At 61.9% G+C, this 54,612-nt stretch carries 59 protein-coding genes (1 of these 59 only partly in view); 8 read left to right on the top strand and 51 right to left on the bottom strand.

Annotated features, from left to right (window positions below; genetic code table 11):
* The 4 genes in view from ACGLHT_RS22225 to ACGLHT_RS22210 are tightly spaced (each overlapping or abutting the next) and all read right to left on the bottom strand, a layout consistent with a single transcriptional unit that may run on beyond the window.
* Nucleotides 1-843, bottom strand: partial view of a sensor histidine kinase gene (locus ACGLHT_RS22225; protein WP_274120890.1) — the 5' portion only. It extends 477 nt beyond the left edge of the window; only the first 843 of its 1,320 coding nucleotides appear in the window; it begins with the start codon at nt 841-843; its stop codon lies beyond the left edge, outside the window.
* Complete coding sequence (locus ACGLHT_RS22220) at nt 840-1,508, bottom strand: response regulator transcription factor (protein ID WP_013971919.1); 669 nt, start codon at nt 1,506-1,508, stop codon at nt 840-842. The genes ACGLHT_RS22225 and ACGLHT_RS22220 overlap by 4 nt, the downstream gene beginning before the upstream one ends.
* Nucleotides 1,509-1,823 (bottom strand): PepSY domain-containing protein, encoded by a 315-nt coding sequence (locus tag ACGLHT_RS22215; RefSeq protein WP_025338450.1) that lies wholly within the window; start codon nt 1,821-1,823, stop codon nt 1,509-1,511.
* Nucleotides 1,823-2,131, bottom strand: coding sequence for a PepSY domain-containing protein (locus ACGLHT_RS22210; protein ID WP_274120889.1), 309 nt, complete (start codon nt 2,129-2,131; stop codon nt 1,823-1,825). The genes ACGLHT_RS22215 and ACGLHT_RS22210 overlap by 1 nt, the downstream gene beginning before the upstream one ends.
* 294 nt (nt 2,132-2,425) lie before the next feature.
* Between ACGLHT_RS22210 and ACGLHT_RS22205 the strand changes: the two genes are divergently transcribed.
* Together ACGLHT_RS22205 and ACGLHT_RS22200 are read left to right on the top strand one after the other, a co-directional pair.
* Nucleotides 2,426-3,505 carry a patatin-like phospholipase family protein gene (locus ACGLHT_RS22205; RefSeq protein ID WP_274120888.1) on the top strand — a complete coding sequence of 360 codons (1,080 nt, stop codon included), beginning with the start codon at nt 2,426-2,428 and terminating at the stop codon, nt 3,503-3,505.
* A gap of 236 nt (nt 3,506-3,741) precedes the next feature.
* Nucleotides 3,742-4,920, top strand: coding sequence for a tyrosine-type recombinase/integrase (locus tag ACGLHT_RS22200; protein ID WP_274120886.1), 1,179 nt, complete (start codon nt 3,742-3,744; stop codon nt 4,918-4,920).
* Between the two features lie 12 nt (nt 4,921-4,932).
* On the opposite strand, the gene ACGLHT_RS22195 is transcribed toward ACGLHT_RS22200, so the two are convergent.
* Both ACGLHT_RS22195 and ACGLHT_RS22190 read right to left on the bottom strand, forming a co-directional pair.
* Nucleotides 4,933-5,136, bottom strand: coding sequence for a hypothetical protein (locus tag ACGLHT_RS22195; protein WP_274120884.1), 204 nt, complete (start codon nt 5,134-5,136; stop codon nt 4,933-4,935).
* Nucleotides 5,126-5,434, bottom strand: a complete 309-nt coding sequence (locus tag ACGLHT_RS22190; protein WP_274120882.1) for a hypothetical protein — start codon at nt 5,432-5,434, stop codon at nt 5,126-5,128. The genes ACGLHT_RS22195 and ACGLHT_RS22190 overlap by 11 nt, the downstream gene beginning before the upstream one ends.
* A 108-nt stretch (nt 5,435-5,542) precedes the next feature.
* On the opposite strand from ACGLHT_RS22190, the gene ACGLHT_RS22185 reads away from it, so the two are divergent.
* On the top strand, nt 5,543-6,238 hold the full coding sequence (locus ACGLHT_RS22185; protein ID WP_274120880.1) for an SOS response-associated peptidase: 696 nt from the start codon (nt 5,543-5,545) through the stop codon (nt 6,236-6,238).
* On the opposite strand, the gene ACGLHT_RS22180 is transcribed toward ACGLHT_RS22185, so the two are convergent.
* From ACGLHT_RS22180 to ACGLHT_RS22085, 20 genes are all read right to left on the bottom strand, one after another.
* Nucleotides 6,201-6,407, bottom strand: a complete 207-nt coding sequence (locus ACGLHT_RS22180) for a hypothetical protein (protein ID WP_274120879.1) — start codon at nt 6,405-6,407, stop codon at nt 6,201-6,203. The two genes, ACGLHT_RS22185 and ACGLHT_RS22180, sit on opposite strands and share 38 nt — an antisense overlap.
* The gene (locus ACGLHT_RS22175; protein ID WP_247846086.1) at nt 6,404-6,640 is read right to left on the bottom strand and encodes a hypothetical protein; all 237 of its coding nucleotides are present in this window, start codon (nt 6,638-6,640) and stop codon (nt 6,404-6,406) included. The genes ACGLHT_RS22180 and ACGLHT_RS22175 overlap by 4 nt, the downstream gene beginning before the upstream one ends.
* 171 nt (nt 6,641-6,811) lie before the next feature.
* Nucleotides 6,812-7,261, bottom strand: a complete 450-nt coding sequence (locus tag ACGLHT_RS22170; protein ID WP_217191372.1) for a carboxymuconolactone decarboxylase family protein — start codon at nt 7,259-7,261, stop codon at nt 6,812-6,814.
* A gap of 134 nt (nt 7,262-7,395) precedes the next feature.
* Nucleotides 7,396-7,914, bottom strand: coding sequence for a DUF2514 family protein (locus ACGLHT_RS22165; RefSeq protein ID WP_274120877.1), 519 nt, complete (start codon nt 7,912-7,914; stop codon nt 7,396-7,398).
* On the bottom strand, nt 7,911-8,357 hold the full coding sequence (locus tag ACGLHT_RS22160; RefSeq protein WP_274120875.1) for a structural protein P5: 447 nt from the start codon (nt 8,355-8,357) through the stop codon (nt 7,911-7,913). The genes ACGLHT_RS22165 and ACGLHT_RS22160 overlap by 4 nt, the downstream gene beginning before the upstream one ends.
* Nucleotides 8,354-8,572 carry a hypothetical protein gene (locus tag ACGLHT_RS22155; protein WP_217191366.1) on the bottom strand — a complete coding sequence of 73 codons (219 nt, stop codon included), beginning with the start codon at nt 8,570-8,572 and terminating at the stop codon, nt 8,354-8,356. Before ACGLHT_RS22155 ends, ACGLHT_RS22160 begins: the two co-directional genes overlap by 4 nt.
* A gap of 57 nt (nt 8,573-8,629) precedes the next feature.
* A complete protein-coding gene (locus tag ACGLHT_RS22150) occupies nt 8,630-9,229 on the bottom strand; it encodes a tail fiber assembly protein (RefSeq protein ID WP_274120872.1) in 600 nt (199 codons plus the stop codon).
* A complete protein-coding gene (locus ACGLHT_RS22145; protein WP_274120870.1) occupies nt 9,229-9,723 on the bottom strand; it encodes a hypothetical protein in 495 nt (164 codons plus the stop codon). Before ACGLHT_RS22145 ends, ACGLHT_RS22150 begins: the two co-directional genes overlap by 1 nt.
* A 9-nt stretch (nt 9,724-9,732) precedes the next feature.
* Complete coding sequence (locus ACGLHT_RS22140) at nt 9,733-10,788, bottom strand: hypothetical protein (protein ID WP_274120868.1); 1,056 nt, start codon at nt 10,786-10,788, stop codon at nt 9,733-9,735.
* Nucleotides 10,788-16,934, bottom strand: coding sequence for a DUF1983 domain-containing protein (locus ACGLHT_RS22135; protein ID WP_274120866.1), 6,147 nt, complete (start codon nt 16,932-16,934; stop codon nt 10,788-10,790). The genes ACGLHT_RS22140 and ACGLHT_RS22135 overlap by 1 nt, the downstream gene beginning before the upstream one ends.
* Complete coding sequence (locus ACGLHT_RS22130; RefSeq protein WP_100413931.1) at nt 16,934-17,332, bottom strand: DUF6950 family protein; 399 nt, start codon at nt 17,330-17,332, stop codon at nt 16,934-16,936. The genes ACGLHT_RS22135 and ACGLHT_RS22130 overlap by 1 nt, the downstream gene beginning before the upstream one ends.
* 2 nt (nt 17,333-17,334) lie before the next feature.
* Nucleotides 17,335-17,937, bottom strand: coding sequence for a hypothetical protein (locus ACGLHT_RS22125; RefSeq protein ID WP_061302528.1), 603 nt, complete (start codon nt 17,935-17,937; stop codon nt 17,335-17,337).
* Nucleotides 17,937-18,521 (bottom strand): hypothetical protein, encoded by a 585-nt coding sequence (locus ACGLHT_RS22120; RefSeq protein ID WP_100413932.1) that lies wholly within the window; start codon nt 18,519-18,521, stop codon nt 17,937-17,939. Before ACGLHT_RS22120 ends, ACGLHT_RS22125 begins: the two co-directional genes overlap by 1 nt.
* A gap of 16 nt (nt 18,522-18,537) precedes the next feature.
* Nucleotides 18,538-21,432 carry a phage tail tape measure protein gene (locus tag ACGLHT_RS22115; protein WP_274120862.1) on the bottom strand — a complete coding sequence of 965 codons (2,895 nt, stop codon included), beginning with the start codon at nt 21,430-21,432 and terminating at the stop codon, nt 18,538-18,540.
* A gap of 57 nt (nt 21,433-21,489) precedes the next feature.
* Nucleotides 21,490-21,831, bottom strand: coding sequence for a superinfection immunity protein (locus tag ACGLHT_RS22110; RefSeq protein WP_274120861.1), 342 nt, complete (start codon nt 21,829-21,831; stop codon nt 21,490-21,492).
* 1,102 nt (nt 21,832-22,933) lie between these two features.
* Nucleotides 22,934-24,589, bottom strand: a complete 1,656-nt coding sequence (locus tag ACGLHT_RS22105; protein ID WP_100413935.1) for a lactate permease — start codon at nt 24,587-24,589, stop codon at nt 22,934-22,936.
* 11 nt (nt 24,590-24,600) lie between these two features.
* Nucleotides 24,601-25,491, bottom strand: a complete 891-nt coding sequence (locus tag ACGLHT_RS22100; RefSeq protein WP_274120858.1) for a hypothetical protein — start codon at nt 25,489-25,491, stop codon at nt 24,601-24,603.
* A 142-nt stretch (nt 25,492-25,633) separates the two neighbouring features.
* Entirely contained in the window at nt 25,634-25,930 is a 297-nt protein-coding gene (locus tag ACGLHT_RS22095; RefSeq protein WP_100413937.1) for a DUF1799 domain-containing protein, read from the bottom strand.
* Nucleotides 25,931-25,947: 17 nt separating this feature from the next.
* Nucleotides 25,948-26,331 (bottom strand): phage tail assembly chaperone, encoded by a 384-nt coding sequence (locus tag ACGLHT_RS22090; protein WP_274120854.1) that lies wholly within the window; start codon nt 26,329-26,331, stop codon nt 25,948-25,950.
* 9 nt (nt 26,332-26,340) lie between these two features.
* Nucleotides 26,341-27,000, bottom strand: coding sequence for a phage tail protein (locus ACGLHT_RS22085; protein WP_217190683.1), 660 nt, complete (start codon nt 26,998-27,000; stop codon nt 26,341-26,343).
* Nucleotides 27,001-27,098: 98 nt separating this feature from the next.
* Between ACGLHT_RS22085 and ACGLHT_RS22080 the strand changes: the two genes are divergently transcribed.
* Nucleotides 27,099-27,611 (top strand): ATP-dependent Clp protease proteolytic subunit, encoded by a 513-nt coding sequence (locus tag ACGLHT_RS22080; protein ID WP_217190681.1) that lies wholly within the window; start codon nt 27,099-27,101, stop codon nt 27,609-27,611.
* Nucleotides 27,612-27,758: 147 nt separating this feature from the next.
* Here the strand turns inward: ACGLHT_RS22080 and ACGLHT_RS22075 are convergent, their stop codons facing one another.
* On the bottom strand, nt 27,759-28,181 hold the full coding sequence (locus ACGLHT_RS22075; RefSeq protein WP_217190679.1) for a phage tail terminator-like protein: 423 nt from the start codon (nt 28,179-28,181) through the stop codon (nt 27,759-27,761).
* Here ACGLHT_RS22075 and ACGLHT_RS22070 point away from each other — a divergent pair.
* Nucleotides 28,180-28,737 (top strand): hypothetical protein, encoded by a 558-nt coding sequence (locus ACGLHT_RS22070; protein WP_217190678.1) that lies wholly within the window; start codon nt 28,180-28,182, stop codon nt 28,735-28,737. The genes ACGLHT_RS22075 and ACGLHT_RS22070 overlap by 2 nt on opposite strands.
* Nucleotide 28,738: 1 nt before the next feature.
* On the opposite strand, the gene ACGLHT_RS22065 is transcribed toward ACGLHT_RS22070, so the two are convergent.
* From ACGLHT_RS22065 to ACGLHT_RS21950, 24 genes are all read right to left on the bottom strand, one after another.
* Nucleotides 28,739-29,413 carry a hypothetical protein gene (locus ACGLHT_RS22065; protein ID WP_274120849.1) on the bottom strand — a complete coding sequence of 225 codons (675 nt, stop codon included), beginning with the start codon at nt 29,411-29,413 and terminating at the stop codon, nt 28,739-28,741.
* Nucleotide 29,414: 1 nt separating this feature from the next.
* Nucleotides 29,415-29,807 (bottom strand): hypothetical protein, encoded by a 393-nt coding sequence (locus ACGLHT_RS22060; protein WP_274120848.1) that lies wholly within the window; start codon nt 29,805-29,807, stop codon nt 29,415-29,417.
* A 3-nt stretch (nt 29,808-29,810) separates the two neighbouring features.
* Nucleotides 29,811-30,188: a hypothetical protein gene (locus tag ACGLHT_RS22055; protein WP_274120847.1), complete on the bottom strand. Its 378-nt coding sequence runs from the start codon at nt 30,186-30,188 to the stop codon at nt 29,811-29,813.
* A gap of 3 nt (nt 30,189-30,191) precedes the next feature.
* Entirely contained in the window at nt 30,192-30,632 is a 441-nt protein-coding gene (locus tag ACGLHT_RS22050; protein WP_232881808.1) for a HeH/LEM domain-containing protein, read from the bottom strand.
* 47 nt (nt 30,633-30,679) lie between these two features.
* Nucleotides 30,680-31,657, bottom strand: coding sequence for a major capsid protein (locus ACGLHT_RS22045; RefSeq protein ID WP_096010286.1), 978 nt, complete (start codon nt 31,655-31,657; stop codon nt 30,680-30,682).
* A gap of 3 nt (nt 31,658-31,660) precedes the next feature.
* Entirely contained in the window at nt 31,661-32,434 is a 774-nt protein-coding gene (locus tag ACGLHT_RS22040; RefSeq protein WP_274120843.1) for a hypothetical protein, read from the bottom strand.
* A 321-nt stretch (nt 32,435-32,755) separates the two neighbouring features.
* Nucleotides 32,756-33,001, bottom strand: a complete 246-nt coding sequence (locus ACGLHT_RS22035; RefSeq protein ID WP_011716368.1) for a DUF2274 domain-containing protein — start codon at nt 32,999-33,001, stop codon at nt 32,756-32,758.
* Nucleotides 32,998-34,278 carry a TrbI/VirB10 family protein gene (locus ACGLHT_RS22030; RefSeq protein ID WP_020203103.1) on the bottom strand — a complete coding sequence of 427 codons (1,281 nt, stop codon included), beginning with the start codon at nt 34,276-34,278 and terminating at the stop codon, nt 32,998-33,000. The genes ACGLHT_RS22035 and ACGLHT_RS22030 overlap by 4 nt, the downstream gene beginning before the upstream one ends.
* Nucleotides 34,279-34,280: 2 nt before the next feature.
* Nucleotides 34,281-35,273 (bottom strand): P-type conjugative transfer protein TrbG, encoded by a 993-nt coding sequence (gene trbG, locus ACGLHT_RS22025; RefSeq protein ID WP_021204027.1) that lies wholly within the window; start codon nt 35,271-35,273, stop codon nt 34,281-34,283.
* A complete protein-coding gene (gene trbF / locus ACGLHT_RS22020) occupies nt 35,270-35,974 on the bottom strand; it encodes a conjugal transfer protein TrbF (protein ID WP_011716365.1) in 705 nt (234 codons plus the stop codon). Before trbF ends, trbG begins: the two co-directional genes overlap by 4 nt.
* Nucleotides 35,975-35,992: 18 nt before the next feature.
* Nucleotides 35,993-37,375, bottom strand: a complete 1,383-nt coding sequence (gene trbL / locus ACGLHT_RS22015; RefSeq protein ID WP_021204028.1) for a P-type conjugative transfer protein TrbL — start codon at nt 37,373-37,375, stop codon at nt 35,993-35,995.
* On the bottom strand, nt 37,372-37,689 hold the full coding sequence (locus tag ACGLHT_RS22010) for a hypothetical protein (RefSeq protein ID WP_021204029.1): 318 nt from the start codon (nt 37,687-37,689) through the stop codon (nt 37,372-37,374). Before ACGLHT_RS22010 ends, trbL begins: the two co-directional genes overlap by 4 nt.
* 12 nt (nt 37,690-37,701) lie before the next feature.
* Nucleotides 37,702-38,445, bottom strand: coding sequence for a P-type conjugative transfer protein TrbJ (gene trbJ, locus ACGLHT_RS22005; RefSeq protein ID WP_011716362.1), 744 nt, complete (start codon nt 38,443-38,445; stop codon nt 37,702-37,704).
* On the bottom strand, nt 38,442-40,892 hold the full coding sequence (trbE, locus tag ACGLHT_RS22000) for a conjugal transfer protein TrbE (protein ID WP_021204030.1): 2,451 nt from the start codon (nt 40,890-40,892) through the stop codon (nt 38,442-38,444). Before trbE ends, trbJ begins: the two co-directional genes overlap by 4 nt.
* Before the next feature lie 10 nt (nt 40,893-40,902).
* The gene (locus tag ACGLHT_RS21995) at nt 40,903-41,172 is read right to left on the bottom strand and encodes a VirB3 family type IV secretion system protein (RefSeq protein ID WP_021204031.1); all 270 of its coding nucleotides are present in this window, start codon (nt 41,170-41,172) and stop codon (nt 40,903-40,905) included.
* Nucleotides 41,169-41,555, bottom strand: coding sequence for a TrbC/VirB2 family protein (locus ACGLHT_RS21990; RefSeq protein ID WP_022960600.1), 387 nt, complete (start codon nt 41,553-41,555; stop codon nt 41,169-41,171). The genes ACGLHT_RS21995 and ACGLHT_RS21990 overlap by 4 nt, the downstream gene beginning before the upstream one ends.
* Nucleotides 41,552-42,622, bottom strand: coding sequence for a P-type conjugative transfer ATPase TrbB (gene trbB, locus ACGLHT_RS21985; protein ID WP_022960601.1), 1,071 nt, complete (start codon nt 42,620-42,622; stop codon nt 41,552-41,554). The genes ACGLHT_RS21990 and trbB overlap by 4 nt, the downstream gene beginning before the upstream one ends.
* The gene (locus ACGLHT_RS21980; RefSeq protein ID WP_021204032.1) at nt 42,619-43,107 is read right to left on the bottom strand and encodes a CopG family transcriptional regulator; all 489 of its coding nucleotides are present in this window, start codon (nt 43,105-43,107) and stop codon (nt 42,619-42,621) included. Before ACGLHT_RS21980 ends, trbB begins: the two co-directional genes overlap by 4 nt.
* Nucleotides 43,104-45,110, bottom strand: a complete 2,007-nt coding sequence (locus ACGLHT_RS21975) for a conjugal transfer protein TraG (RefSeq protein WP_021204033.1) — start codon at nt 45,108-45,110, stop codon at nt 43,104-43,106. Before ACGLHT_RS21975 ends, ACGLHT_RS21980 begins: the two co-directional genes overlap by 4 nt.
* A gap of 236 nt (nt 45,111-45,346) precedes the next feature.
* Nucleotides 45,347-45,601 carry an EexN family lipoprotein gene (locus ACGLHT_RS21970; RefSeq protein WP_024718240.1) on the bottom strand — a complete coding sequence of 85 codons (255 nt, stop codon included), beginning with the start codon at nt 45,599-45,601 and terminating at the stop codon, nt 45,347-45,349.
* A gap of 2 nt (nt 45,602-45,603) precedes the next feature.
* Complete coding sequence (locus tag ACGLHT_RS21965; protein ID WP_021204034.1) at nt 45,604-46,548, bottom strand: LysR family transcriptional regulator; 945 nt, start codon at nt 46,546-46,548, stop codon at nt 45,604-45,606.
* Nucleotides 46,549-46,562: 14 nt separating this feature from the next.
* Nucleotides 46,563-48,092, bottom strand: a complete 1,530-nt coding sequence (locus ACGLHT_RS21960) for an efflux transporter outer membrane subunit (RefSeq protein ID WP_024718239.1) — start codon at nt 48,090-48,092, stop codon at nt 46,563-46,565.
* A gap of 64 nt (nt 48,093-48,156) precedes the next feature.
* Entirely contained in the window at nt 48,157-51,324 is a 3,168-nt protein-coding gene (locus ACGLHT_RS21955; RefSeq protein WP_021204036.1) for an efflux RND transporter permease subunit, read from the bottom strand.
* A 19-nt stretch (nt 51,325-51,343) separates the two neighbouring features.
* Entirely contained in the window at nt 51,344-52,546 is a 1,203-nt protein-coding gene (locus ACGLHT_RS21950) for an efflux RND transporter periplasmic adaptor subunit (RefSeq protein WP_021204037.1), read from the bottom strand.
* A gap of 141 nt (nt 52,547-52,687) precedes the next feature.
* Here ACGLHT_RS21950 and ACGLHT_RS21945 point away from each other — a divergent pair, with 141 nt between their 5' ends.
* The 3 genes from ACGLHT_RS21945 to ACGLHT_RS21935 all read left to right on the top strand — a co-directional run.
* On the top strand, nt 52,688-53,293 hold the full coding sequence (locus ACGLHT_RS21945) for a TetR/AcrR family transcriptional regulator (protein WP_023110675.1): 606 nt from the start codon (nt 52,688-52,690) through the stop codon (nt 53,291-53,293).
* Nucleotides 53,294-53,356: 63 nt separating this feature from the next.
* Nucleotides 53,357-54,391, top strand: a complete 1,035-nt coding sequence (locus tag ACGLHT_RS21940) for a permease (RefSeq protein WP_009586987.1) — start codon at nt 53,357-53,359, stop codon at nt 54,389-54,391.
* A gap of 12 nt (nt 54,392-54,403) precedes the next feature.
* A partial coding sequence (locus ACGLHT_RS21935; protein ID WP_072058551.1) for an ISL3 family transposase occupies nt 54,404-54,612 on the top strand: 209 nt, incomplete at its 3' end.

Here is a 54,612-nt window from a genome sequence, read left to right as displayed (position 1 = left end):
CTCACGCGCCAGGCGCTGCTGAATCTGCTCCAGCTGCTCACGCATCTGCGCGCGAACATCCGGCAGGTCCTTCAGGCGCTCGCTGGAGGCCAGGCTCAGCAGCACCGCCAGTGGCGTCTTCAGTGCATGGCCCAGGTTGCCCAGGGCATTGCGCGAGCGGCGCAGGCTGTCTTCGGTATGGCTCAGCAGGTGGTTGATCTGCCCCACCAGCGGCGCCAGTTCGCTGGGCACCTCGGCATCCAGCTGCGAGCGCTGGCCTTGCTGCAACTGGGCGATCTGCTGGCGGGCCCGCTCCAGTGGCCGCAGCGAGCGGGTCACGGTGATGCGCTGCAACACCAGCACCAGGATCAGCGCCACCAGGCCCATGCCCAGGCCGATCTGCTGCAGGCGCCGGAAACCTTCGCGTACCGGTGAATAATCCTGTGCCACGCTGATCGAGATGTCCTGGCCCAGGCGCCGGTAGTCGGCACGCAGGGCAAGCAGTTGCTGGCCTTCCGGGCCGAGTTCGTGGCTGTCGGAAAGGCCCGGCGCGGCGGGCTTGGGCATGTCCAGATCCCACAGCGAACGGGAGCGCCAGGTGCCTTTATCGAAATCGATGCGGAAGTAATAGCCGGAAAACGGCCGCTGGTAGGCAGCCGAGATACGCCGCTCATCCAGCTGCAGGCCCGAAGGCCCGCGCACCAGGGCCACCAGCAGGTTTTCGCTTTCCTTGCGCAGGCCGTTCTCCAGGTAGCGCTGCAGGCCGACTTCGAACAGCCACAGGGTCAGCTGCGCCAGCACCAGGCCGACCACCACCAGCACCGCCACCAAGCCCAGGCTCAGGCGCGCCTGGATCGACTTCACGCGGCGCTCCCGGCGTAGATGTAGCCCTGCCCGCGGCGGGTCTCGATGACGCTGCGGCCCAGCTTGCGTCGCAAGTGGTTGACGTGCACTTCCAGCACGTTGGAGTCGCGCTCGGTTTCACCGTCGTAGAGGTGCTCGGCCAGGTGGCTCTTGGACAGGATCTGCTGCGGATGCAGCATGAAGTAGCGCAGCAGGCGGAACTCGGCGGCGGTCAGCTGGATATCCACGCCGTCACGGTTCACGCACTGCCGGCTTTCGTCCAGGTGCAGGCCGGCCGCTTCCAGCGTCGGCTGGTTGGCCAGGCCACGGGCACGGCGCAACAGCGCCTGGATGCGTAGCTGCAGTTCTTCGGGGTGGAAGGGTTTGCTCAGGTAGTCATCGGCCCCGGCCTTCAGCCCTTCGATACGCTCGGCCCACGAGCCTCGGGCAGTAAGGATCAACACCGGCGTGGCCAGGCCGGCGGCACGCCACTGGGCCAGCACTTCCAGGCCCGGCAGGCCCGGCAGGCCAAGGTCCAGGATGATCAAATCGTAGGGTTCGCTCTGGCCCTGGTACACCGCGTCGCGGCCATCGGCCAGCCAGTCCACGGCGTAGCCCTGGCGCTGCAGGCCGGCCGTCAGTTCATCGGCCAGCGGTACATTGTCCTCGACAAGCAACAGGCGCATTCAGTCGTCTTCCTCGTCTTTGAGCAGGGCACCGCTGCTGGCGTCGAGCTTGATCTCGCGCACCACGCCTTCAGCCGTCAGCAACTCGACTTCGTATTCGTAGCGATTGTCGTCTTCTTCCAGCTCGGCCTCCAGCAGGCGCGCCCCGGGGTGACGCCCCAGGGCGGTTTCCAGCAGATGCTCGAGCGGCAGGATGATGCCCTTCTGGCGCAGCTCCAGGGCTTCGTCCTGGTCCAGGTCGCGGGCAACGGCCAGGGAACACACGGCCAGCAGGGCCAGCGCGAGGTAGCGCGCCGGCCGCAGTAGGTGGGTCATCAGTTGTCCCGCTCGTCCTTCAGCACTTCACCGGTCTTGGCGTCCAGCGCCACGTCCCATTCGACGTTCTGCGTGTCGCGCAACTCGACCTTGTAAATGTAGCGGCCGTACTCGTCTTCAAGCTCGGAGTCGGTGACGGTGGCACCTGGGTGCTTGGCCACGGCGGCGGCCTTGAGTTCGTCCAGCGACTTGACGGTCTTGGCATTGACCAGCTTGACCACTTCGTCGGGCTGCACATCCTTGGCGATGGCGGAATGGGCGCCCAGGGCAAGGGCGGCTACGGTGAACAGGGCAGTCAGGTGTTTCATCGTTCTTCTCTCCTGAGAACTGTGCAAGTTGTCTACGGGGTTAAGATTAACCACCGGTCCTTAATTCAACCTGAAAACAACTGGCGCCATGATAGCGCAGCTCTCACCGGTTCATCACAGGCCGCGGCATGGGGCAAATACCTGTAGGAGCAGCCTTGTGCTGCGAATGGGCCACTAGGGCAACAGATTTTCTTCGCCAACAATGGCCTCTTCGCAGCACAAGGCTGCTCCTACAGGCCCTGTGCATGCCTTGAACCCTTTACAATGACTCGCCTGCAGCCCAAGAGATCCGCCATGAGCGCCATTCACATCAAATACCCCGCCCTCACCTTCAAGGCCGGCCAACGTGCCCTGCGGCAGGTCCGCGAGCGCGGCCTGCAGGCGGCCGATGTCGGTGTGCTGCCGGGTGCGGCTGGCGGGCCGAAGCCGCTGGGCATCCAGGGTCTGGACCTGGCGCTGTTCGGTGAGTGGCTGCCGTCGGCACCACGCCAACGTGCGCTGATCGGCGCCTCGATCGGCGCCTGGCGCTTCGCCAGTGCCTGCCTCGACGACCCGGTCGCAGGCATCCGTCGCCTGGGCGAACTGTACACCGAGCAGGATTTCGCCAAGGGCGTCACCCCGGCCGAAATCAGCCGCAGCTGCCAACACATGCTCGACAACCTGCTGCAAGGCCGCGACGGCCAACTGCTGGCCAACCCGCACTATCGCCTGAACATCCTGGTAGTGAAGAGCAATGGCCAGCTCGCCCACGACCATCGCGGCCGCCTGGGCCTCGGCCTGGGTTCGGTGATCGCCAGCAACCTGCTCGGCCGTTCGCGCCTGGCCCGGCACTTCGAGCGCATCATCCTGCACGACGGCCGCGCCACGCCGCCGCTCGACGCACTGACCGACTTCCCCTCGCGCTGCCTGCCGCTGGACCTGGCCAACCTGCGCCATGCCTTGCTCGCCTCAGGGTCCATCCCCATGGTCATGGAAGGTGTGAAAGACATCCCAGGCGCAGGTGCAGGCACCTACCGCGACGGCGGCCTGCTCGACTACCACCTCGACCTGCCCTACCGCGGCGACGACCTGGTGCTGTACCCGCACTTCACCGACAAGGTCGTACCCGGCTGGTTCGACAAGGCCCTGCCCTGGCGCAAGGGCGATGCCACCCGCCTGCAGAACGTGCTGCTGATGACACCCTCGCCGCAGTACCTGGCGGCTCTGCCCTACGGCAAGCTGCCCGACCGCAACGACTTCAAGCGTTTCATGGGCGATGCGCCTGGCCGCAAGCGCTACTGGTACAAGGCCATTGCCGAGAGCCAGCGGCTGGGCGACGAGCTGCTGGAGCTGATTGCCACCGGGCGGTTGCATGAACGCCTGCAAGCCTTGTAGCGGCCATGCTGGTAGACTGCGCGCATTCTTGATTCACATAGAGTTATGACAGCGTGGAAATCTTCAAGAATTCCACTGTGGATTCCCGCCGAAAACCGAGCGATACCACAGACAGCCATGACGCCCTGAATTCGGCGTCATTGGCGTATCGCCTCGTACCACGCTGTACCTTCCCAATCCCAAAAACGTAGTACATCATCCAGTACATCCAACACACAGCGAGAGGCAATGTACTAGTGGCGCTCACGGACACCGCGGCCAGGCAGGCCAAACCCCGGGAAAAGGGCTACACCCTTGCGGACTCGCTCGGGCTCACGCTGTACGTCGCCGACACCGGCGTAAAGAGTTGGCATTTCAGGTTCACCTGGCTCGGCAAACAGGCCAGGATTTCGCTCGGAACTTACCCCGAGATCGGCTTGAAGGAGGCACGTGCGCGAAGGGACGAGGCGCGCGAAGAGGTTGCGCAGGGAGTAGACCCACGCGAATCAAGGAGAATGAAGAAGACAGAGCGCCTTGGCGCCCAGGAGAGGACATTCCGCCGCGTCTACGACGAGTGGCTGGAATTCAGGAAGGGAAGCCTGACCGAGTCGACGGTCAAGGTGATTTCTAACGCGATGGAGCTGGATGTACTGCCGGCGTTCGGCCTGCGCCAGATCGATTCGATCAAGCGGTCCGATGTGATCACGCTGATTCGCCGCATTGAGCGTCGCGGGTCGGTGACAACTGCCGTCAAGACCAGGCAATGGATGGGTCAGGTCTTTCGGTATGCGATCGCCACCGGCATGATCGAGAACAACCCCACGGCGGAAATGCACACTGTCACTGAGAAAATGGCGCCGCACAAAAATCGGCCGTTCCTCGCCTTTTCGGAGATGCCGGCCATCATCAAGGCCATCGAGGAAAGCCAGTCAGGCCTGCAACTGCAGTGCGCCACCAAACTGCTGATCCTCACCGCCTGCCGGCCGGCTGAGGTGCGCAAGGCCGAATGGGCGGAGATCGACCTCGACACAGCGACCTGGGCGATACCAGCTGCCAAAATGAAGATGCGCCGCGACCATGTGGTACCGCTGTCTCGCCAGGCTGTGGAGATACTGCGCTCCATGCTGCCGATCTCAGGCGGTATGAAGTATGTGTTCCCGAACCGGTCCGATGCGGTACGACCGATCGGCATCAACTACGCGGTAAACCTGCTGGATCGTTGCGGCTATACCGGCCGGCAGTCGCCACACGGGTTCCGACACTTGTTTTCTACGGAGATGAACAGCCGCGGCTACAACAAGGACTGGATTGAGCGGCAGCTGGCCCATGCTGACAGCAGCGCCATCCGTGATGTGTACAACCACGCCACATATATAGAGCAGCGCCGCGACATGATGCAGGCCTGGGCCGACATGGTGCTGCCACTAAAGGATTGATTGGCGGGCTAATCACTCGGTCCCTTGGAGCGCCCACAGCCTGGCCGACTCGACGATCTCCAGCATGTCGACCAGGTCGCCGTCATTGACCTCTCGCCGCCGGCGTGCGGCATAGGCCATCTCATCGAGCACTGCCGCACGACCATCAGGGTCAGCAACCAAGGCAACTTGGTCGTTCAGCTCGGCCAACCAGGCCTGCGGAAGCTCAGTTGCCATAGTCGCCCACCGCCCGGCACCACCACGACTGGGCGTAAAGGGCGCCGTCGATTTCCTCAACTCCGTTGATGTTGATCCCGAGCTGGGCCATGCCATTGAGCTTGGCGTCGTGCAGCCGGGGGATGATGTCAGGCCCGGGCGACGGGTTGAACAGCCACGCCTGGGTCGAAACCCGGCCCAGCGGCTCACTGTGGTGGTCACCGATGTGGATGTCGGCCCGCAGGGGTTGGATCTTCCTGAGCTGATCGGAAGGGATGGCCACGCCATTCACACGGCGGCGAACGAGGAGGAAGTACATGCTGCACCGAATACTGTATATAGATACAGCATTTCAGCATCAGGAAACGCAAGCGCGCCAGTACCGCTCGGCGGACTATGCTTGTTTGCTCAGGCAGGAGGGCCGCGCATGTGTGGAAGGTTGAGCCAGTACCGTGGGATTCGCGACTTCGTTGAAACCCTGAGCCTGCCAGAGGCCTGGCGGAACAACGTTGGTGACCAGCCTCTTGGCCGGTACAACGTTGCACCGACCACGCCGGTGGCAGTGCTGCGGGTAGATGAGGAAGGCCCTCGCGCGGACCTGGTGAGATGGGGATGGCGGCCGCACTGGGCGACCGACCGGGCTGCGCCGATCAACGCCCGCGTGGAGAAGGTGGCACACGGTCCGTTCTTCCGCTCGATCTGGCCAAACCGGGCCATCACGCCTATCGACGGCTGGTACGAATGGGTAGATGAGGGTGGGCCGAAGAAGCAGCCGTACTACATCCGGCGCCGGGATGGGCGCCCTGCCCTGTGCGCGTCGATCGGCCAATTCACCGACGGCGAGCATGACGGGTTCGTTATCATCACCGCCGACGCCCAGGGTGGCATGGTCGATGTTCACGACCGCCGGCCTGTGGTGTTGTCACCTGAGCTGGCATACGAATGGATCGCGGCAGGAATGCCGAGCGAGCATGCAGAGCAACTGGTGCTCAACCTGGGCGAGCCGGCCGAGGCCTTCGAGTGGTACCGAGTCAGCACGGCCGTTGGCAATGTGCGCAACCAAGGCGCCGATCTAATCGAGCCGATTAGTGAACCGGGCCAGCAGGGCCGCCTAACGCTTTGAGCTGGTAGTCGGTGACCGCCTGGAATTGCGAAGCGGCAATCAGCCGCAGACGCTCCACCTCTTCCGCCGGCTCACCCGAAGCCTGGGCTTCGTGATAACGCGTCATGGCGTCCACGGCATCGGTGTACATGGGATGGTCAGGGTAAAGAATCGGCGGCTTACACTTCATCGGGCTCCATCCTGAGAAGGCCATAACTGAATGGTAGCCGGTGCCCGACCTGCTTGGATTAACTGGTAATCGAGAACCGCTTGGTATAGCGAATGCGCCAATAGGCGTAGACGTTCGACCTCTTCAGGCGGCGCGCCACCTGTTTCCGCATCACGATGGGCCCGGACCGCTTCCAGAGCTTTCAGTAGCAAGGGCTCACCAGCGAGCGCCATCCCCTCCAGCATTCTTTTCACGGATTAATCCTTTGGTGGAAGTCAGTGCATTATAGGCCGCTTCGCCCCAGTGCCCGCTATTCAGTGGATCGAGGCGATGCGGCTACAATTGACCCTGACTTCACACCCCGATAAGGCGGAAAACCGAGCTCCACCTTAGCGACTTCCTTCGCAGGGTTAGGCGGTTGACAGCTACCCCTTCGCGGCAGGCTTGAGTCTGAACGTAACCCCCATCCTGTTGAAAGCGTTCATTGCAGCAATCGTGGCAGTCAAATCTACCAAGTCTCGCTCGTTGAAGACCGCGGAGGCGGCAGCGTAGGCCTCGTCCGAAACATGGGTTTCTCCCACATTGGTCACCTCTTCTGCCCACTTCAATGCAGCGCGCTCTAGATCAGAGAATAAGTGTTCCGCCTCATGCCAAACCGCGACTAGCAGCACCTTGTCAACTGACATGCGGCCTTTGATCAAGTCGCGAGAGTGAAGATCGATGCAGAACGCGCAACCATTGATCTGTGATACCCGAAGGAAGACCAGATGTATCAACTCCGGAGGTAGATTCGTTCCGGTGGTTACATAGTGGTGTAACCCGGTCAGCGCTTTTGCTGCACCGGGAGACTTTTCAAACCAATTCATACGAGTCATACATACTCCATAAGCGCTTTCGTAAACACAGACGCATTTTATTGCGTACGCGGCTCGGCTCATGGGTCCAATCCGCTGTAATTTCTGGGTTCCAATAGGTGGCTAGGGCGCTTTTCTGCCTCCCTGCTTCCTTGCTATGGAGAGAACTTTCCAAAACCGTCGATCACCGCCTCGCATGCCAGGCCGGCTATTCGGCTTCGCTCAAGCGCTGTCGCGAGCTCTCCCGCCATTCGGTCAGACTCTTCAAGCAATCCCCCGAGCACCACGACGGCAGAGGTTCCTGCCTTGCGCTGCTGGGCAGCGATGGTGTCGCAGGTGGCTCGGTGGCCGGCCCGCAGTCTGGCGATTTCCCCGCGCAGCCCACCAGCAGCATGCTCAGCAGCAGCGGCGCGGCCTTGGGCCAGTTCCAGTTTCTTGCGTGCACTCTCACCCTCCTCGTCCGCCACGGTTTGGCGGCGCTGTTCTTCGGTTCTTGCCTGAGCGGCTGCGCGCCGGTCCCGCTCGGAAACCTCCAGGCGGTAGTCGGACAGTTCCTTGCGTGCCTCTGTGGCTTCTCCATCGGCAAGCACAACCCGGTACTGCTGCCCGCCAGCGACCAGCACTAGAGCGATCAGCCACCAGCACCAGGCTGGTACCGCACCCAGCCTGGTCATGCCAGCGCCCGCCGAATGCCTTCGTCGATCACCTCTGCCTTGTACGGGTTGCCGCCGTTCTCGTGGACGATGATGCCGACCACGGCCTCGCGCAGCACCTGCGGCCTGGAGATGTCGATGGAGTCACGCACGCCAACACCCAGGCGCTTGGCGATGGCCTGGGCGTAGGCCTGGGTATTGTTCTCGCTGGACGGCGCCCAGCGGCTAATGAACTCCAGCGGGGTGTCGATGCCTGGGCGGCCAACCCCGGGCATACCATCCTTGCCCCGGTAGTTCAGCAGCAGCTTGCCCAAGGCACGGATGCCGTTCTCGGCCTGGTCGAATCGGGCGAAACGCGGCTTGGCCACATCCACCTCCAGCCCCAGCTGGCCCTGCCAGGCATTTCGCGGGTTGAAGTCGATATTGCCGGGGTTGTTGTTGCGTACACCGCGGGGAGCGCTCATTGGGCAGGCTCCTCGACAGGCAGCGCTTCAGCCTCCTGAACGGTCACGCTGACCTGAGCGGAGTAGCGCTTGATCAGCTGGGCGGTGAGGACTTCGTTACCAGGCTGAGCGTTCAGCAGCTCACGTGCAGCTGCATCAGCCTCAGCTTCTGTGGCGTACTCCACGGTGCGCAGCGGGCCCAGGGCGTTGGTACGGTCGATGACGATGAAAGGCATAGGTTTTCTCCAGGCAAAAAAAACCGCCGGGCGGCGGTCGGGTAGTTGGTTGGCAAGTCAGTTGGGTGTTGCGGGCCAGTCAATCGCGGCAGGGTAGCCGGACTGCTCGGGCACACGACTTAAGGCAATTCGGTACCGTTTCCAGTTCTTGAGCCTGTCGACCTCCTCTGCAGTGGCCTCCTCCAGGTCTACTGCATCCTGCAGTGGCGCAATAGCGGTGTCGGCAGCCATTCGGCGTTGAGCAATTTCTTGGGTAACCGATTCGAGTAGTTGGGTGGCGGCAGCCGCTGCCTTGTCCTCGGCTGTCTCCACCAGCGTCCAGTCGATAGCGGCGAAGCCCTGCGCCGGGGCATAGGTCTCCGGATCGGGAGTTGGCAGTGGTACTTTGCCGTTCTCTTCAAAAAAGACATCTTGAGGGAATCGGACCTCATACGGCGCGTCATGACCGTGCGGCAGCGTCAAGGTCAGCACCAGGCGTCCATTGACCCGCTCAACAGGTGCTGTGATCCAAGGGCACCCCAGCGCCTCAGCTGGCAGCGTTGCGCCTTCGGCCAAGGCCGAGAAGTCCAGCGTCAGACCATCGATGGTGAGACTGTCACCCTGCTTGTAGACCGTGAGCAGTTGATCGGAGAACACCGGATTGAACTTGATCAGCATTAGAACCACCTCCCAATGGCAAAGGCGCCACAGCCTACGGCGCTTGCCATGTATGTCTGAAATCGAACCGATGCGCTGGTGGCGGCCGCATATTGTGTGACTGCCGCATACTGACGCGGATCAGATCCGGAGCCGATGTCTGGTGTCAGCGCCGCGAATCCAGGCCGCGCTGAAAACGCGATCGGAAACGTCCAGAGACATGAACCCAAACCCGCTGGAGGGACCAAGCTTGGTGTTGTGGTCCAGCAGATTTGCGTGCCGTCGGCGTATCGAACGTATTCGCCGTTAGCGTTGCTGCCACGCTGGATAATCGCGCCAGTCGGAACCCCCGATGCCTGGCCGACAGCGCCCAGGATATTTGCCCGGTTGAAACCGGTAGCGATGAAACTGTAAAGCTCGTCGAAGTTCGCGATGGCCTTCAGCCACGCGCTTCGGCGATCGTCTCCACCGGCGCCGCTGGGAGCAGTGCCGAGGTTGATGGTTTGTTTGGCCATAGTGATTCCTTAAAGCGGCTTCATTGGCCTGGAGGCGAACAGCGTTCGCCCGTTGGCTGTGAGCGGATTGATCCCCGATCCGTTGTCGCAATACATCTGCAACACAGATCGGTTTCCAGGCAAAAAACCGCCAAAATTGGCGCGAAATGGTTGGGTTGTTTGTCCAATGTTGGTTACAGAAAACAATGCATTGGCTAGAACATAGTCTTGGTAACTGCCGGTCCAAGGCATCTGATTGCTGGGCGCATACCACGCGCCTCCTGTCAAAGGGTCGCCCGCCACAACAAAGGAGTTGGACGCAGGTTGGCCATTCAGCAGCGCCAGGTTGGCGGTGGTGACAAAGGTCCGGTTGCCCACGGCGTCCCGAACCGAGGCCCCGTATTGCCCCGGAGCTGCATCCGGCACCCTGTAGCTCGCGCAGAACCAGTTGATCATCATCGGATACAGGGCAGCCTCCCCATGTCCGCTTTGGTTGTTCCAGGCTTTCAGCCTGAAGCCGGTCCAGTTCCCCGGGCTACCTTTCACCGAAAAGTTACCGACCATCATGTAGTCATCGGCATTCAGAAAGACCAGTGGCCTTTCATACGTGGTGATCGGGGCGGCAAAGTTCACATCGGCCCATTGGATCTGATTTCTGCTGCCAGGTCCTTGAAAGCCAATATTGAACCTACCGTTGTAGCGAACCGTTAGCACCTGATTGATCGAGTCGATCTGCGTTCGAATGTTGTTGTTCGAAGCGCGGATGCCATAAGAACCAGGTGCAGCGAACGGCTCGCCACCCAGCGACAGAATCATCACCTGCCAGGTCTGGGTGTAGGGTTGCCGCAGTTGCAGCTGCCCCGTCGAGTACCATGCTTGTGGGCTGCTTGTGTTTTCTCCTCCGTCATACAGTGCATCCACGACCACGAACGACTGCGCCTGGATCTCGGGAATGGAGATGTACTGGTCGAACGCTCCGTTGCCAGCAACCTGCATCATTTTCAGCGACCGCACCGAGGTAATGGTGGTGTCCAAGGTGATAACCCCGGACGCATCGCGCGTCCGGAGTCCATACAGGTCAGCCATCAGGTAAGCCTCCCCACTGCTGTCCGCTCGATGCCGTTGGCGTCGTAAACGTACAGGCCTCCGTTGTTGAGCAGAGTCGAACCGTTGGCATCCTGCCCCCTCAGCGTGAACGTACCCGCTGCAAAGTTGATCTCCAGTAGCGGTAGGCCCTGGGCGCTCAGCGCAGCAGATCGAATGGTCATACCGGCCACAATTTGCTGGATGAACGCGGTATTGATCACCGCCTGGTTGATGAAGATCTGCCCGCCTTCGACCACGAACGGCAGGATCGTCTGCCCGTTCAGGCTGTCGATGACCGCCAGCCGCTGGGCCATCAGCAGGATCTCGCCCTCCTCTCCATTGCTGCCGATCGCGATACCCGAGACGACCTTGCGGCCGCCCTGGTTTGTCTCGACCTTCAGCGTGGTTTGAGCCGACACCCTGCCATTGATGTCAGCCATAACCTCGCTGACCTGCTGTACAGAGGCATTGGTCTGGCCCATCTGCGCTTGGACCGTTTCGACCTGGCGCCCCATCGCAATGCCGTCCTCGACCCGGGCCGACTGCTCAGTCCAGACACCCACCAGGCTACCCGTGGCGCCAGCCAGACCGGAGCTGTCCCCTTCCATTTCCGGATTCACCTGGACATACAGCCCGTCCAGGCGGCTGGCTTGGGCCGTCAGCTGTTCGCCTTGCTGGGTCACATTCGTGCTGACCTGCTGCAGTGCAGCAGCCGAAGCACCAGGGCCCAATCGGCCGACCGCGATCCAGTCGATCTCGAACGCACCGCCAGACAGCGCGCCGATATCAATCCGCAGGCGAGTAATGGTGCTGGTGATCCAGTCATTGCCGCCGGCAAACAGGTTGGCCATGTCCCACTCGACGATCGCACTCTCCCCGATCGCAATGTTCGGGTTCGCCGCTCTGGCGATGTAGCTGCCAGAGAAGCCATGGCCAGCCGTCTGATAGAACAGCGAACTGTCCCAGTCAGTAGACGCCCCGGCCCGCCGGGTGATCTTCACCTTGATCCGGCTGTAGAGCGCGCCATTGATGCTGACAATCGGGCTGACCAGGTTCGGGTCGTTTGCCGTTGCCGTAATCGTCATGCTGCCGGTACCGGCGGTGAGCGTGGCGTTCGTCGCGGTCCAGCCCTCCACACTGGAATCGAACTGCCAAGTTGCGCCTGGTGCGGAATCAAGGCCGCCCGCACCGAGACCACCAATGGTGTTGCGCAGCTCGGTGATGGATTGGCCCTGACTGGTCAAGGTGGTGCCGTGCTGGTCGACAGTCGTCGACAACGCCTGCACTGCCGAAGCCTCTGCCTTGGTGGCCACCTGCGTCAGCGCGCTGGCAGCCGCTGCAGCGGCGTCCGTGGCAACCTTGTCGGTCACCGCCACCCAGGCCGAGCCGTTCCACCTTTTCGGCGTGTTGGCGTTGCCCGTGGTGTCAATCCACAGGTTTTGCGCCAAACGCTTGTCAGCAGCCGGTGCGGCCGTGCCGTAGATCACCTCCCCCTTTGCGCCGGCAGCCGTCGCTGCCGCCTGCGCGGCCTGCTGCGCGGCGCTAACGTTCTGATTGGTGGTCGTCAGGCTGTTTTCGAGGTTGATGATCGAGGACCCTTGGGACGAAAGCCCGGCCTCGTTCTGTTCCACGCGAGTGGTGATGGCCTGCAAAGCTGCCGCCTGGCCTGCAGCAGACTGTTCAGTAGACGGGGCATAGGCCGTGGCCACAGCCCCCTCTTGAAACTGAACGTTGTCCAATTCGCCCCAGATCGATGCCGTTGCCGGGCCGCCATTCAAAAAGCGCCCCGCCCACACTGAGGCGGAAACAGCCCCTACCGGGGCGGTCATCAGGGCCACATAGCGACCGTACTCGGCAGTGGCAACATGAAACGCAGACACAGTGGAAATCACCACGCCGGCGGCATTCACGAACTGGACGTACTGCCGGAACTGAATCCCGGCGGTGCCACGCGCCCAGACGCTCAGTGCGTACTGACTGCCCGGCCGAACCTTTGGTCGAGCGACACCGTCACCACCGTAGGTAATGTCGATGTAGTCGTTTACAGGCAAGGCCGGGTGGTCAACCCGCTGCGCCTTGGCGCTTTGCGAGAGAGACGAGGCCACCAGCGAAGTGCTGAAGCCGGCAACGGTGGCACCGACGTTCCAGTACTTGGCCCGGGTCGCGGTTGCAAGCTCCTCGAACGACGAGTTGGCCAGGAGGTTATCTCCGCCGATGTTGCTGATCTGGTTGTTCAGCTCGGTGATGTTCGCGCCTTGGCTCGTCAGGGTAGTGCCCTGGCTCGCGACGCTTGTGCTGAGCGCCTGCAGCGCTGCGGCATCGGCCTTGGCATCAACCTTGTTGTTGAGGCTGATGATCGCTGCGCCCTGAGACGACAGGCCCGTCTCGGTCTGTTCGACCCTGTTTTGTAGCGCTTGTGTTGCTGCGGCCTGAACTGCTGCAGATTGTTCTGTCGAGGGGGCATAGGCCGTAGCTACTGCACCTTCTTGGAACTGAACGTTGTCCATCTCGGACCAGGCTTGAATAGTGGCAGACCCACCATTCAGCATTCGGCCCGCCCAAACAGTGACCGACACGGTGTCAGCCGGTGCAGTTGCGAGGATCACGTAGCGGCTATAGTCAGCAGTCAGGCTGTGAATCGCGACGGGTGCGCTCAGTATGGCACCGGCAGCGTCCCTGAACTGCAAGTACTGTCGGAACTCCACTCCAGGGGTGCCCCGGGCAAAGACGCTCAGCGCGTACTGCGCCCCCGGCCTGGCCTTAGGCCTCGCCATATTGTCCCCGCCATAGGCCAGGTCAACGTAGCCGCCAGCAGGCAGAGCGGGATGCTCCACACGCTGGGCCTTGGTGCTCTGCGCCAGAGGCGAATCCACCAGCGACGTAACCGTACCGGCAACGGTGGCACCGACGTTCCAGTACTTGGCCCGGGTCGCGGTTGCAAGCTCCTCGAACGACGAGTTGGCCAGGAGGTTATCTCCGCCAATGTTGCCGATCTGGTTGTTCAGCCGTGTCAACGAGGCACCCTGACTGGTCAGGGCTGTGCCTTGGCTTTTGACCACCGTGTCCAGTGACTGCAGCGCCGAGGCTTCGGCCTTGGTAGCTACCTGAGCCAGCGCGCTTGCTGCCGCAGCCGCAGCGTCTGTCGCGACTTTGTCCGTCACGGTGACCCAAGCCGTGCCGTTCCAGCGCTTGGGCGTATTGGCGTTTCCGGTCGTGTCGATCCACAGATTCTGAGCCAGGCGGTCCGCCACTGCCGGCGCGGTCGACTGATACAGCACCTTACCCTTGGCACCGGCAGCGTCGGAGGCAGCCTGAGCCGCCTGCTGGGCGGCGGTGACATTCTGGTTCGTGGTGGTCAGGCTATTCTGCATGCCAACGAGCGCCTGGCCCTGCGACGCGATGGTGTCTCCTTGCTGCGTCACCTTCGAGGACAGGCTGTCAACGACCGTCGCGTCTGCCTTGGTCTGCGCTACCGACAGCGCATTGGCCGCTGCGGCGGCAGCATCCGTCGCCACTTTGTCCGTCACGGCCGACCAGGCGCTGCCGTTCCAGCGCTTCGGCGTATTGGCGTTGCCCGTGGTGTCAATCCACAGGTTTTGCGCCAGGCGGTCAGCAGCAGCCGGGGCGGCCGACTGCACGATCACCTTGCCTTTGCCACCGGCCAAAGTTGCTGCGTCCTGGGCGGCCTGTTGGGCAACGGTGACGTTCTGGTTGGTGGTGGTGAGGCTCGATTGCACCCCGTCGATGCGCTCGGACTGAGCAGTGAGCTTCCCGTCCTGCTCGGTGACCTTCGTCTCTACAGTGGTCAAGCGGGCTGCCAGGCCATTGGCCGTCTGCACTGCCTGGCCGATATCGGTCCAGAAGGTGGCGTTCGGTGGCGGATTACCGGCCGGCACGTCGACCTTGGCCTGGTATAGCTTGCCGTCCTCGCCCAGCACGCCCTGGCCAGCGGTGTAGGCCTGGTTGGGCTTGTAAGGCATCGAGTCAGCCAGATCGGCGATCGTGTCAATTTGCTGCTGCAGGTCCTGCTGAGCCTGGGTGATTTGCGTGCCCAGCTGGTCGGTGATCTCGGTGACCTGCTCGCCCAGGTCCTGAATGCGCGCATTGACCGAGCCAGGAGTGCTCGGCGGGCCTGAGATCAGTTCGATCTCTTCCCGCAGCGCGGGCGCCAACTGGCCACCCTCGATCTTGTCCTTCAGCGCATCGAGCATGTTCTCGACATCAGTCGATGTAGAGGCCACCACTTTCAGGAAGGCGCTCACCCCGTAGGCATTCTTCGAGCGAACGAAATAGGCATAGTTGGTGGCAAACGCCAGACCGGTGTGGGTCAGGGACAGGCCTTGGCCCAGGTACTCACCCTCGGTTGCCTGCGGATTCGTCGAGAAGAAGTACTCGTAGGTTCCTCCATTCAGTCCATGCAGTGTGTTGCCCGGGATCAGAGTGATGGTGTCGATGGTCGCCTGCACCACGCACGACTCTGGAATAGGCGGGCCGTCGATGCTCACCGTGATGCTCGCCTCGCCGGAGCGGGTCAGCGGACCGAGAGCGGCCACACTCATGGTGTAACTACCAGACGGCAGGCCCGACAGTGGCAGCTTGAGCGCCGTAGCCGGTACCTGCTGGGCCTGGACTGCGGTCGCGCCTTGGCGGACAGTGACGGCGTAACTGGTGACCACGCCAGAGGGCGCCGCCCACGACAGAGTGCCCTGTACCGACTCGGCGTTGTCATCGGTCGACCAAGTGAGCCCGGTGGGACTACCCAGCCCCCCAGTCGGCAGTTTGATAAACCCGATTGGGTTGTAGGGCTGGCCAACAGCGTCGTGAAACTGCGCGGCATCGTACTGCTGCAGCTGGGCGGTGCACCCCTGGTCCGAGCCCATACTCCAGTTGGTGACGATGAACTCGCCCAGAATGTTCAGCGATGGCAGGTTCACGCGCACGGCGCGGCCCGGCCGGCAGTTGTAGCCCATGAAGTTCATCGGCACGCTGATGGTGCCGCCCGCACGCCGGCGGCGCAGCTCGATGTTCGCTAAGCGCTGGGCCTGGTACGCATCAGTGACGTAGGAAAAGGACAGCGTTTCTGCAGCCTCGCCGCCGTCCTCGATAACCCACTCTGCAATGCTTACCTCAGGGTAGTCGGTCTCAGTCCATGATTGCGAAGTGTCAATGAACGTGCCGCGCACCGTGTTGATGGCGGCGTCGTTGGTCGGCTCGGTGCTGCCGGTGATGGTGCCGACCACCATGTCCTCGGTGATCTCGAAGTCATAAGGGCCGTAGTACGCCCCAGCCTGGAACATCCAGCGACCACCGACACGAATAGTCCGGCCACCACAGGCGGCCTCGAGCTTCTGCAGCACGTTGGTACGCTGCTCGTCGGCGCCGATCACACAGCTGCTGCGGTAGCGCGGGCTAGTGGTGTTGTCAGGATTGGCGACAGATTCGTCGCAGATATTGGCACCGCTAGCGAACGTCTCGAACACGATCTCATCGTCCGGCACGCCGCAACGATTGCGCAGGTACCACAGGATGTGAAGCGCTGTGTTCTCGGTGTAAACGGCTGTTCCGCTGCGCGGGTCGTAAATGTCGTTGCGGCCACGGACGATGAAGCGTGCGTCAGGGATGCCAGAAGGGAATTTCTCGGCGCTGTACTTCAGCGACAGGCGCACGAACGACAGCCCACGGCCGATTTGCTCGTCTTTCCAGTCCGGGCAGTTGGCCTTGAGGAACGCGTTCACTTGGGTCGGGTTTACAACCAGCTCATAGGTGGCGTGCTCGCCGTAGGTGGCGATCTCCTCCTCGCCGAGGTAGATGTTCTCCAGAGCATCGACCGGGCCCTCGCAAAGGACGTAGACCAGGTGCAGCCATTCGCCATCGGTTTGGTCGCCGGCCTGCTCCTGCGCCCAGACCAAGACGCCGCCGGTACTGACGCGGCCAAGGATGAAACGCGCTGGCGCCTTGGAGGAGCGGACGGTCTGGGCCGACGGCTCGTTGTCGCGCATCGGCGACTTGGTGTTCAGCTTCTCCTGCTGCTCGGCCATGTAGAAGGCCATGCCGGCGCCGATAGCCGCCCCCACGGGGCCGCCCTGGACGAAGCCAATCACCGCACCAACAGCTACCTGAGCTATCTTCTTGACGCCACCGGACATTATTCAACTCTCCAGACTGCAAGCGGGTTGCACACCACGCGGGCCACCCCGTCGTCAGTGGTCGCCCAGTAATCGTTTGCCCAGTACACGGCCATGGACCGGCCGCCGGGCGCTTCGTACATGGCAATGTCGCCGCGCTGGATGAATGCCGGCGCCACCCTGGCAAAGCAGGCATCCCAGGCTGCCTCAAGGCTGCCGTGCCGCTTCTTCAGCGCCCGCTTCGCCCCTGCCTCGGTCTTGTAGGTGCCGCGGTACGCTTCAGCCGGGTCGGTACCGCACACCGCTACCGCGCAGTCCGCCGCGAACAGGCAGCAGTCAAATTCGCCCCATGAAAAAGGCCGCTCTATGGCGGCCTTGATCACTTCACTGAGGCGTGTGGTCCAGTCTCGGTAGCGCATGGCTATTTCTCGTAGGTGAACGTCGGAGCGTCCTTCTTGGAGCCCCAGTAGATGGGCCATTCGGACATTTGGGCGATGGCATAGAAGAAACGGTCGCCTTGGTGGCGGGCGCGGTGGTTCTCGTCGGTGAAGCGCTCGGTACCCGTGCGGCTCCACTCGGCCATCCGGTCAACGATCGGGACGGTGATCTTGTTGCCGTCCTCGCCATTGCCGGCGTAGGAAAAGGTGGCTGCGTCCATGCGGCCAGAGAACAAGATGTCGGCGGCGTAGTTGCCCTGCTCGTCGAACACCACAAACATCAGCTTGCCAGAGCGCCCGCGGCAGCCGCGGATATTGGTCTCGGTGATGATGTAGCTGTCCAGGCCGGTGAGTGCTAGGTCGATCGACATCGGGGAGTTCGAGTTGTCGCTCTCCTGCGACTGCCCTACCTCGCCGAACTGCCCTACCCCCAGATATGTGATGCCGCCGATCACCAGGTCGCCGGTACCCGTGTGCGCGTATACAGGGCCGTCTTCGAAGTCGAGCTGGCAGGCGTACACGCTGAGGAACCTGCCCGTGGCGATGATATCGACCACGCTCTGGCTGAATGGGAACGTCGAGGGCATCAGAAGGCCTCCCTGAACTGGTAGCTGCCGTTCGACACTGCCTGGCGCACGGTCATGCTCCAGGTGTCCTGGGTCATGCGCATTTCGGAATACGGGTTGAGGTATTCGATGGCCGAACCAACCGCCAAGGTTTGGCGAATGCGTTTGTTCACCTGCACCAATGCCTGCCCTTGGGCGTTGGCCGCGGCCGGCTTGATCACTTCAAACATCTCGCCGGCGATCGTCATGTAATCCCCGACCGAGAACATCTGAGTGTTTGGTGTGGCGCCGCCGACCTGGATAGAGCGGGACTGCGACGGGCCACTAACGACCTTCAGAGCCCCCACACTATTGCCACGACGCCGCGTGAAAGCCGGCACGTTGACCGTACCGAACATCCCGTCCAGTTCGCCCAGGAACGACGACAGCTGCCGCTCCTGCTTGCGCGTGAGCAACCCGAACGTGATGGTGCATTGCCAATAGGCGCCCGGCTGCCCAACGATCTGCTGGGCGTTAGAGAGTGTTGAGGTGAAGGCACGGCTGTTGTTGACTATGCCCCACGTCATTTCAGACGGGCGCAGCGATGCCGGCCATTGGATAGCCATGCAGTACTCCTTCTTGCTATCGGTTTCGGGCGATCAGCTGCCGCGCCGGCCCGTTCATCTTGAGATCGCGCAGCACAAGGTTGTAGCCATCCTGCGCACCCTTCTGTGCGGCCTGCTGGATTCGGGCCAGGGTGGCGTCGTCGGCAGTACCTTGGACGCTGATGTGCTGAACGATCCCGGGCGCCGAACTGATCGACGCCTCGGGTTGGCTGGCAGCCAATTGCGTAGCGGTCGAGGCAATCCGCGGCGTCACGAATCCGCCGGAGGCGTAACCCCTGACGTTCAGCCCCTCCAGGTAGTTGCGCATACCTGGCTGGGCCACCACCTCCTTGCGGAGGACGAATTCACCGCCGTGCACCACACCCTTCGGTTCAAACTTGCCGCCGTCACCGGTATAGCCGCCGGTGGAAAGCTGCTTTAGCGGCTCACTGAATCCAGTCATGGTGCCTTGGCCTAGCGCCTGGCTACCACCGCCCAAGAAGCCGAATGCAGTACCAAGAAAGCCGACAGCCGCCTGCCGCACCTGGATGCGGATCAGGTCCTCGATGACCCCATCCGCAAAATCCTTGAAGGACAACTTCCCGGTTTTGACGAAGGTGACGATGCTGTCTTCCATATTGGAGAAAGCATTAGTGAACAGCGTTCTTGTTTGCCCCGCGACGTTGCGCGCCTGCTCTAAGTAGGTGCCGAATGCGGCCCGTGCACCAACCGACCAGTCTGACTGCAACTCATCGACGCGCTGGTAGTACTGTTCCTGCTTAGCCAACCGCTGATCCAGCGCGCTTTGCAGGGCGGCGTTTTCCTTTTGATAAAGGCTCTCGCTAATACGTCCCTCGTTGCGCTGCTGCAACAGGTTGTCCATCTGCTGCTGGTACTGCTGCTCGATGCTGAATCGCTCTTGCAGGCGCTGCTGGGCCTGGTCGCCAAGACCCATGCCGGCTAGGTTGTTGTCCAAGCCCACCGATGCGCGCTGCAGCTGGCTGTTCAGGTTTGCTTCGAAGGCCGCCAGTTTCTGCGCTTCTTCCGTGGCTACTTTACGCAGTTGCATTTCGCGCTCGAGCCCTGCGTTGCGCTTCAGCTGAGCAGTAATCAGATCCTGATTCGCCAGCAGCGACTTCTGGTCGGCGGTTAAGGTCTTCTTGTCCTTGATGTCGGCCAGTTGCTGCTCCCAGCGCACTAGGGCTTGGCCAGCTTCGCCCAGCTTCTGCATCTCGCCGCGCTGGGCACCGATTAGGCCATTCTGCTGCTGGAGCACCGAGTATTGCTGGCGAGCTTGGTCGAGGGCCTTGGTGCCGGCGTCTTCGCGGTAGGCAGGGGTTTTCGGGCCGGGCTTGTCCTTCAGCTTCTTCTCGATTCCTGCGGCCAAGGAGTCATAAGCGCCGCCTGAGAATTTCTTGCCGTCGTACTGCACCCCAGCAAGCAGCGGGCTGTCCTTTCCACTGCGAGCTGACGCTGACATTAATTCAAAGAATTGTTCGTTGAGCTTCTTGTATGCATCCGCTCGCTTGTTGGCCGGACTGACGTTGTCGAGCTGAGAGTCGAGCTCTCGGCTGATCCTGATCAGGTCGCGGTTGGCATTGTTGAGATCAGTCTGAGCTTGGGTTTCTCGCTCTGTAGCCTTGGCTTTCTCTTCAGAGTTCGACACCACGGTTCTCAGCGCCTGGTTGGTATTGTCACCAAAGCTGAAAAGATTCGACAGTGCACCCAAGAAACCGCCCTCTTGGCGTCGCTCCAAGATGCGTCGAGCAATGTCCGCCTGCTGCGCTTCGTTCGGCGCAACTTCGGCCTTGACCTCCGCATAGGCATTGCTGATTGCTTTCTTGATCGAATTCCAATCTCTCTCGATGTCGGAGAGTGATTCCCTATATTTCCTCAGTCGCTCTTGGGCAGCCGTATTCAGGTTCTCGCTCAAAACATCAAGTGCGCGCTGATGCTCGCCCTGGTCATCCAAGGCCTTAATGACCTCATACTGCTCAAACGTCAGGAGCCCGTATTGCTCGCTAATCTTGGCAGCTGAATCGGTAGCGTTCTTCCCGGACTTTTCGAGGGCGGTAGCGACTTCCTCTACACCCTTGCCGGTGATTTCGCTGATGGCTACGGCAGCAGTGGCAAGGTTTTGAATCTGAGTGGAGCTGCCAGCCAACCCTGACGATAGCGAGATTACGGCATCCCTCGCACCTCCAAAGCTACCGGTAACTTTCCCCACGGTAGTTGCGATTTGATTGAGAGATTCAACCGTCTGCCCAGTTCGGTTCACGCCCGTGAAAATGGCGCGACTGAACGCCCCCATCTCTCTCTGAGCGTCGTAAAAGGCATAGCCTAAGCCAGCAATGGCCGCAGCTGAGACGGTGGCAGGGTTTACGAGCTCCAGCAGGTAGCCGCCCATGGCTTTAGCCGCGGCGCCGATACCGCCGAACGAATCTTTAATTTGCGAACCTTGTTGCAAAAAAACTGTCAACGGCGCTTGTCCGCCCTGCAGGCTGACAAAAATGTCACTGAACTGTGCGGGCAGCATTCGCATCGCTGCCGCCGTTTGCTTGGCACTAACGCCAGTTCTGCCAAGCGCCTCATCAAAGCGACTTAATTCATCGCGCGACTGCTGGATCTTGGAGCGGTATTCGCTGAACGTCGACGGATCGAGGTTGCCCAGCTTGCGCTGCTGGGATAGTCGCTTTTCGAGGTCATCCAGCCTGCCAAGCGCCTTTACGGTTGGATCTATCTCACCCAGCAGAGCGGATACATCGCCAGCCTGTTCCTTGAGTGCCTGGCCGGCCTTCCTGGCGCTTTGCTCAACGCCAGCGGCGGCCTTCTCGGCTCGACCTCCAGCATCAACAAGGCGATCCAGGTCAGTGGCTGCGCTCACGGCATCCCCAGACTCAACTCGAATGCCGAGCTCCGCAATGGTTGTCATGCTTTTCTCCAGGCATAAAAAAACCCGCCGCAGCGGGTTCTACTGAAATGTGATGATTCAGCTTTTTAGGAGCTTGGCCTTTTCGGACTCAAACTCTTCTTTGGTCAGGTGTCCGCTATCTTTCAATGCGGCGAGTTTTTCAAGCTTCTGAAATCTGTCCGAGACAGCCGGTGACGCTGCGCCTGGAGAGATTTCTGTAGGCTTTCTAATTGCTGAGGCGGACCAGATTAAGGCGGCTAGCCATCCTATGAACGTCCACCCCAAAAAAAGATCAAGTAGAAAAATGGATGTCCCGTTCGGGTGACCTCGCTTCGCGGCCACAAAAGTGGGCAAGAAGTAGATCACGAATGCGGCGATCAGCATGATGAATGCTGCGACAGGGCTAGTTTCTTCCGTCATGGATGTTCTCCTTGTTGATGAGGGCAATCTACCATCGCGTCGTGTCAGCGCAAAACTGAGTAGCGCCGCCAAAAAGAAAAGGCACCCGAAGGTGCCCTCTCGATGCCGTTCACGGCCCATGCCCTACCAAATCGAACCCAAGCCTTTGCCTAGCACACCGCAGCACAGCGTACCTAGTCGAACCCAGCCATGCCGAATGATGGCTTACAGGCAAACCTGGTGATCGCACGGATGGCTATCACCGAAACCGGCTGCATGGCCCGTACTCGCCGCAAGTCCTTTGACCTACATGTGGCGAACATGTGTTCGTCGGACGCTTACCAAGTACCCGCTAAGGGGTAGTGTTCAATGCGGCACTCATGGGGATGGCCATCGCCTTTACACGTCCCATCCAGATATCGGTAGTTGATGTGCATCAACTGGCCTTTTTTGGGCCACTGCCTGCGTGGGAGCGTGCTTTGGTAATCAGCAGTTTCCGGTACGAATGTGATAGTCGCCCCCTTTTCCGGGCATTCTGCCGTGGTCGAGGCCTGGCTTACCTTAACGACCTGGGCCTGTAGCTTTGGATAGGGAAGCTTCAACACATCAGTGATATTTAGCTCCATACGGCAAATTTGCCACGTCGATGCTTGCACTGGCTGACACATTACGAAGAAGGGAACGGCAAATAGGGCGTAGCGAGTTGCACGGAAGTCCATTATTGGCCCTGCGTTGAATATTGATATCCGAGGCATTATCAGACGTGAACTCACCGAATCATAGGGCGATCCTGTCTCGCGCGCATTCAGCCAAGTCGATGCGCGCCCAAGCCATGCAAGGTGCCTTCAGCGAACGCTTACGGTTGATACGCACGCCTGGCGCGACCTTGAAGCTTTTCCGGAACCGTAACGCCATGACTCGACTCCTTGAGGAAGGCAATGAGCCTTCATCCCCCAAACCTGCGGGGACCGCAATCCTGTCCACTCATCCACCAGCTGTAACGGAAAAGCCACCCCAGACGCAAAAAGCCCAGCGCGGGGCTGGGCTCTTGAAACAAACTGCCAAATCTAACCGGACTAGAATGTCTCGAGGATCACCACGATCAGGACCGCATTTCCCAAAGTCAAAAAACGAGGGTCGCCTCCAACTCGATCAACCATTTGTCGTTACGGCCCCTCACATCCTCCAGCTCGCCGTCCAAGTGCAAATGCAACGAAGCTAGCTCACGACTGCGATTCACACCCAAGGGGTCTAGGCGATCGATCAAGTACACGACGAAGGTACTGGCTAGCCCTGTCAACGCGCCAACAATGACTGCAGAAATAATCGAACCCATGGCTCCCAAGCCTGGTATTGCCAGAATGTACTTCTCGATGATCTCCTCTAACGCAACTCCGCCAATCACCACGGCACCGGCAGACACCACCTTCAGCGCCTCGTGCGCCCCCTCACGCAATGTCATGCCTTGAGGTGGAAATGCCAACATCTTGATTGCCCGCAGCAAGGACATGAAGCCCTCACGAAACATGCGGACTGCGCGCTTCCCAGTGGTCTTTAGGGTGTTGAGGAAGACCGTGACCAAATTAGACAAAACACCTGCAACAAAGCCTGCTCCACCGGCGGCGAGAGCGGATTTCCACTGTTTTCCGACACGGCTAGCTACTCGCTCCATTCGACTACGTAGCTCCGGCCATATTTTGTCGTGAATGGCCCCGTTTCGATAGAAGTCCTTCAGTTCGTCGAAGGTGGCACTAAAAAATTCGACCAGCATTAGCCCAAAGGCTTGCTGAAAGGCCATTTTGCCACCTTCCTTCAAGCTGGTTCCGATTACATCGTCACGAAATTTATTGCCCTTATAATACGAATCACGCAGCTTCCCTTCGTACTCCTCCCGCGCCGCTTTGTCTTTTGCTAGTAGACGCTCGGGATTATCTGCAATCGCCTGCTTCTGCTGGTGTAACTCCAGCTCACCTCGCTCACTCTTCGTCAACTCGGGCTTGGACTCAAGCTCTGCAATTCGAGCTCGGCGCTTGGGGCTTTCATGTTGCAGTTGGGCGACTACGTCAACAGCCGCGCGCTGGCCCTTCGACTTATTGAAGCGCTCCATGGTCGGGTTGAGGTTAGTGGGGGCATTGGCTAGATCCACACCGTCAAGACCCGCCAGAACACGCCCGGCATCTTCGTCAATTTCCTTTGCCGCGATCGTATGATCTAAGTTGCGCGAGTCTAAATTTTTATGCCTGAAGATTTTACCGGTATAGGCGTCTTCAAGACGACCTTCAGACTGCGCTTTGGTATCGAGAGCGTTCTTGTCTATATACCTCTTGTCGCCGTGATAGTCGTCCGGGTTATATTTCGACTTCTTGGCATACTCCTGCCGCGCTTCGTCGGTGGCATAGACTTTTTGGCGGGCGTTGTGAATGGTATCTACGTTTCCACCCACCTTGTCGTACACCGCGAGTACTCGCCCAAGGCCAAATGGTACGGCAACCGCTTGAAGTACTTCGCGGCGGCTGTCGCTGAGCAACTGCTCGAAACGCTCCTGGGTAAAATTTTCGCTGAATACACTAAGCACTGCGTCAACATCGGATTCGCACACCTTTTTATCGATGTCCACTGACAGCGAACCAAACAATGAGTCGATCCGATGTTGATTGACTGGTTGTTGCAGCAATACTGACGCCTCTCCTGCAGTCGGCAAAGCCACAAGTACCGGTTGTTCACCTAGTTGAGCCTGCAGTTGGCGACGCGCCTTGAACCGCTCGATTCGATCCGTCATGAAACTCTCCGTCAGGCGCTAGCGCGCAACTGAACCCAGTGGGCGAGGAATTGTTGCTCCGACTCGCTGACTTGCTCATCGAGATAGATCACAAAGCGTACGATTTCCTGGAACAAGTCCTGTGCATCAGTACCCACTTTTTGCGCCATCGCAAAAGCATCCATTATAGTCGGCGGTTGCGCGATTAGTGCATCCAGCGCGTTTCTCACTTGGGGTGGAAGCCATTTGGCTCCCATTCCCAAGAGTAACTCGTCAATCTGCTCCTGCTCCTCGCGGCTGACTTCTCCGTCGCACGCGGCACAGGCTTGGGCCACAGCCTGCATGGCAATAAGCATGCGAAAATAGCCGTCGTTGTCCTGGATTCGAGCGCCAGCTTTTTTCAAGGCCGCTTCGAAGCGCTTTTCGCGCTCCAAGCTCCGCACTTTCTCACGTGCTTCACCGCGCGACTCGGCGTCCAGAATTTTGGCGCTTTCACGAGTTTTACGGGCCGCCCAGAACGCTCCCATCGATGTACCGAAACCACTGACGTAATCACGTGAAGCATCGAAGCTGCCACTGACAACATCACGAGTCGAGCCATAAGCATCCGAGACAACGTCGACAACTACGTCAGTTGCACTAGAAACGGTATCTCGCGTGGCGTCGAAGGCATCCGAGACCATGTAGACCACCTTATCGGCCGCTTCGGATACTGTATCTCGCGTCGAGCCATAGGCGTCCGAAACCACGTCCGCCACCTTGTCTGCGGTCTCGACCACCGTATCGCGGGTTGCGCCATACGCATCAACAACAACACCTGTAGCCGTGGAGACTGTCCCCACTGTGGCTTCATATGCTTCGGATACGTTTTCAACTACCTTGTCAGCAGCCTGAGAAACCGTGTCGAGAATCCTTCGGAACATATACGCCAAGTCCTTTTCAGGCTTTAAGAGGTCACAATTCTCATTTTCGCCAAGAACGATGTCAATATGCCTTACCACCTACCTAGACGCGTGCCCGATCGAGCCAAAACCCGCCAAACACGATGATTTCTGATGGTCAGCCCTACTCCGCGGCATCAGCCATTACCGCGAGCGCCTCGTTCTCCATGACGCGAAGGTCAGGAAACACTTCCTCCAGCGCTCGACGTTTGATCCCAATCATCTTGGCGGTGCCGGGGATGGCGGTGTAGTCGAGCCCTGACGGGCCGGCCGGACCAAGGCGCCACTGGGTGCCCAGAGCTTCAAATAGGCAGAAGGCCGGCCATACATCCGGCCAGACCTCCACATCCTCGGTTTCAATGTCGTCCAGGGTGAGCCCCAGGAATGCCAGCTGCTCGGCGGACGGACCCTGTTCGTACAAGGCCCGTGCCGCCGCCTTCAGTTTCCCAGGCGGGCTGGGTTGTAGGCTTCCTGGTAGGCGTCCAGAACGGCTTGAGGAGCACCGACGCAGGTGGTTACCAGTTCTAGGATCGCGTCATGGGTGAACTTGTCGTCAAAGCCCCAGCCTACGGTGACGGCCTTGATCTGCTCAGCCTGGAGTTGCACCTGCCCGGCAGTGAACTGCTCGAGGCTCGCACCCTCGGCCTTAGCCTTTTCAGCATTGGCTTCGGCAGCCTGGTTCCAGCTGTCGTAGAGCTTGGCCAAGGCGGTGCGGTCGAAATAGCGGAACGTGAATTCTACCGCCACCGGTTCGCCGCCCACACGCGGGATGTTCACCTCAGCAGTGAACGTGGGGTTTTGCGCGATCTTGATCTTCGCCATGAGGGCTCCTTACGCGCCGGCCAGGTAACGAAGCGAGCGAGCCGACAGGCCGACGCTGATGGTTCGGGTCATCACGTTGTTCCGCTCCATGGTCGGATCGGGGGTGATGCTGACGTAGCCTGGGTACAGGATCTGGTCGCCGTTGCGAAGCTTCATGCGGATCACCGCCAGCTCCTTGGAGGCGTCGTAACCCTCGACAGCCTCGACGTACGCGGCCGTCGGCTGGTCCTCGACCACGATCGACAGGCTGGTAGGGTTTCTGTTGGTAGGGAACTGCTTGTCATCGTCGTCTTCCAAGTATCCAACAGTCGCATACTGCTGCTCACCTCCAGACGAGTTGAACGAGGTGACTTTGGAAATCTGCACCCAGTCGGACACAGGGAGAACGGAGCCTACGCCGGCGCCAGCGGTGAAGCGTTCCGCATCGCTGGTGTCCAAACCGGCCAGGGAGAAGGCGCTGGCTGCAACGTTGGCCGCCTTCACGGCACGGTCGTTGATCAGGGCCCACCCGGAGTTAACCAGGAGAACATCGCCGTTCTGGATGGTGTGATCGGCTGAAGTCGCAACAGGCGGTTTTGCGTTGGTCAGCGCGGTGATTGGGACGGCAGCGCCGATGACGCGTGCGATCTCCAGCACCGCGCCGTTTGGCAGCGGGAAGCGTGCGGCCATGGTGTTTTCCTCTTGGGTAGAAACGAAAAAGCCCGCACTCGGCGGGCAGTACCTTCGTGGTACCGTTGCAATCCCTACGAAAGCAATGGATTCACGAGATGGAAGCGTTCATCATTTTTCATCAGTCCGTATCAGACCATTCAGTAGTTCAGCTTGAATCCAAGGCAATTGACCTGGTCGCACGAGGGATTGAGCGACTGACGGTCGTTATCAACAGCGGCGGTGGAAGCACGTATGCGGGGCTTGGTGCTTTTCACCTTCTTCGAAGCCTTCCGATCGAAGTGAACACCCACACCCATAGTGTATGCGGGTCAATAGCCGCTTCAATTTACTTGGCAGGCAAACGTCGCACCATTGCAGCTGCAAGTGCGGTGATCCTGCACGCGACGACTTACACCGATGGCCCGTTCGCAGGCCAACAGTCGATGTTTAACAAGGTCGTCGCAGAGCCCTTCAGGTCTATTGCTGGCTGGGGCGATGACCTTGTAATGCGGTTCCTGTCGCCTGGCGAGAACTACATGTGGCCTGATGAGGCTGTTGAGCTCGGCTTTGCACACGAAGTGGTTGATCTGCAGATCCCGCCTGGGGCAGAGATTCATCACATCGCATAGAGATCTCAATAGATCGCCTCAGCCTACAACCCAACCGCCTGCAGTCCTCATAGACGCATCCACACTGAGGTGATACGACCTGATTGAGCATTGAACCCTCCCGAACTAGAAAGATGCATTTCGCAAGCCGCTTGGAGGGATGAGCCCTCAGGAAGCTGGTTGATCTGCGACACCGCGGTAGGTGAAGCTGGCCGGGACCGTGTAGGTCGCCGACTCGGTGATGGTTGGGCCTTGATCGACCGGTTCGGTGACCAAGCCCTCAAAGCCGTTGCGGCTGAGTGGCGAATCGACACGGAACAGGTCGGAGAGCTCTTCAACAATGGTTTCAGCGGTCTCTAGCGGCTGGCCCGCCGGGCAAACGATGCTCACTTGGTAGACGCCGGTGTATTCGTAGGCCTCGCCGCCCAGATAGCGACAGGTGGTGCCCGCCGGTAGCTGGAAGGCTTTCAGGTAGGTTTCGTCGGGTCCTGCCTCGAAACCCTGATCGAAGTTTGCGACCCGGATCGGGCGCGCCGCGGCCCAGGCGGCCAGTTTTATTTCGATGGCCTGCCGCGCTCGTGCTTGGCTCATGGCTATCCTCTATAACGAAACTAATGGCATAGTGCAGCCATTGCACAATGGGGATTGGCAGATGTTTTTCAAAAAAAAGGCAGCATCAAATCCAGATCTGAAGCTTTCTACCTTGGTCTCACGCAATCACGAAACTGGTTATGTATTCGTTGATATCAACAACGATTTGGGAGACGCTGCCGAGGTGATAATGGCTAGCTCCGAATTGATCAAGATGGCCTACGGTTATGCCCGACGTGCTTGTGCCTTTGCTATGTATGCGCAAGGCCTCATCGATCAAGCCCTACTTGACCATGTTCAGATGATATTCAAAGGACTCCAACTGAAAACAGGGCAATCTAAGGAGTTTCAGGAGGCTGCCTATGACGAGGCCATCGCTTTCATGCAGTCATATCACTGGCAACTCAACAGATTCAGCATCCTCGCGATAAGAAACATTGCCGAAAACTATGACCGACCTGAGTCGGGCCCAATCAGCGACGTTGATCTTCTGGTAGGAGCCATTGATGCGGCTCATGCCGAGCAAGAAGAGGTGAGAGGCAAAACCCAGACCTAACTCACAACTGGTTCCGCTCCATGGCTTCTTTAACAATACGTTGGAAGTTGGCCATAGTGACCCGCACCATACCGCTTGGCGATTGGGCCGAATGGCCATACTCCAGCGGGATAGCGTACGGCAGGTTGTTCACGATGTACGCTGTCTGCCCGATGGACAGCGCCTGGACCTGGGCCATCAGCTCGGCAATGGATTCGCTGCCCGACGGGTCGATTCGATCCAGCTCTCCGCTTGCTGGTGTATCGATCGAGAACTGCCAGTTGCCCCGGAACCGCCCGCCTACGTAGCCCTGGCCCGCGACCAGGCCGTTCACAGCGAAGTTCTGCTCACGCTCGGTCTTGGTCAGGGGCTTGGCGTACTTCACGCCTTTACGCAGCCTGCCGGCCTTGGTGAAGTTGTCCTGGTTCAGGTTGATCAGGGTGTTGCGTACCGCGACCTTGAAGTCGTAGTCATCGGCGGCCCTGTTGGCCTTGGCCCGGTGGACCACGTTGGCAGCCCACAGCTCCGGATTGCCTACCGGTGACATGCGGATGACGCTGCTGCCGATCTCGATCACGATTTCGCGGAAGGTCGCGTCCAGGGCTTGCTCCGCCTGTTCTGCGAAGGCCCGTATGGCCTCAGCAAAACCGCCCTGCTGCCCGCCGTATCGCTGGGCCATGTGTGAGCCGCGCGCCATGTCACTTCCTCAGCTGAATGGTCCAAGTCGCCTGGGCCGGGTCCTTGGCAACGTTAAGCACGCGGTACCCGCTCACCTGGTCGCCGATCTTGGGCGCTGCCGGGGCATCGGTGACGGCGCCGACCTGCCCCTCGAAAAGCTCATTCTGGAGCACCAGCAACTTCACATCCTCGGTTTGGATGCGTGTGCCGTCGATCTCCTTGGCCACGTAGCTGCCGAACACGCCGCGCCCGGTGTAATGGATTGTCGAGGCCTGGACGGTGCCGCCGATCTCGGGGTCGTATCCGCCCTTTACGGTACGGCTCCCTGCAACGGGCTTCACCGCGTCGGCCAGGCCATCTGGATCGTCGAACGCTTCCGCCAGCTCGGCCTGGAGTTCTTCGCGCATGCCCATGGGTCAGATCCTCTTGAGCATTACGGTGCCGGATCGACGGATCCAGGGATCGATGAGGTCGAGGGCGAAGTTTTCACCGGCCGAGCGATCGACAGACCCCGCGACGTAAGTCTTACTGGTCGAGGTGCCGGCCTGGGCCGATACGGTCTTGCTCTGCACCTCGCGCTGGGTGTCCTTGTACAGCTTTCCGGCTGCAGCCAACTTGGCCACCTGTGCTCCGGCGCTCACGATGGCGCCCGGCACCGGATCTGGCAGCGCCCGCTTGATCTTGGCCGTGAGCCAGGCATTGGCCATGGCGACAGCAAGGACCGCATCACCGTCGCCTGCCCAGCCCTGCCCGAGTGCCTGGTCGACATCAGCGACGGTGATGAAGTCGGTCATGGCTTATTCCTTCGACGGGATGAGAGCCTGCAGATCGGGCTTGTTGAGGGCTGGGTCGAAGGTGATGCCCTGGGCCGTCAGCCAGGCCTTCAGCTGCGGGACCTTCATCTTGTGCGGGTCGGTCTCATCGTCGCTGCCGCCCTCGTCCTCGATCGCCTTGTCGATCTCCGCTTGGTTGCTAACCGAGGCATAGCCATTCGGCGGATAGTCCGACGCCTTGTGGCCCTGCCTCAGCCACTGAGAGATGGTTGGGCCGTCCAGGCGCAGGCCTTCCTCGATCTCGCTAACGCTAATGCCTTGGCGCTGGTACGCCTCGCCGATGTGCGGAGCATCGCCCTGCACGGACACCGAGGTCGCGCCGTCGATCACGCCGAAGAATTGGTCCAGGCGGCGATAGCAGGTGCCGCGCTCGCTGCCAGGGGTGTTGGTGTAGATGACTTTCATGAAGATCTCCTGCGCAGGGCGCCAGGCCGGCGCCCCGCATCATGGGGTCAAGGGGTGGCGGTGCCGCTGATGACCGCGGCGAACGGAACCTGCTTGCGGTCGAAGACGCGCTTCCAGTTGGCCGCCGAGGCGTACTGGGCGGCGGTCGGGCTCAGGTTGCGGTTCTCGCTGCCCTGCCAGCTGAAGCCGGCCGGCTGCAGGATGTAGGTCTTACGCTCCCACAGCACCTCGGCACCACCCCCGTTGCCGCCGGCGGCGTTGCGCTGCATCTCGACCGGCATGTGTGGGTCGCCCTCGCCGTAACCGAAGGCGCCTTGGCCGAAGAACAGCGAGAGGAACTGGCCCGGGGCGTAGGTCAGAGCGTCATCCATGAAGACCGGCTTGCCCAGGTACGTGGCCAGGATGATCTTGCCCTGCGAGTCGCGCAGGTACTCGATCATGTCCTGCTTGACCATCTGGTTCATGACGACCGAGTGCACGCCAATTGCACCGAACATGTCGGCAGCATCGCCGGCGGTGAAGGCGGCATCTTGGAAGGCATTGGCACTGATCGAGGCGCCTGCATCCTTGACCATGTCGCCACCGTTCTGGGCAATGTTGGCCGCGATGATGCCGCGGCCAGCGCCCATCAGGTAACGCTGCCACTGGCGGGTCCAGTAGGTGCCGAAGCGGTTGCGGATGTGCTGCATCGGCTCGGAGTTGGCCAGCTCGGCAGTCAGGTCGGAGACGCCGTAGCCCTTGTTGAGGTACAGGGTCCGGGCGCGCATGCTGCCCTGCTCGGCCTTGCCGACGGCGCCCAGGTCGTCGGGGTCATCGTTGGAGATGTTCGGCGCCTCATCGGCGTCGAGATCCTGCCAGTAGCTGATCTCAGAGGTGCCCTGGCCATTCTTCGCGATGTTGTCCAGGGTGGCCGAGCGGGTGATGATGCCCGACTCGTAAACGGCGGTCTTTTCTGGGGAGTTCACCGGCTCCAGAGTGCCGTAGTAGTCGGCAACGAAGATGTCCGACAGTTGGGTAGATGCCATGGGTTAGGTTCCTCGGGTGGCTTGGAGTTTTTTGAACGCTTCGGGGTTGTCACGAGCCATCGCAGCGCGTTCGGTCTCGGTGTACTCGCCCCATTTCTTCGTGGCCTTGCCACCGTTGTCGCCGGTCTGCCCGGCACCCTGGGCCCTTGGCCACAGGTGGGAAGCGGTTTCGCGGAGCGATTCCGCCCATTCGAGGGGAGACAGCGGGGTCTTGCCGTCCTTCCCGTACACGACTTCGCCGGCACGGTCGGTGGCAACGGGCTCGCCGTCTTCGCTCAGTTTGAAGGTGCCGCGGGCGCGGAGGATGATGTCCTCGGCAGCCTCAGGCAGCGCGCCGGCCTTGATGGCGGCAGCGCGGATGGAGTCAGCCAGTACCTTGTCGCTGTACTTGGCGGCGAAGGCTTCGGCCTTGTCCGCACGCTCGTTGGCGGCCTTGACATGTTTGTCCAGGTCGGTGCGCAGGCGCTCAGTGCGGCGGCTGATCACTTCGTCCAGCTTGCCCTCGGCGATCAGCTTGGTCTCTTCGTCCTGGCCGGCCTTTGCCAGCAGGCCCTTGACCGCCTCGATGTCCAGCCCGTCAAACTGACCTTTCAGTTTGTCCAGCTCGGCCTTGATGGTCTTGTTGGAGCCGATCAGCTCGTTGTTTTTGGACTTGAGGCCCGCGACCTCACCGTCTAGGAATTTCTGAACCTCGCCGCCCAGTGCTGCCTTCAGCGCAGCGGTTTGGCTTTCGTCGAGGGTGAGGCCGTGGGCGGCCGGGTCGAAGTCAAAAGGCATGTGGCTATCCCCTGGGGATTGGATGGGCCCGCCTGGCGGGCATAAAAAATGTCCGCTGTCAAGTCGTTAGTGCGGACATGCAACGGTACGAAAGGTCTTGTGGGGCAATAGGTTAGGCCAGATTTCGGCCTCGGTGTGCTCTTACCGCGTTTTGAGCTAGGTGCCGCATAGGCGCTTCGCGGTAGCAAGCCTAGGAGCGGCGGAGCGGGCAAGGTCGCACCGCCATCATAGCCCGGCCTATCGCAAGCCACCGCTCAAAGCGAAAGCGCAGCCCTTGGGCTGCGCTTTCATCGTGGGCGGATGGTAGAGGCGTCCGCATCGTCAACTCGGCTTCGGCGGGGCGGCCTTGCCTGCCCCTCCTTTTCTGAATCCCCGATCCCCCGCCATGAACGCTTCCAGCATGTGCGGGATCAGCGTCGCCGCATCGACTGCCTCGCCATACGCCTGCGCGTGCAGCGCGGCGTAGCGGTCGAGGTCGGTTTTAAGACTGGCCGGGCAGGCAAAGGTGAGCTTGACGCTTTCGGTCTTGGGCAGCGGCCCCAGCCGCAGCTTCTTGGTTGTGCTCATCGTGAAGTCCCCCGATTGAAGAACAGCGGCTGGTACGGCCGCAACACCAAGTCGCGGTTGACGATGATCCGCACCGGCAGGCCGGGCCGTTGGGTCAAGGTGGGCTGGATGTTGAGGTTGCGCCGGGTCACTTCCTGGCCGATTTGATTCACCGTGTCCTGCAAACTGTCACGCCCGGCGATGATGACGCGATCGCCATCTTGTCGATTCTCCGGCGCGGCCAGTTCGGCGCCGACGCCCAGCAGGGTCGTCAGCGCCGCACCGGCAAAGATGCGGCCCCAGTGGTAGTCCACATCGTCTTCCAGGCCGGCATAGCCGGCCGGATCTGCGCCGGCCAGATTGTCGAGCGTCAACGAAGACGTGTCCGGCAGAATGATCCGATTCCAGACGACTTGAACGCGGCTCTGCCCGTAACTGACCTGGCTGTTGTATTTGCCCAGGATGCGCGAACCCTGCGGGATCAGCAGGAAACGCCCGGTGGCCGTGTCATAGACCGGCTCTGTCACAGTGGCGATCACGTCGCCGGGCAAGTCCGACTTGATGCCCGTCACCAGCGCTCCGGCAACCACCGTTCCGGCCATGACCTGATACGGCGAAGCCGGCAGGGTCAGGTTGCCGGAATTGCGGGTTTCCGTAGAGCCGCCTTTCAGGAAAGCCTCCTTCTGGTCTTGCCGGTTCTGCACGGCGGTCGGATCGGCAGGCTGGGCCGCCGTCGAGGCCGGCCCGGCGGCCATCGGGTCGAACGCCGCATTGGCGGCGAAGCCCGGCGCGGTGGCGGCCTGCGACTGCGCGACCGGCGCGGCCGCCTGCGCACCCGAGCGGAAGAACACGGACGATGCTGCGGCAGCTTCGGCTTCCTTGCGCAGCGCATCGTTCGGGTCGTGGCCGGGAGCCGCGTAGGCGGCTGTCACCGGCTGCTGCGACTTCACGATGACCGGGCCGAGGTCGCCCGGCAGCGGCGGCCCCAGCTCGGGTACATCGTGCGGCAAGGCTGGCGGCAGCTTCGAGTAGTCCGTCGGTAGCGCATCCAGCCCTTCGGACTTCGAGACGCGATCGACGTTGTAAAGCTCGGTTTGCTCGCCCGTACCGCGCCGATGCGGTTGCAGCGACCAGATCGTGGCCCCAAGCACGGCGACCGACAGGCCGCCCGCGAGGATGGCCAGCGTGCGCCGGTTCAGGCGCGTGACCGGACGCGGCTGGGCACGCAGCGCCACAGCCTCGGGCGCCACCTTGCCCGCCGGCGGAGCGGCGAGGTCGGGAGTGTCATCCTGGCTCATGGTCAGTTCCTCCGCGCCACGCCATCGGTGCGCTCGATACGCACCACGTCGCCGCCATCGCCGCCCAGCCGCAGTTCGGCCGCGCCGAACAGGCGATCCACGATGTAGTACGGCGAGCGGAAACGATAATTCACCAGTTGCCCGTCGCCCTGCACGCCGATGACGAACAGCGGCGGCAGCTCGCCCTGGGCAATGCCCGCCGGAAACTGGATATAGACCTTCTCGCCGTCATCGAAGGCACGCAGCGGCTTCCACGGCGGGTTGCTGCCCGATACCGCGTAACGGAAGCGGATCTTCTCCAACGCCAGGCCGGTATCGACTGGCGCGGCGGCGCTGGCCGCCTGCGACTGGCGCTGCAAGGCCAGCATCCGGTCGCGTGGATAGTCCCAGGATACCGAGGCCATCCATGCCTTTTCCGTCGAGGTCAGCTCCAGCAGGTAGGTGCGCCGGCTGGTGGTGATGACCAGATTGGTTTTCAGGCCCGAGCGGATGGGCTTGACCAGCACATTGACGCGCAGCGCGTCGCTGCTGCCGCTGGACGTGTCGCCCACGATCCAGCGCACGGTATCGCCGGCGGCGACCGTCACCAGTTCCTCGCCCGGCTGGAGCGAAACCACGGTCACGCGCCCCGGCGAGGCATAGACCTGATAAAGCGCACCATCGGTGAAAGGCCACACCTGGATAGCATTGACGTAGCCCTCGCGTGTGGGTGCGATGCGTGCCTCGGCGTTGGCACGGGAAACACGTACCTTCTCGTCGGCTGGCTCCGGCGCAGCCGGGGCCGCATCGACCTCCGGCAGTGGCTTCAACTGCGCCGGCAACGCCAGCGGCTCGGGGACGGCGACGACTTCCACCGGCGCGAGCGGTTCGGGCAGCGGCTGGGCCAGCACTGGCTCATCAAGTGAGATGGTCGGCGGCGGCTTGCCCTGCGAGGCGCAGCCCGCGAGGGCAAGCAGGATCAACGGCAAAGCGTGAAAGCGGAAAGGCAGGTTCATGGCTTGGCTCCTTCGGAAGAATCCAGTTCGCGGCTCCACGACAGGCCGTTGACGTAGATACCCAACGGGTTCTTGCGCAGGCGCTGTTCGGTGCGCGGGGTTTGCAGGACGGTGGAAAGCACGGCGTTCCAGCGTTCGGTGCCAGCGGGTGCGCCATTGACGAACCGTTGCTCCGTCCAGCGCACGTTGAAAGACGTGTCGCTGGCACGCACCACGCTGGTGATCTGCACCGTCACCGATTCCTTGCCGATGCGAGCGAATGGATCATTGGTGCGGGCGTAGTCGTTGAGCACGGCCGCGCCCCGGTCGGTGGTGTAGTCGTAGGCATCGAGCCAGTTTTGCCGCACGACGATGGGGTCGATGGACAGCGAGCGCACCAGGCTGACGAAGCGTGCCAGGTGGTGCGCGATCTGCGCATCGGCGGGCCGGTACGGCGTGGCGGCCTCGCCCACGGCGCGAACCTGTCCGGCCTGATCGACCTCGATGACGTAAGGCGTCACGATGGACTGCGCCGAGCGCCATACCAGGCCACCGGCCATCAGTAGCGCGAGCACCAGGCAGCCGAAGGCCATCAGCCGCCAGTTCTTGGCCTGCACGCGGGCCGAGCCGATACGCTCGTCCCACACCTGGGCGGCGGCTTGATACGGGGTGGCAGGCTGCGGCGTATCGGCGTAGCGCACCTGCGGTCGTTTGAATCGCATGGGTGTTCTCCTTGAGGGTCAGGTATCGGAATCGCGCAGGCTCGGGCCTTGCCCTGAGCCGCCGCCGTCGCCACCGCGCAGCGTGTGGGCGGTGGTGGTCGCGGCATGGGTGATCTGCTGGCGGCGGTGCATCCGCTTGGCCCAGGCGGGTTGCTCTTGCTTCTGCGAGTTGGCAGCGCCGTCTGCGGCCTCGCTTGCGGCGGATTGGCCCGCCGCGGCTGCACCGGCATCGTCCGAAGATCCGTTCCAGCCGGCACGAAAGGAACTGGTCATCTTCTGCCCTGCTGCGGAAGCACCAGAAGCGACGCGGCGGCTGGCGGCCTGTGCGCTGGTCTTGGCGACATTGCCAAGGCCAGCCGCCGCGCCTTTGGCCCCGCCGCCCGCAGCGGTGGAACCCGCCTGGAACGCCGACCGCGCGTTGCCAGCCGCTGAGGTGGCGGCACGCGCCCCGGCACCGGCCAGCTTCGCGGCGGCTGGCGCCATGCGTGCCCCGGCGGCTACGGCGGCGCCCACGCCGGTCGCGGCGGCACCGATGGCGACGCCCGTGCCGACAGCGCCGACAGCAGCACCGGCCATCGCGCCCGCGCCAAGCTGAGGCGCACCGGACACCAGGCCGGTGGCGATGCCGGGGCCGAAGATGCCCAGCGCCAGCAGCGCGAGCGAGGCCAGCATCACGACCAGCGCATGGTCGATGGATGGTTCATCGGGATGCGCTTGGAACTCGGCGAACAGACCCGAACCGATGCCGACGATGACGGCCAGCACCAAGACTTTGATGCCCGAAGACACCACGTTGCCGAGCACCTTTTCCGCCAGGAAGCTCGTCTTGTTCCACAGCGCGAACGGCACCAGCACGAAGCCGGCGAGCGTGGTCAGCTTGAACTCGATCAGCGTGATGAAAAGCTGCACCGCCAGCACGAAGAAGCAGAGGATCACCACCAGCCAGGCGAGGAACATCACCACGATGGGGTCGATGTTCACGAACACCTCGGGGAACCCGGCCATGTCCCCGATCTGTTCCAGAATCGGTGCTCCTGCGTCAATGCCGGTTTTCGCCAGCCGCCCCGGCTGAAGAAAATTCTCCATCGTCATGGCCGAGCCGGTGGCCGTCAGGCCCAGCCCGGCGAACGAGCGGAACACGATGCTCGCCAGCCAGTTGAAGTTGCCGATGATGTAGGCGAAGGCGCCGACGTAGAGCACCTTGCGCAGCAGCTTGGCGATCACGTCTTCGCCCTGGCCGGTGGCGTGGCTCATGGCCCAGTACAGGCCCGCGATCGTCATGTCGATGACGATGAGCGTGGCGGTGAGAAACGCCACTTCGCCTTGTAGCAGCCCGAAGCCCGAGTCGATGTAGCGCGAGAACGTATCGAGGAAACGGTCGATGATGGTCACGTCGTTCATGGCGTGTTCTCCGGCGAGGTGAGCGGCGCTGGCATGTCGTCGGTGGGCGTGTCGAAGCTCGGCGGAATCGGCGGCAGTTCGGTCAGCGATTCGTATTCGTCCGGCCCGGTGTGGCCGGCGAAGAAGCGTCGCCGGAAGGCTTCGGCGGCGGCGCGGCAGGCGTCCTCGCCTACGGCTTGCCGATCAGCCGCGCATTGCCCGCGTAGCGCCTTGAGCCGCACGGGGTCGGCGGCCAGGGCGTCGGCCAAGTTCTCGACCGGCTGCTGGCCGCAAGCGGTCAGCAGCACGGCCAGCAGGACGGAAGCGCATCGCATGGCCGCCTCCCGTCAGTTGTTGTAGAAGTTGACGGACTGCGGCGTGTACGGCGTGCCGGTGCCGAGGAAGCGCCGCCGCACTTCGCGGGCGCGTTCGGTCGCCGCCGCCTGCCGCGCCAGTTCCAGCGAAGCGGCCCGGTCTTGCGTGATCTGGAGCTGCTGCGCCTGGATCGACTGCTTGGCCTGCAAGGCGAGAAGCTGATTCGTCGCCTGCATGGCTTGCAGAGCGCCGGTGGCCGACTGGCTCTGGCTCACGAGGTCGGCCAGCGCACTTTCGTCTTGAGCAAGGTTTTGCGACACCTGCGCCTGCATCCGCATCGCGGTGTGCAGACCGTTCAAGGTGTTCTGCCAGCGTTCGCGGGCGTCCTGCGCCATGCGGTCGCCGCTGATGGTGGCGGCATATTGCTCCGGGTACAGGCGGGCGAACGTGGCGTCCATGCTCTGCACGTCGTAGGCCAGGCCGCGTGCCTCGGCGATCAGGCGCTCAGTGGTGGCGAGCGTCGAGCGCAGCCGGTTGACGATGTTGAAGTCCAGCTTCGCCAGATTGCGTGCCTGGTTCATCAGCATCTGCGCTTCGTTCTGGAGCTGGTTGATCTGGTTGTTGATCTGCTCCAGCGTGCGGATGGCTGTCAGCGTGTTCTGCACGAAGTTCGACGGGTCGAACACCGTCAGCGCGGACGCGGGCTGCACGGCCAGCAGCGATACCGACAGCACGGCGGCGAGCGAGACGGACAGCAAACGGGGCTTGGTCTTCATGGTGAAACCTCCAGTGGTTGGGAGTTGAGAAACGAAGCGGCCGCCGGTGAGGACGGCAGCAGGTCGGCAGCCCAGTCGAGGCCGCGATGGCGCAGCCACGCGCCGGTGAAGCCGGGGGCGCCGGCCTGCGTCAGCACGCGGTCGATGTCGCGTTGGTCTTGAGGGGTGGATGCGCCCGCGAAGGCGAGCGCCAACGGCCCCAGGTCGAGATCGAATAGGCGGTTGCCGAGACGCGACTGGTAGTAGTAGTCGCGCTTGGGCTGCGCGGTGGCGACGATCTCGATCTGCCGGCTGTTGAGCCCGAAACCCTCATAGATCGTGCGAATCTGCGGCTCGGTCGCCTGCGGGTTAGGCAAGAAAATCCGACTGGCGCAGCTCTCGATGATCGCGGGCGCGATGGTCGAGTCCTTGATGTCCGCCAGGCTCTGCGTGGCGAAGATGACGCTGACGTTCTTTTTCCTGAGCGTCTTGAGCCATTGCCGGATGCGGGCCGCGAAAGATGGCTCATCGAGGAACAGCCAGGCTTCATCCAGAATCAGCAGCGTGGGCGCACCATCGAAACGCTCATCGAAGCGGGCGAACAGGTAGCGCAGCACCGCTTGCACGGCGGCGGGGCTGTGCATCAGTTCTTCCATCTCGAAGCCCTGCACGTCGGCCATGCCCAGCCGGTCGCGGTCGGCGTCCAGCAGCTTGCCGTGGGCGCCGCCAAGCACATAGGGCGACAGCGCTTGCCGTAGCGCGTTCGATTGCAGCAGCACGGAAAGCCCGGTCAGCGTGCGCTGTTCCACCGGCGCACCGGCGAGGCTACCCAGCGCCGACCAGATGGCTGCCTTCTCGTCGGGGCCGACGGTCACGCCTTCGTGCAGTAGCCGGCCTTCCACCCATTCAGCCGCCCAGGTGCGGTAGCCCTCGCTGTCGATACGGGCCAACGGCTGAAAGGCGATGCCGCCATCGGCACCGAGGTCGTAGTGTTCGCCGCCGAGGCCGAGGATCGTGGCACGCATGGAGCGGCCCATGTCGAAGGCGAAGATCCGCGAGCCGAAGTAGCGCCGGAACTGCATGGCCAGAATGGCAAGCAGTACCGACTTGCCCATGCCGGTCGGCCCGGCGACCAGTGTGTGGCCCACGTCGCCGATGTGCGTGACCAAGCGAAAAGGCGTCGCGCCATCGGTGCGGGTGACGATCAGCGGCGGGCCGTCCAGATGGTCGTTCTTCTCCGGCCCGGCCCACACCGCTGACAAGGGCATCATGTGCGCCAAGTTCAGCGTCGAGACGATGGGCTGGCGCACATTGGCGTAAGCGTTGCCAGGAATGGACGACAGCCACGCATCCACGGCGTTCAGCGTTTCGGGGATGGTCACGAAGCCCCGGCCCTGGATGACGCGCTCCACCATGCGCAGCTTTTCGTCGGCCGCGGCTGGATCGACATCGAGCACCGTCACTGTGGCGGTGAGGTAGCCGAAGGCCACTTGATCGCTGCCCAGTTCCTGCAGGGCGGCGTCGGCATCGGCGGCCTTGTTGCTGGCGTCGGTATCCACCAGCGGGCTTTCCTGCTGGAATATGGTTTCACGCAGCAGCGCGATGACGTTCTTGCGCTTGGCGAACCACTGGCGGCGCAGGCGACCGAGTTCCTTTTCCGCTTCGGCTTTGTCCAGGCAGAGAAAGCGCGTGCTCCAGCGGTAGGCGAAGCCCAGGCGGTTGAGGTCGTCCAGCAGGCCCGGCCAGGTGGAAGTTGGAAAGCCCCGCACCGACACCACGCGCAGGTGCTGGTCTCCCAGCGTGGGCGCCAGGCCACCGACTAGGGCGCAGTCGGCCAGTAGCGCGTCGATGTGGAACGGCACTTCGGGCACGCCCACGCGATAACGCCTCGTCGAAACCGCGGCGTGCAGGTAGGTCAGCGTCTCGGCGTCATCGAGCCAGGCGATTTCCGGCATCACGCCATCGAGCAAGTCGAAGACACGATCGGCTTCCGCCACGAAGGCATCGAGGCGACCGCCCCAGTCCACGCCATCGCCGGGCGCGTTCTCGAAGAGCAGCTTGGCCGCGCGGGCGCGCGATTCCTCGGGCGGCAGGTAAGCCAGCGTCAGGTGATAGCCGCTCTCGAAGTGATGCCCTGATTCCTCGAAGGCGGCGCGGCGTTCCTCGTCCACGAGCCAGGACAGCGGTTCGGGAAAGTCGGAGTGTGGGTAGTCCGCCGCCGGCCGGCGTTCGGCCTCAATGAACAAGGCCCAGCCCGAACCCAGGCGGCGCAACGCGTTGTTGAGCCGCGCCGATGTGGCGATCAACTCGCCTTGCGTGGCGCTGTCCAAGTCCGGCCCGCGAAAACGTGCCGTGCGCTGGAAAGAGCCATCCTTGTTCAGCACAACGCCCGGCGCGATCAGCCCGGCCCAGGGAAGCCAGTCGGCCAGCAGCGCGGGCCGTTGGCGGTATTCGGCAAGGTTCAGCATGGCATCGTCCTCACACGTCCAGCAGCGGCTTGTGCTTGATGTGCCGGGCGAAGACCTGCATGAACTGCGGATCGACACGCGCGCCCCATACGGCCAGCGAATGGCCGATGATCCAGAGCACCACGCCGGGAATCCACAGTTGCAGGCCCAGCCCGACGGCGGCGGCCAGCGTGCCGTTGGCAATCGCCACGGTGCGCGGCGCACCGCCCAGCAGGATCGGCTCGGTCAGCGAGCGATGCAGCGGCACTTCAAAGCCCGGAAGATCGGTGGCCGTGCTCATACGACGGCCCCGCCGGAGAAGCTGAAGAACGACAGGAAGAAGCTCGAAGCCGCGAAGGCGATGGACAGGCCGAAGACGATCTGGATCAGCTTGCGAAAGCCGCCACTGGTATCGCCGAAGGCCAACGCCAGGCCGGTGGCGATGATGATGATCACCGCGACGATGCGGGCTACCGGCCCCTGGATGGATTCGAGAATGGATTGCAGCGGGCCTTCCCACGGCATTGAGGAACCGGCGGCCTGCGCCGTGCCCGCCAGCAACAGCATCAACACCGCGAGCAGCAACCCTTGTCCTGCGGGTCGGGCCAGGCGATGCAAACGCGCCAGCATGGGCAGCGGGGAAAGCGGGTTTACAGAAAGACGGAAAGCATCAACGTGCGTCATGGCAGTTCTCCAGGTTGTTCAGGGATCGAGGAAGGCGTAGCGGCAGCGGCTGTAAGAGGAACCGGCGGCAGCTCGGGAAGCGTCGCTTCCAGCGCATCCGCCAGGCGGTAGCCCGCGCCGTCGAAACCGACGACGCGGGAAATGGTTTCGACGTGGCGCTTGCGGCCGCGGCCTGCGATGTGGATCACGACATTGACCGCCTCGGCGATCAGGGCGCGGGGCGGATTCACCGCCACTTCGAGGATCAGTTGCTCCAGGCGCAGCAGCGCGCCCAACGCGGAGCCGGCATGAATGGTGGCGATGCCGCCGGGGTGGCCGGTGCCCCAGACCTTCACCAGATCCAGCGCTTCGCCGCCGCGCACTTCGCCGACGATCACGCGGTCGGGCCGCAGGCGCATCGTGGCCCGCACCAGCTCGGTCATGGACACGACGCCGGCGCGGGTGCGCAGCGGCACATGGTCGCGGGCCGCGCATTGCAGTTCGATGGTGTCTTCGAGCACCAGCACGCGGTCGCCGGTGGCGGCGATCTCGGCCAGCAAGGCATTGGCCAGCGTGGTCTTGCCGGTGCTGGTGCCTCCGGCGATCAGGATGTTGTGCCGCTCGCGCACGGCATGACGCAGAAACTCGGCCTGCCCAGTGGTCAGGATGCCATCAGCCACATAGCGATCCAGACCGATGATGCTCACGGCACGCTTGCGCAGCGCAAAGGCCGGGCCGGGTGCGGCGGGCGGCAGGATGCCCTCGAAGCGTTCGCCGGTTTCAGGCAGTTCGGCGGTCAAGAGCGGTTGGCCGCGATGCACCTCCGCACCGACATGGGCGGCGACCAGGCGGATGATGCGTTCGCCATCGGCTTCGGGCAGTTCGACGCCGAGCGGCGCACGGCCAGACGACAGCCGATCCACCCACAATGTCCGGTCGGGGTTGAGCATCACTTCCACCACGTCCGGGTCTTCCAGCGCAGCGGCGATCACCGGCCCCATCGCCGTGCGCAGCATCTGGATGCGGCGATCCTGGGATGCTGCAGCGGATGAGCGCGGTTCGGGCGGGATTTGAGGAACGGCACTCATGACGCACGCTCCGCAGTGCGTTCATGGGCGGCGGCCATCGCGGCCGCGTCATCCATGCGCATCTCGAACTCACGATCCTGGGGATGCAGTTCTTCCACCACGTCCCGTACCAGGCTGCGGCCACGCAGCAGGTGGCGGCCTAACTGTTCGACGAACTGCTCGAAGCGCGCCTTGCCCTGCGCGCGAGCCGCATCCTGATGGGCCTCCGGCACCGGCGTGCTGACGGTCAGGTAGTAGCGGACGAATAGCGCCAGCGTCTCGATCTGGATGTTCTGGTCACGCTCCAGGCGCTCGGCCTGCCGCGACAGGCGATCCAGTCGTTTGGCGATGGCGGCCTCACGCTGGTCGCCGGCATCGGGCGATAGCCACGATGCGAGCGCCGCCGCGACGATGGACGACTTGGACACGCCTTTCTTGGCGGCCAGTTCTTCCAGACGTTTGGCGTGCTCGTGCTGGATGAACAGATTGAGGCGGTATTGGCTCATAGGTCGATTCCGTCGTTGGGGTCGAGAGAAGCCAGTCGCGCCGTGCGTTGCAGGGCGGGGTCGATCTGGCCGGGAAGCACCGGGGGCATGTCGTCGTCATCGAGCAGCGACAGGTCGCTGCTCGGGGCATCCATCTCGGGGGCATAGGCGATGGCTTCGGACAGTTCGGGCTGGCGGCGTGGGCCGCCATCGTCGGTCGAACCCAAGGCCTCCAGGTCATCGGCGGACGCCGTGGCCGGTGTCGCGGGAACCGCAGGTATTGCCAAGCCGCTCCAGTCGTCAGGCCGTGCCGGCGGCACATCGGCATAGCGGCCAGCCGTCACCGAAGGCGGCGGTAATACCCGCTGCTTGAAATTGGCATCGGCGAAATAGCGCAGCTTCTTCGCCTTGATCGGCGCGACACTGGACACCATCACCACCGCTTCATCGGTCGGCAGTTGCATCACTTCGCCCGGCGTAAGCAGTGGCCGTGCGGTTTCCTGCCGCGACACCATCAGGTGGCCGAGCCATGGGGCCAATCTGTGTCCGGCATAGTTGCGCTGGGCGCGCAGTTCAGTGGCGGTGCCGAGGGTTTCAGAAATGCGTTTGGCCGTTCGTTCGTCGTTGGTAGCGAAGGTCACGCGCACATGGCAGTTGTCCAGGATCGAATGGTTCTGCCCATATGCCTTGTCGATCTGGTTGAGCGACTGCGCGATGAGGAAGCTGCGGATGCCATAGCCCGCCATGAAGGCCAGCGCGGTCTCGAAGAAGTCCAGACGGCCCAGCGCCGGGAACTCATCGAGCATCAACAGCAGCTTGTGGCGGCGTTGGATGCCATCACTGCCATCCAGCGATTCGGTGAGCCGTCGTCCGATTTGGTTGAGGATCAGCCGGATCAGCGGTTTGGTGCGCGAAATGTCAGAAGGCGGCACTACCAGATACAGCGAGACGGGATGCTCTGAAGCGATCAGGTCGGCAATGCGCCAGTCGCAACGCGAGGTGACTTCGGCCACGGTCGGATCGCGGTACAGGCCGAGGAACGACATGGCAGTGGAGAGCACGCCCGAGCGCTCGTTGTCGCTCTTGTTGAGCACTTCGCGGGCGGCGGAGGCGACAACCGGATGCTGCACATCACCCAAGTGCTTGGTCGTCATCATCCGGTGCAATGTCAGCTCGAACGGGCTGGCTGGATCGCTGAGAAAGTTGGCGACGCCACGCAGCGTCTTGTCTTCGCCCGCGTACAACACATGCAGGATGGCACCGACCAGCAGCGCGTGACTGGTCTTCTCCCAGTGGTTGCGCTTCTCCAGCGCACCTTCGGGATCGACCAGGATGTCGGCGATGTTCTGCACGTCGCGCACCTCATGCGCGCCGCGCCGCACTTCCAGCAGCGGGTTGTAGGCCGCCGAACTGGCATCGGTCGGGTTGAACAGCAGGCAATGCGAGAAGCGCGAACGCCAGCCAGCGGTGATCTGCCAGTTCTCGCCCTTGATGTCGTGGATGACGGCGGATGCCGGCCAGGACAGCAGCGTCGGCACCACCAGGCCCACACCCTTGCCCGAGCGCGTGGGCGCAAAGGTCAGGACGTGTTCCGGCCCTTCGTGCCGCAGGTAGTGGCCGTCATGCTGGCCGAGAAAGACGCCGGCGGGCTGCGTCAGCCCGGCCTTGCGAATGTCGGCGACATCGGCCCAGCGGGCCGAGCCATAGGTCGTCACTTTGCGCGCCTGGCGCGAGCGCCACACCGACATGGCGATGGCGACCACCACGGCCAGCAGGCCGCTGCTCGCCGCGATCATGCCGCCGGTGTCGAACACCTGCGGCGCGTAGGCGTCGAAGAAGAACCACCACTCGAACAGCTTCCACGGGTAATAGACCGGCGTGCCGTGGAAGTCGAACCAGGGCGCGCCCAGGCGTAGCTGGTAGCCCAAGGCGGCGGCGGTCCATTGCGTGGCACCCCACACACCGGCGATCACGATGCCGAAGACGGCGGCGATCTGCCCGAACAACACGCCCTGAGCTTGCATACCCTGGCCTCCGATTTCTCCTGCGCTGATTCCCCGTGGAAAACGCGGCACAAAGGCGTGCCGCAGGCGTCAGGATCGGTGCCGGTTCAGTGCCGGTCAAAGACCGTTATCGGCAGCAAGGTGATGCAAAAAGCATGGTGTCATGCAGAGGCGAAACCAGTAAAAACGCCGCAGGCGTGAGCGCGCGGCGGCGTGTCGAGAAAGAAAAATCAAGATTCGCGGCAGAAAGCCAACAATCAGAACTTCGGCGGCGTGTAGGGCGTGTTTCCATAGCCAAAGAAGCGCTTGTTCGTCGCCTCGGCCACCCGGTTGCACAGCACGTCTCCCATCGTCGGGCGTTCGGTCTTGCACTGGCGGCGCAGCTCCCTCAGGCGCGCAGGATCTGCGACCAGCTCTTCCACGGTCGGTACATTGGTTGCCTGTTTCGGTGTTTCGGACTGGCCGCAAGCGGACAGCGCGGCGACCAACAGGAATGGGGCGATCTGCTTCATGGTCATGACTCGACTTCCTCTTGGGAATCGGGTTCAAGGGGGGGCGTGGCTCTGATGCCGTCCGGCGATTCGATGGCCTGCACACGCTCGATAAAGCGTGACAGCACGTCCGAGGATCCACCTTCCCGGTGCAGCACATAAGTGGTCAGCATGGGTGAGCGACCCGCCAGCGGCCGAGCCACAATCCCAGGCTCACGGCTGCCTGCGATATGCGGCGCTCCGGCTAGGCCCAGCGCAAAGCCCGCCGACACTAACGCCATCATCAAATCGCACGAAGCCACACGTTCGGCAATCAGCGGCTCCATATCTATCCGGCGCAGTACACGCTCGACTTGGCGAGCATGGCCTTCGCATACGTGCGGATCGCACAGCACCAGCGGATAGCGCAGCACTTCTTCCAGCGGGATGCGCCTGTGCTTCAAAAGCGGATGGCGTGCAGGAACCGCCACCATCAGTGCATCGCTCCAAACGGCTTCGGCAGTGATGCCTTCTCCAACTTCATCGGACTGGGCAAAGCCCACGTCGTACAGGTCGTCATGCAGTCCCTTGATCTGCTGCGACAAGGGTACCTCGAACAGGCGAATCTCGACTTCGGGTTCTTCCTGCCGACACAGCGCCAGCAAGGACGGCAGGCGCGAGGGCGTGATGCCGTCGGACAGTGCGATACGCAACTGACCGTGGAAGCCGTTGGTGGCTGCATTCACGCTATCGCGCGCCTGCTGCAAGGCGGTGAAGATGCGCGGCACATGCTCCAGAAACAGCTTGCCCGCCCGTGTCAGCCGCGTGCTGCGGCTGGTACGAATGAACAACTGTTCGCCCAGGCTCTCCTCCAGTTCCTTGATAGTGCGCGACAGCGGTGACTGCTCGATGTGCAGCCTCTCGGCCGCGCGGGCGAAATGTAGTTCTTCGGCGACAGCGAGAAAGCAGCGTAAGTGTCGAATCTCCATTTCGCCTCCTGTTGTCAGTACAAAGGCCGTTTGAGAGTCGCAGCGTTGTAGCCGCTCATCTCACCGAGTTCATCCAGTTCAGGCCTGTCGCCGCTTTTGTGGCGCTGCGCGACTGCCTCGCCCTGCGGTCCGGGCAAGGCGTGTGACCAGCCGCCGGCCAGCGTCTTGTAGACCGCCACCAACGCCGTCGCCCTGCGGGTGGCGCTTTGTGCCAGCAAGTCTTCGGACTCCAAGCGTGAACGTTCGGCCTCCAGCACATCCAAAACATGGATGGCGCCGCCCTCAAATTGCAGGCGAGCCGTCTTGGCTGCCCGGCGGCTGGCCTCGGTCGCCTGTACCAGCATGGCGTTCTCGGTCTGCGCGCGCGATAGGCGTACCAGCGCGTTCTCGGTTTCTTCCATGGCGCGCAGCACCGTGCGCTCGTATACCGCCAAGTTTTCGGCAGTGGCTGAATTGGCCGCCGCGATGCGCGACCGCACCCGGCCCACGTCTAGGAAGGAACCACCCACACCGAGCGAGATCATTCGCGTTTCACTATCACGCTCGAACAACGAACCAAAGCCCAACGCCTGCGTGCCGATCAGCCCTCCCAACGTAAAGCGAGGGAACAGGTCTGCCATGGCTACGCCGATACGCGCAGTGGCCGCAGCCAGCCTACGTTCTGCCGCAGCCACATCGGGACGGCGACGCAGTAGATCGCCCGGTGCACCGGCGTTGATCTGGGCGGGCAGCTCAGGCAAGGCTGCGGGGTGATCCAGCACTTCGGCCATCGCCGCAGGCGTGCGGCCAGTGAGCACGGCAATGCGGTGGGCGGCCACAGCAGCCTCAGCTTCAAGCGGCGGAATGCGCGAGCGTGTCAGCGCCAATTGCGTGCGGGCGCGGTCGGCATCGAACGACGTGCCCCGGCCGTTCTCGAACAAGACCTCGATCAGCCGCAGCGTTTCGGCTTGGTTGATTTCGTTGTCCCGCGCGACCTGTAATTGCACTTGCAAGCCGCGCAAGCGGAAATAGGCGTCGGTCAACTCGGCCACCATAGCCACTTGTACGCCCGCCAGGTCGGCTGCGCTGGCCTCGGTCTCGGCGCGCTGCGATTCCACGCTGCGCCGCACTCGGCCAAAGAAGTCCAATTCCCAGATCACGGATAGGCCAGCCGAATGCAGATCGTTATCCCGGTCGGAGCGGGACGCATCCGGTGCTTGTGCAGCACTGGCGCGCTGGGTACTGATTTCACCGGACGCGCCCAGCGTCGGATAGTAGTCTTGGCGACGTTCGCGCGACAGTGCGCTGGCTTGCTCGTAGCGCGACAGTGCTATGCGGATGTCGTGATTGGCGTGAAGAGCATTCTCCACCAAAGAGTGCAGCACCGGGTCATCCAGTTCCCGCCAGAATTGCGCATCGGCCTCCGGTACAAGCTGGGACACGGCAACGGGGTCTTGGCGGGCATACGTCACTGCCTGGGGCGCGGCAGGTGCCTTGTAATTCGGCCCTACTGCGCAAGCTGCCAGCGTCAACGCCACCAAAGGGAGCAGTACCAGATGTGGCATCCGACGTAGGCATGGTCGGATGCGGGATGGCGTTTGAAGCATGACGGAATCAGTCCTTGTGGAGTCAGTCATGGGTGGCCTCCATGGCGACATTTGCCTGGCGACGTGGCTTGCGCGTCGCGAGCCTGCGTAACGCGACGTAGAAAACAGGAGTCAGGAATAAACCGAACAAGGTCACGCCGAGCATGCCGGCGAACACAGTCACTCCCATAACCTGGCGAATCTCCGCGCCTGCGCCGGAACCGACCATCAGCGGCACCACGCCAGCGATGAAGGCGATGGAAGTCATGATGATCGGGCGCAGACGAAGGCGTGATGCCTCCAGCGCGGCATCGAGGATGCTGTGCCCCTTGCGCTCAAGTTCACGGGCGAACTCCACGATCAGAATGGCATTCTTGGAGGCCAGACCAATCAGCACTATCAAGCCAATCTGCACGAAAATGTTGCTGTCACCACCCGCGAGCCACACGCCCGTCATGGCCGACAACAGGCTCATGGGCACGATCAGGATGACGGCCAGCGGCAACGTCCAGCTTTCGTACAGTGCCGCCAGCACCAGGAAGACCAACAGTACCGCCAGCGGGAACACCACCAGCGCGGTATTGCTTTGCGTGACCTGCTGGTAGCTGAGGTCGGTCCACTCCAGTTGCATGCCTGGCGGCAGCACCTTGTCTGCAATGGATTGCACTTGCTGCAATGCCTGCGATGACGACACCAGACGCGGATCAAACTCACCAATCAGGTCGGCAGATGGATAGCCGTTGAAGCGGATGACGGGATCGGGGCCGAATGTCTTGCGCACGTCCACCATGCTGCCGATGGGCACCATGTCGCCATTGGCGTTGCGGGTGCGCAGTTTGACCACGTCCTCGACAGAACTGCGGAACGGTGCGTCCGCCTGAGCCATCACCCGGAAGGTGCGGCCAAAGCGCGTGAAGTCGTTGACATACGCCGAACCCAGGTACACTTGCAGCGTATCGAAAAGATCGGTCACGGCCACGCCCTGTGCCTTCGCCTTGGTGCGGTCCACTACGGCGTCAAGCTGCGGCACATTGGCCTGATAGGAACTGATCGGATATTGGAATCCCGGTTCTTGCGAGATGGCCGTCGCCAGCTCGGTGGTCGCCGTCTGCAATGCGGCATAGCCCTCACGGTTGCGATCCTGCACGTAAAGAGAGAACCCGGAACCCGCGCCCAGCCCCATGACAGGGGGCGGCATGATGGCAAAGGCCAGACCGTCCTGCTCCTGAGCGAAGCGCTCGTTCAACTGTTCCGCAATCTCGGTTGCAGTGTGCTTGCGCTCATTGATGGGCTTGAGTACGAAATACACTAGGCCGCTATTGGACGTGTTGGTCAACTGCAAGCCGTTCATGCCCGGGAACTGCACGGCGTTGTAGACGCCATCGGTCTTGAGCGCGATGTCGCTCACACGGCGGACCAGCGCTTCCGTGCGCTCCAGGGATGCACCCTCGGGTAGCTGGATGACACCGAGGAGATACAGCTTGTCCTGCATGGGGATGAATCCGCCAGGGACGGCCTTGAACACAGCTCCCGTCGCCACCAGTAGCGCGATGTAGACGAGAAACACCGCACCACGCCGCCCGAGGATGCGCGACACGCTGTTTCCATAGCCATCCGCGCTGCGCAGGAAGAAACGGTTGAACGGCCGTAATATCCAGCCCAGACTGCGATCCAGCACCCGCGTGGGCAGGTCTGGCGCGGCACCATGCGGGCGAAGCAGGCGCGCGGCCAGCGCAGGCGACAGCGTCAGCGAGTTGATGGCCGAAATTACCGTGGAGATCGCAATGGTGACGGCGAACTGTTTGTAGAACTGCCCTGTCACGCCGGACAGGAATGCCATAGGCACGAATACCGAGCACAGCACCAGCGAGATGGCGACGATGGGGCCACTGACTTCGCGCATGGCCTGATGGGCCGCAGCCAGCGGCGCCAGCCCTTCGGCGATGTTGCGCTCGACGTTTTCCACCACCACGATCGCGTCGTCCACCACGATCCCGATGGCAAGCACGAGTCCAAAAAGCGTGAGCGTATTGATGGAAAAGCCCAGCATCAGCAGCACGGCGAAGGTGCCTACCACCGACACCGGCACGGCTAGCAGTGGGATGATGGAGGCACGCCAAGTCTGAAGGAACAAGATCACCACCAGCACCACCAGTCCGATGGCTTCCAGCAGAGTGTTGACGACCGCCTTGATCGACTGACGCACGAAGACAGTTGAGTCATACTCCAACGACCATTCCACTCCCTCGGGAAAGCGCTTGGCCAACTCGTCCATCTTCGCGCGGACTTGATCCGAGATTTCGATGGCATTGGCGCCCGGGGCTTCAAAGACAGAGATCGCGACAGCAGGCTTGTTGTTGAGCAACGACATCAGCGAGTAGCTGGATGCGTCCATTTCCACGCGCGCCACATCTCGCAGCCGGGTGACCTGACCCTGCGATCCGGTCTTGACGATGACGTCGCCGAACTCTTCTTCCGTCACCAGCCGGCCCTGCGCATTGATGGACAGGAGGAAGTCGCTTCCCGAGGGGTTGGGCGGCGCACCTAGTTGACCGGCCGAGACCTGGACGTTCTGTTCGCGCACGGCTTCGACCACATCGCCGGCGGTCATACCCAGCGCCGCAATTTTGTCGGGGTCCAGCCATAAGCGCATGGCGTAGTCGCCAGAGCCGATGATCGTGGCATCGCCCACCCCCTGGATGCGTGCCAACTCGTCGCGTACATGGAGCACGGCATAGTTGCGCAGGTACAGCGCGTCATAGCGATCGCCCGGCGAGCGCAACTGCACGACCAGCGTTTCGTTGGGGAACTGTTTGACGGTCACCACACCTTGCTGGCGCACCGCTTCGGGAAGACGCGGCTCTGCCTGGGCGACACGGTTCTGTACCTTGACCTGGGCGTCGTCGGGATCGGTGCCAGGACGGAAGGTGACGGTCAGCACCAACACGCCATCACTACCGGCCACGGACTTCATGTAGAGCATGTTTTCCACGCCGGTGATGGATGCCTCCAGTGGTGCGGCTACCGTGTCGGCGATTTCGCGCGGATTTGCGCCAGGATACGTGGCGCGAACCTGTACGCTGGGTGGCACGACTTCCGGGTACTCGCTGACGGGCAAGAGCGGGATCGCGATCAACCCAACCACGAAAATGATGATGGACAGCACGGCCGCAAAAATCGGCCTGTCCACGAAAAAGCGGGCAAAGTTCATGATGGCTGGCTCTCCGCGCTCATTCGCTCGCCTGGGCGTTTTGTCGGCCTGCAGGCGCCATTTCAATGTCCTGGGCCGTCACTGGCATGCCGACAGAAACCTTCTGGATGCCGTTGACGATCACGCGGTCGCCGGGATTTAGACCTTCCTCGACGATGCGCAGGCCTTCGGCCTTGCGTCCCAGCGTGATGTCGCGGCGCTGGGCGGTGTTGTTCTCATCGATCACATACACGTACTTGCGGCTCTGGTCGGTCAGGATGGCCTTGTCGTCGATCAGCATGGCCTCGAAACTGCCGCTACCCGGCAGGCGCACTCGGGCATAGAGGCCCGGCGTAAGCAGGCCGTCGGGATTGACCAGGGTGGCGCGTGCGCGGATGGTGCCGGTGGCCGCATCGACACGGTTGTCCACGAAGTCCACGTTTCCGGCGTGTGGATAGCCGTTCTCGCCGACCAGGCCCACCTGCACCGGGATACTTTCGCTGCGCTGGTCGGGGCGCTCTCCGTTGCGAGCCATGTGGGCGTAGCGCAGATAGGTACGCTCGTCGACATCAAAATGCACGTGCACCGGGTTCAGCGAGACTACGGTGGTCAGGATGCTGGCCTGGCCGTCAGCACTCACCAAGTTGCCTGCCGTGACCAGTGCACGTCCGGCGCGGCCTGTGATGGGCGAACGTACCTGGGTGAACGACAGATCCAACTTGGCGGTCTCGACTGCGGCTTGGGCGAACTGCACGTTGGCTTGGGCCTGATCGGCGGCGGCGTGGCGCTGCTCCAACTCCTCGGTGGAGGCTGCTTGCAACGAAGCCAGCTTTTGAGCACGGGCCGCTTCGCTACGTGCCAGTGCGGCCTGCGTGCGGGCGCGGGCCAAGTCTGCTTCCGCGCGAGCCAGAGCAGCACGGTAACTGCGAGCGTCAATCTCGAACAGCACGTCGCCACGTTTGACGATCTGGCCCTCTTCGTAATTGACCCTGTCGATGTAGCCACTCACACGTGGCCGCAGCGCAACGCCTTCCACCGCCTCGACGCGGCCATTGAACTCATCCCATTGGACGATCTTGCGCACCGACACAGGTGCCACGCTGACCGTGGGTGGAGGGGCGGCGACCGCGTCGGCGGCGTCGCTATTGCAGCCAGCTAGGGACAGCGCCAGCAAGCTCGCCGCAGCTAACGGCAAGGCGCGGCGCCAGGAAGGCAGGACCGCAAGGTAAGGCAATGTGCTCATTGTTTTCAGTCTCGAAGGGATGGCGAAACCCGGTTGATAAAATTTGACATACGTGACGTATGCCATTTATCATCCACTCATACGCAACGTATGTCAATCATTTACATACACTTCTTATGTGAAAAATCGGAGGACGACCTAATGGCACAAAAGCGTGCAGAGATGATTGAGGAAACGCGGGCCAAGCTCATCAGTGCCGCCCGCGCTGCGTTCGCAACCGTGGGATATGCGGACAGTTCAATGGATGAGCTGACGGCCCAAGCCGGACTGACGCGCGGAGCGCTCTATCACCACTTCGGTGGAAAGAAAGGGCTGCTGGAGGCGGTCATCGCCCAGATTGATGCAGAGATATCTGGCCGACTGGCCGTCATCGTCGAGGAGGCGGAGTCCACCTGGGACGGCTTCGTTCAGGAGTGCATTGGCTACATCAAGATGGCCGTCGAGCCCGAAGTCCAGCGGATCGTCCTGCTGGACGGGCCAGCGGTTCTGGGCGATCCCTCCCAGTGGCCCAGCCAGAACGTGTGCATCGTGAATACGCGCCGCAGCCTCCAGAAGTTGATCGAGGAGGCAGTCATACGCCCCGTCGATCCCCTGGCGACGGCCCGCCTGATAAACGGGGCGCTGCTGGGCGCATCGCTGTGGATCGCCAGCGCAGACGACCCACGCGCCGCTTCCGAAAAAGCCGTGCAGGGATTTCTTGTACTGGTGGCGGGCTTGCGGCGGGACACCTCTCCCGCGCAGCCGTAACAACCCAAAGGTGCCGACCGGCAGGCCGGACTCTTTGACCCAGAAATATAGGAGTAATATTGAATGTCATCTCAACTCCAAGACGCTCTAGGCATGTTCGCCTTTCTCGCTATCGAGCTATCGGTTTTATTCATTGGCATTAGCTTGCTGGTCGGAGTTCTTCAACGTCACATCCCACCATCCAAGGTGGAAGCGTTACTGACTTCCAGTGGGAAGCGAGGCTATTTTCTTGCTGCTGGTTTAGGAGCTATAACGCCCTTCTGTAGTTGCTCGACTATCCCCATGTTGAAAGGGTTGATTCGGGCACGGGCCGGTTTTGGGCCGATGATGGTGTTTCTTTTCTCATCTCCGTTGCTGAATCCTATCGTCGTCGGCCTGCTGGTTGCCACGTTTGGATGGACACTTACTGCTATCTATGTGCTCGCCGCTTTGGTGGTCGCGGTAGGTGCCGGATGGCTGCTTCACACGCTTGGCTTCGAGCGTTATGTGCGCCGGACGGCGACACAAGAGAGCAGTGGATGTAGTTCATCAGCAAGCCCGTGCAGTGCTACATCGACCGCATCGAGTTGCGGCACCAACAGCTGCGACACCACTCCGAAGACGGCTTCTTGCGGGGCTGATAGGAAGACAACAGTCTCTACGTCTAGCGAATGCTGTGACAGTCAACCCACTGTCACGGTTAAGAAAGAAGGGAAGTACAGTGGTGTGTGGCGGGAAGCTTGGTCGGACTTTATCGATGTGTTGCCTTACCTGCTCATCGGTATTGCGATTGGCAGCGTGATCTATGGTTTCATGCCCACTGACTTATTGGAGCAGTATGCAGGCCCAGATAATCCCTTTGCCATTCCAGTTGCCGCTGTCATCGGCGTGCCGTTGTATATTCGCGCTGAAGCCGTCATACCTCTGGCAGCGGCTCTGATGGCCAAAGGCGTGGGTGCCGGGACGGTGCTAGCGTTTATCATCGGCAGTGCCGGAGCCAGCCTGACTGAGCTCATTCTGTTGCGCTCTTTGTTCACGCTGAAGCTTTTAGCGGCGTTTTTAGCAGTCATTTTTGCTATGGCGATGATTGCCGGTTACGCCACCTACCTGTTTTTCTGATCAAGGCGGGAGATGATTAATTCGTTAAGCCTTCCTGGGTACCAGTTGGTGGATTCTGATGAGCAGAATGAAGACATACATTTTCGGCTTGAAGCACCTACACCAGTAGCCTGCGAGGGGTGCGGCGTGCAGGGTGAGTTCGTGCGGTTCGGCAAGCGTGACGTTCCCTATCGTGATCTGCCCATCCACGGCAAGCGGGTCACTCTCTGGGTGGTCCGCCG

Source organism: Pseudomonas sp. PsB (assembly GCF_043658375.1).
GTDB classification, from domain to species: Bacteria; Pseudomonadota; Gammaproteobacteria; order Pseudomonadales; family Pseudomonadaceae; genus Aquipseudomonas; species Aquipseudomonas putida_Z.
Note: the sequence above shows the minus strand (reverse complement) of the source record. Positions and strands in the feature narration are given on the sequence as shown.

What these genes read in the sequence shown, in the direction of transcription:
- ACGLHT_RS22115 (WP_274120862.1), bottom strand. Translation starts at nt 21,432, where the DNA reads ATGACAACCATTGCGGAGCTCGGCATTCGAGTTGAGTCTGGGGATGCC.
- ACGLHT_RS21975 (WP_021204033.1), bottom strand. Translation starts at nt 45,110, where the DNA reads ATGCAAGCTCAGGGCGTGTTGTTCGGGCAGATCGCCGCCGTCTTCGGC.
- ACGLHT_RS22180 (WP_274120879.1), bottom strand. Translation starts at nt 6,407, where the DNA reads ATGAAGTGTAAGCCGCCGATTCTTTACCCTGACCATCCCATGTACACC.
- ACGLHT_RS22050 (WP_232881808.1), bottom strand. Translation starts at nt 30,632, where the DNA reads ATGAAAGTCATCTACACCAACACCCCTGGCAGCGAGCGCGGCACCTGC.
- ACGLHT_RS21950 (WP_021204037.1), bottom strand. Translation starts at nt 52,546, where the DNA reads ATGAGCACATTGCCTTACCTTGCGGTCCTGCCTTCCTGGCGCCGCGCC.
- ACGLHT_RS21960 (WP_024718239.1), bottom strand. Translation starts at nt 48,092, where the DNA reads ATGCCACATCTGGTACTGCTCCCTTTGGTGGCGTTGACGCTGGCAGCT.
- ACGLHT_RS22085 (WP_217190683.1), bottom strand. Translation starts at nt 27,000, where the DNA reads ATGGCCGCACGCTTCCCGCTGCCAAACGGCGCGGTGCTGGAGATCGCA.
- ACGLHT_RS21940 (WP_009586987.1), top strand. Translation starts at nt 53,357, where the DNA reads ATGTCATCTCAACTCCAAGACGCTCTAGGCATGTTCGCCTTTCTCGCT.
- ACGLHT_RS22220 (WP_013971919.1), bottom strand. Translation starts at nt 1,508, where the DNA reads ATGCGCCTGTTGCTTGTCGAGGACAATGTACCGCTGGCCGATGAACTG.
- ACGLHT_RS22135 (WP_274120866.1), bottom strand. Translation starts at nt 16,934, where the DNA reads ATGTCCGGTGGCGTCAAGAAGATAGCTCAGGTAGCTGTTGGTGCGGTG.
- ACGLHT_RS22030 (WP_020203103.1), bottom strand. Translation starts at nt 34,278, where the DNA reads ATGAGCCAGGATGACACTCCCGACCTCGCCGCTCCGCCGGCGGGCAAG.
- ACGLHT_RS21945 (WP_023110675.1), top strand. Translation starts at nt 52,688, where the DNA reads ATGGCACAAAAGCGTGCAGAGATGATTGAGGAAACGCGGGCCAAGCTC.
- ACGLHT_RS21970 (WP_024718240.1), bottom strand. Translation starts at nt 45,601, where the DNA reads ATGAAGCAGATCGCCCCATTCCTGTTGGTCGCCGCGCTGTCCGCTTGC.
- ACGLHT_RS22195 (WP_274120884.1), bottom strand. Translation starts at nt 5,136, where the DNA reads ATGGCAACTGAGCTTCCGCAGGCCTGGTTGGCCGAGCTGAACGACCAA.
- ACGLHT_RS22080 (WP_217190681.1), top strand. Translation starts at nt 27,099, where the DNA reads ATGGAAGCGTTCATCATTTTTCATCAGTCCGTATCAGACCATTCAGTA.
- ACGLHT_RS21990 (WP_022960600.1), bottom strand. Translation starts at nt 41,555, where the DNA reads ATGACGCACGTTGATGCTTTCCGTCTTTCTGTAAACCCGCTTTCCCCG.
- ACGLHT_RS22170 (WP_217191372.1), bottom strand. Translation starts at nt 7,261, where the DNA reads ATGACTCGTATGAATTGGTTTGAAAAGTCTCCCGGTGCAGCAAAAGCG.
- ACGLHT_RS22055 (WP_274120847.1), bottom strand. Translation starts at nt 30,188, where the DNA reads ATGACCGACTTCATCACCGTCGCTGATGTCGACCAGGCACTCGGGCAG.
- ACGLHT_RS22160 (WP_274120875.1), bottom strand. Translation starts at nt 8,357, where the DNA reads ATGAGCGCTCCCCGCGGTGTACGCAACAACAACCCCGGCAATATCGAC.
- ACGLHT_RS22120 (WP_100413932.1), bottom strand. Translation starts at nt 18,521, where the DNA reads ATGGCTATCCAATGGCCGGCATCGCTGCGCCCGTCTGAAATGACGTGG.
- ACGLHT_RS22110 (WP_274120861.1), bottom strand. Translation starts at nt 21,831, where the DNA reads ATGACGGAAGAAACTAGCCCTGTCGCAGCATTCATCATGCTGATCGCC.
- ACGLHT_RS22075 (WP_217190679.1), bottom strand. Translation starts at nt 28,181, where the DNA reads ATGAGCCAAGCACGAGCGCGGCAGGCCATCGAAATAAAACTGGCCGCC.
- ACGLHT_RS22210 (WP_274120889.1), bottom strand. Translation starts at nt 2,131, where the DNA reads ATGAAACACCTGACTGCCCTGTTCACCGTAGCCGCCCTTGCCCTGGGC.
- ACGLHT_RS22125 (WP_061302528.1), bottom strand. Translation starts at nt 17,937, where the DNA reads ATGCCCTCGACGTTCCCATTCAGCCAGAGCGTGGTCGATATCATCGCC.
- ACGLHT_RS21980 (WP_021204032.1), bottom strand. Translation starts at nt 43,107, where the DNA reads ATGAGCCAATACCGCCTCAATCTGTTCATCCAGCACGAGCACGCCAAA.
- ACGLHT_RS22100 (WP_274120858.1), bottom strand. Translation starts at nt 25,491, where the DNA reads ATGTTCCGAAGGATTCTCGACACGGTTTCTCAGGCTGCTGACAAGGTA.
- ACGLHT_RS22150 (WP_274120872.1), bottom strand. Translation starts at nt 9,229, where the DNA reads ATGCTGATCAAGTTCAATCCGGTGTTCTCCGATCAACTGCTCACGGTC.
- ACGLHT_RS22035 (WP_011716368.1), bottom strand. Translation starts at nt 33,001, where the DNA reads ATGAGCACAACCAAGAAGCTGCGGCTGGGGCCGCTGCCCAAGACCGAA.
- ACGLHT_RS21955 (WP_021204036.1), bottom strand. Translation starts at nt 51,324, where the DNA reads ATGAACTTTGCCCGCTTTTTCGTGGACAGGCCGATTTTTGCGGCCGTG.
- ACGLHT_RS22130 (WP_100413931.1), bottom strand. Translation starts at nt 17,332, where the DNA reads ATGCGCTACCGAGACTGGACCACACGCCTCAGTGAAGTGATCAAGGCC.
- ACGLHT_RS22010 (WP_021204029.1), bottom strand. Translation starts at nt 37,689, where the DNA reads ATGCGATGCGCTTCCGTCCTGCTGGCCGTGCTGCTGACCGCTTGCGGC.
- ACGLHT_RS22155 (WP_217191366.1), bottom strand. Translation starts at nt 8,572, where the DNA reads ATGCCTTTCATCGTCATCGACCGTACCAACGCCCTGGGCCCGCTGCGC.
- ACGLHT_RS22070 (WP_217190678.1), top strand. Translation starts at nt 28,180, where the DNA reads ATGGCTATCCTCTATAACGAAACTAATGGCATAGTGCAGCCATTGCAC.
- ACGLHT_RS22090 (WP_274120854.1), bottom strand. Translation starts at nt 26,331, where the DNA reads ATGGCGAAGATCAAGATCGCGCAAAACCCCACGTTCACTGCTGAGGTG.
- trbF (WP_011716365.1), bottom strand. Translation starts at nt 35,974, where the DNA reads ATGCGATTCAAACGACCGCAGGTGCGCTACGCCGATACGCCGCAGCCT.
- ACGLHT_RS22040 (WP_274120843.1), bottom strand. Translation starts at nt 32,434, where the DNA reads ATGCCTTTTGACTTCGACCCGGCCGCCCACGGCCTCACCCTCGACGAA.
- trbL (WP_021204028.1), bottom strand. Translation starts at nt 37,375, where the DNA reads ATGAACGACGTGACCATCATCGACCGTTTCCTCGATACGTTCTCGCGC.
- ACGLHT_RS22215 (WP_025338450.1), bottom strand. Translation starts at nt 1,823, where the DNA reads ATGACCCACCTACTGCGGCCGGCGCGCTACCTCGCGCTGGCCCTGCTG.
- ACGLHT_RS22065 (WP_274120849.1), bottom strand. Translation starts at nt 29,413, where the DNA reads ATGGCGCGCGGCTCACACATGGCCCAGCGATACGGCGGGCAGCAGGGC.
- ACGLHT_RS21965 (WP_021204034.1), bottom strand. Translation starts at nt 46,548, where the DNA reads ATGGAGATTCGACACTTACGCTGCTTTCTCGCTGTCGCCGAAGAACTA.
- ACGLHT_RS22140 (WP_274120868.1), bottom strand. Translation starts at nt 10,788, where the DNA reads ATGGCTGACCTGTATGGACTCCGGACGCGCGATGCGTCCGGGGTTATC.
- ACGLHT_RS22045 (WP_096010286.1), bottom strand. Translation starts at nt 31,657, where the DNA reads ATGGCATCTACCCAACTGTCGGACATCTTCGTTGCCGACTACTACGGC.
- trbJ (WP_011716362.1), bottom strand. Translation starts at nt 38,445, where the DNA reads ATGAAGACCAAGCCCCGTTTGCTGTCCGTCTCGCTCGCCGCCGTGCTG.
- ACGLHT_RS22165 (WP_274120877.1), bottom strand. Translation starts at nt 7,914, where the DNA reads ATGACCAGGCTGGGTGCGGTACCAGCCTGGTGCTGGTGGCTGATCGCT.
- ACGLHT_RS22205 (WP_274120888.1), top strand. Translation starts at nt 2,426, where the DNA reads ATGAGCGCCATTCACATCAAATACCCCGCCCTCACCTTCAAGGCCGGC.
- ACGLHT_RS22105 (WP_100413935.1), bottom strand. Translation starts at nt 24,589, where the DNA reads ATGACGGATCGAATCGAGCGGTTCAAGGCGCGTCGCCAACTGCAGGCT.
- ACGLHT_RS22060 (WP_274120848.1), bottom strand. Translation starts at nt 29,807, where the DNA reads ATGGGCATGCGCGAAGAACTCCAGGCCGAGCTGGCGGAAGCGTTCGAC.
- ACGLHT_RS22190 (WP_274120882.1), bottom strand. Translation starts at nt 5,434, where the DNA reads ATGTACTTCCTCCTCGTTCGCCGCCGTGTGAATGGCGTGGCCATCCCT.
- trbB (WP_022960601.1), bottom strand. Translation starts at nt 42,622, where the DNA reads ATGAGTGCCGTTCCTCAAATCCCGCCCGAACCGCGCTCATCCGCTGCA.
- trbE (WP_021204030.1), bottom strand. Translation starts at nt 40,892, where the DNA reads ATGCTGAACCTTGCCGAATACCGCCAACGGCCCGCGCTGCTGGCCGAC.
- trbG (WP_021204027.1), bottom strand. Translation starts at nt 35,273, where the DNA reads ATGAACCTGCCTTTCCGCTTTCACGCTTTGCCGTTGATCCTGCTTGCC.
- ACGLHT_RS22185 (WP_274120880.1), top strand. Translation starts at nt 5,543, where the DNA reads ATGTGTGGAAGGTTGAGCCAGTACCGTGGGATTCGCGACTTCGTTGAA.
- ACGLHT_RS21995 (WP_021204031.1), bottom strand. Translation starts at nt 41,172, where the DNA reads ATGAGCACGGCCACCGATCTTCCGGGCTTTGAAGTGCCGCTGCATCGC.
- ACGLHT_RS22145 (WP_274120870.1), bottom strand. Translation starts at nt 9,723, where the DNA reads ATGGCCAAACAAACCATCAACCTCGGCACTGCTCCCAGCGGCGCCGGT.